Below are 57,671 nucleotides of genomic sequence, written 5' to 3'. Positions count from 1 at the left end.
ACTCTGAATTACATGATAGCGTGAACATCCTAGCCAAGAGCGAAGTTCTTAAAAATCCACAATAATCGTGCAAATTTTATACTTGATCTGAAAGCATTAACCTCGTATAACATAGCTCTATTTCCTTAAATTCAACTAGTTGGTCGATCAAATGTCAGCAAAACATCCTATCATTGCTGTGACAGGTTCATCAGGCGCCGGTACATCTACCACTAGCTTGGCCTTTGCACACATGTTCCAGCAAGAAAACATCAAAGCGTCTTTTATCGAAGGCGACAGCTTTCATCGTTATACCCGTCCCGAAATGGATGTGGCAATCCGCAAAGCCCGTGAACAAGGTCGGCATATCAGCTATTTTGGCCCTGAGGCCAATGATTTTGAGTTACTGGAAAGCTTTTTTCAAGACTATGGGCGTGAGGGCAGCGGTAAATACCGTCGTTACCTGCACTCGTTTGACGAAGCCGTGCCGTATAACTTAATGCCGGGTACGTTTACCCCTTGGCAAGATATCGAAACGGGGACTGATCTTTTATTCTATGAAGGTCTACATGGCGGGGTCGCAACCAAAAACAATGACGTAGCTAAGCATGTTGACCTGCTGATCGGCATGGTGCCAATCGTAAACTTAGAGTGGATCCAAAAATTAGTCCGAGACACTGAAGACCGTGGTCACTCTCGTGAAGCGGTAACAGATTCTATCGTGCGCTCAATGGACGATTACATTAACTTTATTACTCCGCAGTTTTCACGCACCCACATTAACTTTCAGCGTGTACCGTTAGTCGATACCTCAAACCCATTTAGTGCGACAACGATCCCAACGTTGGATGAAAGTTTGGTGGTGATCCGTTTCCAAAGCGTAAAGAATGTCGATTTCCCTTATTTGCTAACCATGATCGATGGTTCGTTTATTTCTGGTATCAATACCTTGGTTGTACCTGGCGGAAAAATGGCACTGGCGATGGAGCTTATCTGTGCGCCATTAATTCGTCAGCTATTAGTTGAAGGTAAAATTAGCTAATTCAAAAATTAACCTGTTCAGGGATTAAATACAAAAAGGGAGACGCTGACTGACAGCACCTCCCTTTTTTTATCTGGGTTTATTAGTCTAAGTTTCCGTGATTACAGCGCCAAGAACACGCTAATAAATAACGGTGACGATAAACTTAAAATAAAACCGCTAACAATCGCGAGCGGTACATAACTATTACCACCGGACTTTTGGATCATTGGTAGCGTGAAGTCCATTGCCGTCGCCCCCGCATAGCCAATTGCAGTGGATGGGTATAAACGAATCAATGATGGAATGATTAAAATAGCCAGCAGCTCACGGCCTAAATCAATAATAAATGCCGCACCACCAAATACTGGCGATAATCCATCTGTAATCAAAATACCCGATAACGAATACCAACCGAAACCCGATGCCAAGGCCAAACCGTTCGTTAACGGTATCTCCAGTAACAAGGCTGCAGCCATCCCTCCTAACCAAGAGCTTAGCATCATGACCACTGCAATCTTGATACCCCAAGTATTAAGTAGAATTTCCCGTAACTTCATCCCACTATTACGTAGCTGGCAACCAATAAACAGTAACAACAATATCAATGCGCCTTCACTGATTGCATCAATATCAATCAGTTCTGAAGACACAAATAAACCCAATATAAAACCAGCAGCAATAACAAAAATTAACTGTAGCGATTCTAAAATAAGATGCCATTTACTTAATGACTCCCCTTCTCCCGCTATCGTTTTCGTTAAACGTTTATCCAGTCCCCACAATGCCATTAAGTTCGCGATTGACACACAACTGAGCACCGTAAAACTGTATAATCCGATATTCTGGATATTTTGCGAAAAATTATCCAGATGCGATAAGCTAATTCCCATCAAAAACAAGATCACGTAGATCATTTTATTGGTGCAAACATTAATCCAATGAATATGTTTAGCTTGTTTTAATTCGACAAGATAGCCCAATACCAAGGGTATGATAACAATGAGAAAACCTGAATACATCTTAAAATCAGTCCTACAAATAATTAAGCGATAACACTAACCGCGTTGAGCTCTGTGGTTAATAAATCAAACTGTGTATTATTATTTATTAACAAACAAACACGCTCACCTTGCTGCTTACGCACTTGCGCTTGCACAACAAAATCATCACTCAGTACAGGATAGCGTTCGGCATCTCGACGGCATAGTTCAACAAAGTCAGCAATATGGTCATCACTGTCCTCGTCGTATAAAATAACATCCGCTTGCTGCATTAAACGCAAGGCTCTTAAACGTAATAAGTCCGTTTCGTCAGGCAGTTGGATTAAATAAATATCACCGTCAACGTCGGTATTTGGCGTGTTTAATTGTAAATCAAACTCTTGTTGTAGTTGCACGGTATCAGTGGCCAGTGTCACGGCTTTAGAGCTGAAAAAACGTTCCCAAAAACGACGTCTTTCTGTCACGCTACTAAACTGTTGCTTGACCCGCTCACGTTGCTCTCCGGCAAATGTACCCAGTTGACCCAGAGTTTCAGGTAATAAGGCTTCAAGTTTTTCACGTAAATAGCGGATCAGTACAGGCGAAGTCCCACCACTTGAGATGGCAATTTGTAATGGCGAGCGGTCAATAATCGAAGGGGTAATGAATTCACACAGTTCAGGTTGATCAGCCACATTGACTAATAAGTTACGTTCACAACAATCTTGCCATACTTGTTTATTAAGCAAAGTATCATCCGTTGTTACCCATACCATCACATAATCAAGGAGATAGTTGCAGTTATAGCCGTCAATAATCACTGTTATTTTGGCATTATCACGATAGCGTTGCAGCGTATCGTTTAAACGTGGGGATAACACAGTTACCTTGGCACCGGCACTCAACAACAAGTCAACTTTTCGACTTGCGACTTCTCCGCCGCCAACAACCAGCACGTTTTTATTATTTACATCCATAAAAATTGGCAAATACTGCATGTGACATCCATTTAAAAGTGCATAAACAGCCGTTAGTATACGGTGCAACCTGCTGATAGTCATCAACATCACGACCATTGAAAATAATTAATTTAGTGGCACAGAAAATGCTTGTATTTGAATCTAAGAAGAATTACATAAATAATGTCATACGTCAGACAATTTTTTGACAGCAGTTATTAGTAGAGGCTTGATCATGCATGAACTGAAGCAGTATATTCAAAATTACAAACAGATAAACATTACCACCACTTGGTTACTGCTTGCTGCAGCATTAGTATTATTACTGCCAACCACTGCACTATCGGTGTCTGGTTTAGAACAATGGGTGACGGAATACCGTGGTTACATCTCTATTATTGTCATTTCAGGCATTGCTTATTTTATCGCGCTGTTACTTGTTCAAGCTGGCCAATCAGTGCTTGAGAAACAAAGTGAAACAGATATGATGAAGAAAATAACCAAAATGGTTAAAATAATGAATACCTCCGAGCAAGCAGTGATCCGCGAATTCATTTTTCAAAAGAAAGATATTATTTCACTACCTTTAGAAGTCGCTTCTGTTGCCAATTTAATCGAACACTGCATTTTAGTACCCGCCCTAAACAGTCAAGAAATCATCGGTACGGGCAGCAAAATCAAACTGTGTATCAATATTAAGGCCCGTGCTTTACTCGATCACAAAGCGTTAGGTTTTCCAGCAGGAAAAATGACCGAACAACAAGCACAAGCGCTTAAAGCAGCACGTCCAGCATTTGCAAAAGAGTTTTACGTACGTCACTAATATTAATCCTGATGCAAATCCAACCAGTCTCTAATCATGATCTTACACAGCAAAGTACATAACTTAGTGTACTTTGCATTGATAAAGAACATAATCTTGTATACTTTGCATTGATAGCGAATGATAATTATCCCGTCTTTTTACAATTCTCTATTCAGATTACCACCATAAACGAGTAAACTAGCCCAAAGTAATTCTATTTGACGTTCATCGCTAATCATAGCGCTGGATAGTAAGAGGTAATCCGTGTCTATTAAATTTATCGCATCTTCAAAACTACCTACACCTTTTGGTACTTTCACAATGCACGGCTTCGAAGACTCAGAGACAGGCAAAGAACATGTGGCGCTAACTTATGGTGAGTTAGCTAAAGATGGAGTCATACTAGGACGTATCCATTCAGAATGTTTAACGGGTGACGCCTTGTTTAGTTTACGCTGTGATTGTGGCTTCCAGCTTGAAACCGCAATGAAAAATATCACCGAAGCAGGTTCTGGTTTTATTCTGTATTTACGTCAAGAAGGTCGTGGTATTGGTCTATTAAACAAGATCCGTGCCTATAATTTACAAGACTCTGGTGCCAATACAGTTGAAGCAAATGAAAAGTTAGGCTTTGCTGCCGATTTACGTAATTATGCCATGTGTAAACCTATGTTAGATCACCTTGGTGTTAATAAAGTAAAGTTGATGACCAACAACCCGAAAAAATTAGCGGCAATGGAAGAATACGGCATTAATGTGGTTGCTCGCCAGCCATTACAAGTGGGTAAGAATATGCACAATGAGCATTATTTGAAAACCAAAGCCGACAAGCTTGGTCATATGATGACTGAAGAACATTTCAAAGAAGATTAACACGACTTACGCCAATCAATAATAACAGCAGACACTTTCTGCTGTTATTACCTTTCATACTGTTATTCCAAAAAAACCGTTATTGTCTACGTTATAGCTCGCCAGTACGCTCTGCTAAATAACCTTCGTAATCAGGCACGGCATGTTCGTATTTACTACTAGTATGAATCGAATCAATAATGAAATCAGCCGTTGCAGGATTGGTCGCAACTGGAATATTCCATACTGCGGCTAAACGTAATAATGCTTTTACATCCGGATCATGCGGTACTGCGTTCATTGGGTCCCAAAAAAAGATCATCATATCAATCTCCCCTTCGGCAATCAGTGCACCAAGCTGTTGATCACCGCCCATAGGACCGCTCAACAGTGCTTTAACGGGTAGCTCAACATGTTTAGTTAATAAGGTGGCTGTCGTGCCAGTACCGAACAAATGGTGTTTTTGGAGAATATCAGCACGTGCTTTTGACCAAGCAATCAAATCTGATTTCATGTGATCATGGGCTACAAGCGCGATACGTTTGTTAGCTGCCATGCAACGGGTAATTTTTTGCATCAGTGACCTACTTTTAATTTACAAATGATAACTTAAAATACAAGTTTACAAATGATAACTCAGAACAATAAGACTGATGATACTACTAAATAAACGGACTTACACTGATAGGAGTCCCATATCAGGTACTCAAATGCGTACCTGATATGATTATTCATATTATGCTAACGATTAATGGTCGCCGCCACCGAGTTCTAGCAAGATTGCATTACCACCCACGGCAGTAATATTAATGGTACGTGTACGCTCTGTAATAAAGCGTAAGATAAAGTGATCATCTGTGACGTAAGCCAATGCACTACCACTCACTTCAGCCACTAACTGCGCCAATAAACCATCACGAGCAGACAAAGTACGGTTAATCGTTTGCGCGGTTTTTTCATCCCCGGTAAACGCAACACCAGCTACTTTTGAAGATTCAATCAGTGCCGTTAACTGAGTTTCCTCAGCGCCCTGCACGACAAGTTCTGGAATACCCGCGGCGTGCAGTGTATTAAGTAACACAAATTGCAATGCTTGCTGCGCTTGCGGTAATGCCAATACCAAAGTATTACCCGCTAATAACGCCGCACTCACATGACCCACAATCGCATTAATGCTGCAACTTTGCTCGGAGTCTGTTGCTGCGACAATAAATAAACCACGCCCGGCACTGTAAAGTTCGTTCACTTCACCTGTTGGCCCAGGCATTAATTTTTCATCGCCCAATAACGTAATTGCTTGGTGTTTTTGATATTTCGCCATTTCACCCGCAAGTTTACCTAATGCGGCTTCTTGGCTAATGATCTCAACCCATTTTGCAATCAACTCAGCACGGGCAATGACACCCAGCTCATTCCAGCTCTGCCACGCACAAAGGCCGGTTTCAATCAGATGCTGCGTCTGAACTAATTTTTTTTCTACAACCATGGTTTAACTCCTTAATTTACAATGACGCAGCTTAAGCGCTAACAACTTGCTTAGTGAAACGATATAGATAATGTGGACCACCCGCTTTTGGACCCGTACCTGATAAACCTTGACCACCGAATGGTTGTACACCAACAACAGCACCAACTTGGTCACGGTTAATGTAACAGTTACCCACTCTTATTTGGCGTTCGATATCAGTATAAGTACGTTCATTACGACTGTGGATCCCCATCGTTAAACCAAAGCCTGTTGCATTAATCTCAGCAATCACATTGTTTAAATCAGCGGCTTTATAACGCACGATATGTAAAATAGGACCGAACTGTTCGTTCTCTAGTTGGTTAATGCTGTTAATTTCAAATGCGATTGGCGCAATAAAGTCACCAAAGTTACATTCGTCAGTCAGACTTACTTCACCGACTAGTTTGCTTGTCGCACGCATTTTATCAATGTGCGCTTGCAGTTTGTTCTTAGCAAGTAAATCAATCACCGGACCCACATCGGTATGATGATGTTGCGGTAGACCAATATGTAGCTCTTGCATTGCACCTTGGATCAAGGTAGTAATGCGGTCAGCAATATCTTCTTGCACAAACAATACACGCAGTGCTGAACAACGTTGACCCGCAGAAGCAAACGCAGAGCGCATGACATCACGAACCACTTGTTCTGGAAGTGCTGTACTGTCGACGATCATGGTATTTTGACCACCCGTTTCGGCAATCAGCGTCGCTACGTTAGTATCACGCTTGGCTAATGCACGGTTAATGACTTGCGCCGTTTCTGTTGAACCTGTGAATACTACACCAGCGATACGCTCGTCAGATGTCAGCAGAGAACCAACCGCAGCACCACCACCAGGCAATAAGTGCACAGCTTCTTTAGGCAGGCCTGCTTCTAACATTAATTCCATGGTACGCGCCGCAATCAAACTGGTTTGTTCTGCTGGTTTAGCGATAACAGTATTACCCGCCACCAATGCAGCCGCAACTTGACCAAGGTAAATAGCGAGTGGGAAGTTCCAAGGACTGATACAAACAAACACACCTTGTCCCTGACGTGTTACTTGTTGAGCAATACCATCAAAACGTACTTGGTTTTTTGCTACCGAGAAGTTTTCAATGGCTTGCATTGCGTAGTAACGACAGAAATCAACCGCTTCACGTACTTCATCTAAGCTGTCGTGAATCGTTTTACCGGCTTCTTTATGACATAACGCCACTAATTCAGCTAAGTTCGCTTCCAGTAAATCAGCTATTTTATTTAAACATGCTGCACGTTCAGCCACCGGAACTGCTGACCATGTAGGGAAATAATCCGCAGCTGTATCTAACGCTGTTGTGACTTCTGCTGGTGTTGACCACAATACTTGGCCAACGTGGATACGGCGGTCGTAAGGGGCGCTGACTGGTTTCGCATTGTCTAACTCCGTCGTGATCACTTGACCATTAACCACAGGGGCAGCTTGCCATGTTTTTTGCATTTGCAAGCTAAGCTCAGTATTAAACGGCGTAACTTCACTAATAATATCAACATTAATGTTGCATGAATTTTTACGCCCGGCAAAGATCTTACTCGGTAACGGGATCAAGCTGTTATGTAGTGTCGGACGACTGTCGAGGGTATCAACCGGATGCTCAGTTAACTCTGCAATAGGGCAATCAGCATCAACCAAACGGTGTACAAACGAGCTGTTTGCACCATTTTCTAATAAACGGCGGACCAAGTATGGCAGCAAATCTTTATGGCTACCCACTGGTGCGTAGATACGTACATCAACACCATAGATTTCTAATGCGTGGTTATATAGCGCATCCCCCATGCCGTGTAAACGTTGGAATTCATATTCTTGATGCTCAGCCATGGTCGCAATTGCTGATACAGTGTGCGCATTGTGACTGGCAAACTGTGGATAGATACAACCACGAATTTGCTCACTTAACAAGAAGCGCGCACACGCTAAATAGGCAACGTCCGTTGCTTCTTTACGAGTATAAACCGGGTAAGCATCGTAGCCATTTTGTTGTGATAATTTAAGTTCAGTATCCCAATAAGCACCTTTCACTAAGCGCAGTGGGATCACATCGCCCTGCTCTTTTGCTAATGCGGCTAGCCAAATTAATGTCGGCAGTGCACGCTTAGAGTAAGCCTGAACTACGATACCGAATTTACCCCAACCTTGTAGTTTCGGATGACGGTATAGTTTTTCAAATAATGCTAAAGATAACTCTAAACGGTCAGCTTCCTCCGCATCGATAGTTATGCCAACATCTAAATCACGTGCACGTAATAGTAATTCTAATACAGTGTCGTGCATTTCAGTCATCACACGTGCTTCGTTAGCTACTTCATAACGCGGATGCAATGCAGAAAGTTTAATTGATACTGTTGGTGCAGCCGTTTTGTCATTGCCATATTTATTGCTACCAACCGATTCTACGGCTTTAATGTAATCATTAAAATATTTCTTAGCATCGGCGGTTGTTAATGCCGACTCACCTAACATATCAAATGAATAAGTGAAGCCTTTATCACGCGATGGACGGCCATTTTTTTGTGCTTCAGCAATGTTACGACCCAATACAAATTGGTGCCCCATGATCTTCATGGCTTGGTTCATTGCTTGGCGAATAATAGGTTCGGATACTTTATTTACTAATCGGCTAATGGTACTGCTCGCCGACTTAGTGTCTTTGCGATCCATGCTGACCACTTTACCTGTCAGTAATAGTCCCCAAGTGGATGCATTCACAAATGTAGAATCCGAATTTTTTAGATGTGATTTCCAATCTGCGACGCTTAATTTGTCACGGATTAATGCATCTGCCGTTGCCGCATCCGGAATACGCATCAATGCTTCTGCAAGACACATCAACAGGATACCTTCTTTGGTATCTAGGCTATACTCCAGTAACAAGGCATCAATCATTTGGATGGCTTGTTTATCAGCGCGCACGCGTTCAATTAACACAGTTGCATTGGTGGTGATCTGAGATTTTTCTTCTGCAGATGGGCGTGCCATTGGTAACAATTCTGCTAACCATTTTGACTCATCAACCATATACAAAGGAGATATTAACTGCCAAAGTTCATCCAATGGACGGTCGATAAACGACGGAGAAAGTGCATCTAACGCTTTAAACATACCAGGGTCCTCTTAACTTACAAAATTTAATGCTGCAAGAGTGTTACATTAAAGATACAAAAATAGTATGAGTTAGTTATCAAATCTAGAAATAAAATGCGTTTTATATAAAATAATGAGTATTTCACTTCAGTTTATGCGGAAATTTCAGCCCAAATGCCATATAAAAATCATAAATCTGGTGATTACGGCAGTCGTTGCAAGGATAGAAGGTGGCGACTAACAAGACAAGCCGTGACTAATAAGAATATTTTCACCGCCCAGATAGGGGCAAAATATATCGCTAATAACATCGCAATCCACATACTAAAAAGTGAACTCAATAGCTGCTTTTTACTGATGCCTTTACGCAATAAATAATTGGTTAAGTACGGTCCGAGATAGCGATGGTTAAACAACCACAACTGTAACTTTCGTGAAGAACGACTAAAACACGCCGCCGCTAACAATAAAAATGGCACTGTAGGTAATAAAGGTAGAAAAATACCCAGCACACCAAGCGTAACAGCAAGGCAGCCAGCACACAGCAATAATGCCCGCCATGGCTGCGAGACTAAAAAGTTTTCAGCAACTATTGGTTCACTAACCATATCGCCCGACTCAATTGCAGTTGGTTTTGTCGAAGGTTTATTCATCATCGTTTCTTGTCACCATTTTTAATCCGCATTATCACCACTATATGTTATATCCAAGTTACTTCAAAATACTAGTTTGGGTATACACCCATTCATTACAATCATTTACTATTACGACAATACCTCATCATTAATCAATACGGTTATTTTAATAATAGAAATGCAGGAAAACGGATCTGTTTTACCACTATATACAAACGCATAGAGACGATTAATACCATACACGTCAACGCAGCCAATGTTATATTGACTTGCAAGTTAACCAATAATATATACAGGCAACAGCCTAAAATAACCGGGCTGGCGTACAGTTCGGTATTATTAAACAAGGTTTGGCGGTGAGCCAGAATATCCCGTAATACACCACCAAAGATCGCAGTGACGATGCCCATTGATACCGAAACATAAGCCGCGTAACCAGCACTGTATAATTGTTGGGTGACTAATATCGAGAATAGCGATACACCGATAGTATCAAACATAATTATGAGTTTGTTGAGGCTATTCTTACGGATATGGGTAATGCTGAAAAAACCGATAATAGCACTCGACAACGCGGTCCAAAAATAACTGGGATCGCGGATCCAAAATATCATATCAACTGACAAAATAAGATCACGTAATGTGCCGCCGCCTAATGCCGTGATCCAACCTAGCATCATGATGCTGACAATATCTTTACCACGATTAGACTCGACCAATACCCCACTGAGCGCAAACGCAATAATACATATCATTTCTAGACTATAGACCAACATTTGCAACTCCTTGTCGCACTAAACTTACTACTTGAATATATATACCCAAACTACCTCAGTATGCGTCTTGAGGTGGCTTGGATATATACCAAGCTAGCAGTCTACCCAGTGATTTCATTCGTTGGCAACCATAACGGCAACTATTTTTGTCAAATTGCACGATTTGTTCATCCAGGCAATCATCGATTCTAATGGCCAAAACAACAAAACCCCAGCAGGCTGGGGTTTTGTAATAACAAGATATATGAAAAATGTCGAGACTAGTATGAGGTCAGCATCTTGAGAATAGACTCATCGACATCATTAATATACATACCCTCACCATAGATCCAACCCCAAGGAGCAAAATACTCAGAGTAGGAAATTTTTTCCTGCTCTTCATGTGAAACTTTAGAATAAGCATAATAATGAGAATAACCCCCATTCGCTCTCGTTATCGCTTCGGTATGTAAAAGCTGATAGAGCTTTACACCTTTAATATCCTTGATCTCTTTGACATTCTGATTACGCAACACAGAACGGTTAATGGATTCAAGTAAGAGATAATCATCCCTAAACACAAAAATGTAATTATCATTGTCTTTATTGATTTGATGTATTTTCTTAATAGCCTGCGATTGAGCGTCTAATAACTCTAATTTACCATCAAGATATAGCTGATAATAATCGTTAATAATTGAACTAATGGAATTAATGCGGGGTACTAATGCACATCGACGCTGATCGATGACATTATTTCGAATATATAAAAAATAATTGATATTGAATGCAATGAATAGCACAGATAGACTGCCTGCTATTAATAATAATTTTTTTTCTAGTGATATTTTTTTTAACATTAATAAACTTAATGAACATCCACATCCTTATTCGTTCAACCTTTTGCTACGACTGATTTTCCCAATCATACAGCACAACAATATAAATCTAAACAATAATAAAACGAAAGGTCATACCTGCCACTAAACTGTTGAATAGCAGCGTATTATTCTGAATTAATCCCTTAACATTTAAGATGACCGCCTATTAAAGTAACTATTTATTGTCGCCGCAGTGTCATAAAACTGTCATAAAAAACAACAATAGCTGTCACAAAATAGACATAATATAACGGCGAACTCACTCACCTGTCTAGGAAGATAGAGATAATGAAAACGTTGCTAACCAGTACTACATTAATCGCAAGTTTGATGACAACGGCCGTTAATGCCAGTGACAATCTTGATTCAATTATTGTCGCTGCAAAAAAAGAAGGCGCAGTATACAGTGTCGGCATGCCAGATAGCTGGGCGAACTGGAAAGATACTTGGGTTGATCTAAAGAATATCTATGGCTTAAAACACCAAGATACTGATATGAGTTCAGCACAAGAAGTTGCAAAATTTGCAGCCGAAAAACACAATGCAACCGCAGATATCGGTGATGTCGGCTTTGCTTTTGCGCGTATAGCAGTAAAACAAGGCGTAACACAAACGTATAAACCAAGCACATGGGATAGCATACCCAACTGGGCTAAAGATAAAGATGGTCACTGGGCACTTGCTTATACTGGCACCATCTCATTTATCTCTAATAATAACTTAGTAAAAAACCCGCCTAAATCATGGGACGATATCTTAAAAGGTGATTATAGAGTCACAGTCGGTGACGTAGGCGTCGCATCACAAGCAAATAATGCAGTCCTGGCTGCTGCATTTGCCCTAGGTGGTAGTGAAAAAAACCTGAAACCTGCGATTAAATTTTTCGCCGAATTAGCAAAGCAAGGTCGCTTATCATTTAATAACCCTGTAGTCGCTAATCTTGAAAAAGGCGAAGTTGAAGTAGGTATCCTTTGGGACTTTAATGCGCTGAGCTATCGCGATAAAATTGATCGTAGCCGTTTCACGGTATCGATTCCACAAGATGGTTCCGTTATCTCTGGTTACACGACCATCATTAATAAATATGCCAAAAATCCAAATGCAGCAAAACTTGCGCGTGAATACATCTTCAGTGATCGAGGCCAAATCAATTTAGCTGAAGGCTACGCACGTCCAATTCGTAACAATGTGAGTTTACCAGCGTCAATCCAAGCGAAACTATTACCCGATGAGCAATACACCAATGTTCACCCAGTAACAGACTTTAAGGCTTGGGGAAAAAGCGCGCGTAAATTACCACGTCAGTGGCAAGAAAACGTACTGCTCCATGTTAAATAACAAAAACCATATAAAATAACGAGAATTCAATGAACAATAAAGTCATACTTGTTGTTCTCGATGGTCTTAATCATCAAGTAGCCCGTGACTGCATGGGTTACTTGAATGCATTAATCGAACAAGATCGAGCGACACTTTATCCGATTATCAGCGAGCTACCATCAATGTCTCGCCCGCTGTATGAATGTTTATTAACAGGCGTTACACCAGCACAAAGTGGCATAGTAAATAATGATATTGTTCGTCTATCTCACCATAGCAGTGTATTTAGTTTAGCTAAACAAGCCTCTCTCACCACTGCAGCTGCCGCTTACCATTGGATGAGCGAACTATATAACATCGCACCTTACAATGCTGTGCGCGATCGCTTTACCCAAGACCCAAGTTTGAATATTCAACATGGTTGCTTCTATCACCTGGATCATTACCCTGACGAAATGTTGTTTTTGGACGCAGAAAATCTACGTCAACAGCACCAGCCTGATTTCTTGCTAATCCACCCGATGAACATCGATGATGCGGGGCATAAATTTGGACTGGACTCGAGCCAATACCGTAATTCAGCGCGTCGCGCAGATATAATTTTGTCTAACTATGTGGATGTTTGGTTACAAGCGGGCTACCAGATCATGATCACCAGTGATCATGGCATGAACAATGATAAATCACATGGCGGCATCTTACCTGAAGAACGCGCAGTGCCTTTGTTTGTGATCGGTGAACATTTTAGCCACCAGCCTACGACAATGAAACAAACAGATATTTGCGGCAATGTTTGCCAATTATTGGGATTAACCGACCATGACAAATCCTACAATCAGGATCTATTAATCAAAAAACCTGAGCTAGTAATCAAACAATCGAGCTCGCTTAATCAAACAGTCCAAGAGTGTAAATAAGTCTATGAACACTGCTTCTGTCCCTGTTACACAAGTAACAACCACAAAGCCAAACCATAAGCGTTTGGCATTAACGAAGTTCAAGCCTGCATTAATCTTACTGCCGTTTGCACTGTTATTTTTTATGTTCCAAATAGCCCCGATGTTATGGGTACTGGTCAACAGTTTCATTTATGAAGAAACGTTCAGCTTCGAGAATTACCTGGAAATCTTTGATTCTGCGTTTATCTTGCAAGGGTTTACTAATAGTCTCTGGTTATCCATTACGTCTAGCTTAGTCGCGATTATCATTGCTGCGTGCTTCGTGTCATCACTGCGCCGCTTTGATTCTTGGTTACGTGATTGGATCATTTCGTTTACCAATATGACAGCTAATTTTAGCGGTGTGCCTCTGGCCTTCGCTTTTATTATCATTCTCGGTTTTAACGGGGCGCTGACATTATTACTGAAAAAATACGGTATTATTGACGACTTTAATTTATATGGTCAATGGGGACTGCTGGCCCTTTATATCTATTTTCAAGTACCGCTCGCCGTGCTGCTACTCTACCCTGCATTTGATGCATTGAGCGACGATTGGCAAGCGGCATCCGCATTACTGGGCGCTAAAACATGGCAATTCTGGCGTTACATCGCCCTACCAGTACTGTCTCCAGCATTATTGGGGACCTTTATTATTTTGATTGCCAATGCAATGGGAGCATATGCCAGTGTTTATGCGCTAACGTCTGGTAACTACAATGTCATCACCGTACGTATTGCCAGTTTAGTGTCGGGCGATATTTTTCTAGAACCGAATCTAGCTGCCGCCATTTCGGTCTTACTCATCTTATTGCTGGCGTTTATTACCATCATTAACCAAATGCTTATTGGCCGGAGTTATCATGCAAAACGCTAATTCTTCGTCGTTTCATAAATTTATTGTCTATGGCACAGTGACGTTATTATTCATCCCTATCCTTGCGACATTTATTTATTCTATTTCCTCTAGTTGGGGGGCTACGATTTTACCCGATGGTTTGACTTTCGATTGGTATAGTCAGTTATGGCAAGATCCGCGCTTTATTGCCGCATTTGGTCGCTCACTGTTTATCTGTATTAGCGCTTTAATATTAAGTAGTGTGTTGATCATTCCAGCCATCTTTGTGGTGTTTTACTATTTCCCTAAGTTAAACGGGCTGATGAATGTACTGATCTTATTACCCTTTGCTGTACCGCCAGTGGTATCGTCGGTAGGTTTACTGCAAATATATGCTGATAGTTCAATACAAATTGTCGGTACGCCGTGGATCTTGATTGGTACTTATTTCACTATTGCGCTGCCATTTATGTATCGCGCTATCGCTAACAGCTTTGAAGCGATTAATTTGGCAGACCTAATGGATGCCGCACACTTACTTGGTGCGAGTACAACACAAGCATTCTTTATGGTTGTTTTACCTAATTTGAAAAAAGGGCTATTTGCCTCACTGTTTTTATCTTTCTCGTTCTTATTAGGTGAATTCGTATTTTCGAATATTTTGGTGGGTACACGTTATGAAACCCTGCAAATATATTTATATAACATGCGTCAAACCAGTGGTCACTTCACCTCCGCATTAGTAATGACTTACTTCGCCTTTATTTTTCTTTTCACTTGGTTGGCCAGCCGTATTAACCGAGGAGCTCCATCATGAGTTTTGTTACTGTAAAAAACCTACAAAAAAGCTTTGGTAGTAATACCGTATTTTCAGATATTAACTTCAATATCAAGCAAGGTGAATTTGTTACCTTACTCGGCCCCAGTGGTTGTGGTAAATCAACCTTGTTACGCAGTCTTGCAGGTCTAAATAACGTCGACGCAGGTGAAATATGGGTTGGTGAACAGAATATTACCCATTTAGCCCCACAAAAAAGAGACATCGGCATGGTGTTTCAATCTTATGCTTTATTCCCGAATATGACGGTAGCAAATAACATCGCCTTCGGTTTAAAAATGAAGAAACTGAGCAAAGATGAAATAAACAAGCAAGTGGCACGAGTGATTGAACTAGTCGAGCTAAAAGGTAAAGAACACCAGCATCCACATCAACTATCAGGTGGTCAAAAGCAGCGTGTTGCGCTGGCAAGAGCATTAGTAGTACAACCAAAAATATTGCTACTTGATGAGCCACTATCAGCGTTGGATGCCCGTATCCGTAAACATTTACGTCAACAAATTTGTGACATTCAAAAAGAGCTTAACCTCACAACCGTCTTTGTTACCCACGATCAAGAAGAAGCTATGACCATGTCTGATCGTATCTTTTTGATGAATGAAGGGTCAATAGTACAACAAGGCAGTGCCGAGCAAATATACACCCAACCACACAATGAATTTGTAGCCGGGTTCATGGGGAATTATAATTTATTGTCTGCGCAACAGGCGCAAGATGTACTTAATATGAAAATTAATGGCAAACTGGCGATTCGCCCAGAATCAATTTATGTCCGCGAAGCGGGTCGTGATTATGGTGAACATATTTCTGCACCGACTCAGGGCATCATTAAAAACCATCAATTATTGGGCAATGTAATCCGCTATCAAGTGGCTGTGAAAGGCTGTGATATTACCGTCGATTTACTCAATCGTTCATCAGAGCGACTATTCGAGACGGGCTCACAGCTCGAGTTACTGTTTAATTTAAATGAATTACAACAAGTAGGTTAAGGGAGTGAATACCATGAGCCAACCATTATATATTTTTGACTTGGATGAAACCCTCATTGGTGCTGATAGCGCGATATTATGGCATCAATTTTTGGTGACCAAAGGGATAATTACCGACCCTGGTTTTTTAGAAGAAGACCAACGTTTAATGGCGTTGTATTCAGCTGGCGAACTTGATATGCCTGAATACCTTAATTTTTCGATAGCGCCCCTTGCGCAGCTTCCTAAAGAAGAAGTCGATAGATTAGTTGATGAATGTGTAGAGAAGCACATTATGCCAACGGTATTTCCGCAAGCACTACAATTGTTAACACAGCTTAAGCAGGACAATATTACCACGGTGTTGATCTCGGCGACAGTCAGCTTCATTGTAAAAAAAGTAGCCAAACAACTCGGTATTCCCCATGCGATGGGTATAGATCTGTTAGTTGAAAATGGCTGTTATTCGGCGAATATTATGGGTGTACCCAGTTACCGAGAAGGTAAAGTCACACGCTTAGAATCCTGGTTAGCAGAACAAAGCGAGAGCTTTACTGATACTTATTTTTATACTGATTCAATTAACGATCTGCCTTTATGTTTATTCAGTCAATACCCGCATGTTGTTAACCCATGCCCACAATTATCCCGTTATGCTGAAACACAACACTGGCCGAAATTAACTTGGTCGCCTTTAACTGAGAACCATTAACTGAGACATAAAAACGAGCTTAATCACAGCACAAGCCTTCATAAATAGCCCGCAAAAAAGCCTGACGATTCACACAGTCAGGCTTTTTCGTATTTATTACCATTTAACTAGGCATTAATAAGCGTTAAAAACGAGGGTAAAGAGCCGCGTTCTTACCCGTGACTTTACCTACTGGGAATGAGAAGTAAATAACGCGTCGTACTACCGATGCGTACTGACTAAAGAAACTCCCCGTATTATAAGCAACCCCATATTTAGCCGCAATAACTTGCACTTCTTTCGACATAGCCACATAACGATGTGCTGGCACTTCAGGAAATAAATGGTGTTCTACCTGACAGCTCAAGTGGCCCGTTAAAATATGGAACCATCTAGGCCCTGTTAAGTTTGCCGAGCCTAAAATCTGACGATAATACCAATGACCACGAGATTCATCCTCACATTCTTTTTCCGTGAAAGTATATACTTCGGTAGGAAAGTGTCCGCAGAAAATAATCGTTGAAGTCCAAAAGTTACGCAGTAAATTAGCACATAAGTTACCTAACAGTACCATCACGAAAAACGGTCCGGCTAAGATTGGAAAGATAACGTAATCTTTTAAAATTTGGCGTGTTGATTTGCTGTAAAATACTTTCTTTAATTGCTCGATATCAACATGTGACGCACGACCTTCTTTTCTTTTACCAAAGAATACTCGCTCACCCGCCATCTCATGGAATGCGATACCCCATTGAAATAACGTACTTAACACAAGGTATGTACCAAATTGCCATAAGTTACGTAAACGCCAAGAAAAATCATCACTTAAACGTAATAACCCGTAACCGAAATCTCGGTCTTTACCGATAATATTGGTATAAGTATGGTGTTCATAATTATGCACACGCTTCCACGATTCTGAACTACACGCATTATCCCATTCAAATGTTTGTGAATTAAGCGTCGGATCATTCATCCAATCATATTGACCATGCAATACGTTATGGCCAATCTCCATATTATCTAAAATCTTCGACGCGCTTAATAGCAGTACACCTATGCCCCAGAAATACAATGAAATAAAGCCCAGTACGAGACAAATACGCCCAGAAATTTCTAGCGTACGTTGTAGGCGTACAATCTTTTTAATATAACGTTCATCGGCACTACCCACTTGCTTCATGGCACTTGCTTTCACACCATCAAGATCTATCGCCAGTTGCTCTAACTGCTCTTCATTTAACTTTGCCATTACGCTCTCCCTATAAATTAATAACGACGTCAGTCACTGGCACACTGATACAAGCTTGAATATCTTCTTCGCCAGTATCTGAATATGTTTTAGTCTGGCTGTTATAAACCACACCACTTACTTTCTTACACTTACACTCTTGGCAAATACCAATACGACAACCATATTTCGCGGGGACATAATTATCTTCGGCAATGGTTAATAGCGTTTGTTGATTGTCTTCCTTCACAACGATGTCTTTACTGGTAGTCGCAAATGAAATCTTACGCGCGACATTTAAATCGACATGACTGAAACTGGCGAGACCAAATTGCTCAAGGTACAATGCATTCTGAGGAAGTCCCATCTCGAGTAATAATGCTTGCGTGCTATCCATCATGCTATTGGGACCACAGATATATACATCACAACGCGCTAAGTCTGTTGTAACCGCCTTGATATGCGTTTGAGAACAATGGCCATCACGTTCACTCTGTAATAACGTCAGCGTAAAGTTAGCGTGTTCAACCTCTAGCAATACAAGGCTTTCTCTCAGCGCATGCTGATTAGCTCGAGCATAATAAAGCAGGGTAAAATTGATCGTCGGGTTATTCACGACATGTGATAACAGCAAGCTGTGAAAAGGGGTAATACCACTGCCACCAGCAATGAATATAACCTCTTTCCTTGTTGGAACATTTCGGTTTTGTGGTACCGCTGTATTTAATACAAAGTCACCTTTGGCAGGAGAAATACCGAATAGATCTCCTTTCTCGACAGCACTTTCCAACCAAGGCGTGATCCGCCCTTCAAATTGCTTCTTAATTGTTAAAGTGATGGTTTTATCTTGCTGTAACTGCGATACAGGCGAAGAAATGGTAAAAGGGCGTTTAACATAACTGCCATTTTTCTTTACTTGCAACTCAACATATTGACCAGCCTTAAATGAAAAAAGCTGTTCGTTCACCTTGCCTGATATCGCTAATGTTAATGAATACATATTATTACTTTCAGTCTTTATACCCACGACTCTTGCCGCGTGCATATCACCCATAACTACCGCAATTGGCTTGGTTGAAAATGGGGCGAAGTAAGCCTTGAATGTATCGTTATTAAATAACGTTAGCGACAATTTATTGGTTAGTTCATTAAGCATATAGCACTCTCCCTAAAAGTTAAATAGAGCTTACAGGTGTACACTAGAATGATCTATCAGTATTTGAAAAACATTCTAACTTTAAGCAGCGTAAGCTTAACCAAACAAAAACAATGACTTACCGAGTGACAAGTTGTCATGAAATAGAGAGAGATGTGAACAAGTGTTAACTAATTTCATTTATAATTACAGTTTCATTACAGTTTTATATGATAATCATGAAAAAAACCTGTGGTTAAAATAAACAAAATGATCAAAAGTATATAAAAAACGAATTAACCAATGAAAACCACCCCCTTAATTTAAGTTATATTCAACATCATTAAATCTAATACTTACACGCTAAATTTTGTCATCTTCTTCAGGTATTGTCCGCAGCCACTAACCCTGAAGACGATGGTAAATACTATGCTAAAAATGCTCGCAACTATGCCCCCGAATTTACTGCTACTACTTGCGATTATTTTTGAAGTGATTGCCACATCCCTGCTACCAAAAACCCAACAGTTTAGTCAGCCATTCATGAGTGTGATCGTGCTAATCTGCTACGCATTGGCATTTTTCTTACTGTCTATTACCATCAAATCAGTGCCGATTGGTGTGGCTTACGCGATTTGGTGTGGCGCAGGAATTGTGCTTGTGACCATAATTAGTTGGTTATGGTATGGCCAACAACTCGATTGGGTAGCCATCATAGGGATAAGCTTAATCTTACTTGGAAGTGTCATAATTAACATATTTTCTACTACAATAAGCCACTGATTAAGTGGTGATTACATTAAATAAAATCAGGATTAATAGTAATATTAATTTCACATTAAAGGCTTTTTTAATATTACTGTCATACAAATCCATTACTTTAACCATTTATTTGTTAAGGCAATGTATGCTTCCTCCACAACGTGCACTTTTGGCTTTCGAAGCCGTATCTCGGTTAGGCTCGATTGGTGCTGCATCGCGTGAACTCCACGTAACGCAAGCGGCGGTCAGCCAACAGCTAAAAAGCCTTGAACAATTTCTCAATTGCACTTTATTTATTCGTAATCAACGTGGCGTAACCTTAACCCAAGCTGCGCAGCAGTATCTGCCAGTTGTAGCCGGATCATTGCAACATTTAAAGCTGCAAACACAAATATTATTCGGAGCACAACAATCCGATGTACTACGTATTAAGGCCAACACCTCTATTGGTCATAATTGGTTAATCCCCAAACTGGCTGATTTCAGTAACAAATTTTCTTTTATTAAATTAGATTTGACCTTAGTCGATTGGCCATCACGCCAACCTTGCAGTGAAGCGGATGTTGAGATCACCAATGGTTTTATTGACAGCGAGGACACCCAAGTCGAACGCCTATGCCAAGAGCAATGGTTGATGGTATGCAGTCCCGCATTCCAACTGCAGCATCTTGATGCACTAGCCAACAAAGATATTTCGCAACTGCCCGCGATCCAAGTTAAGGGTTATGAAGAAAGTTGGATGCAATGGCTGTGTCATCATGATATCGCGCCCGAGCCACCAAATATTCAACTCGAAATAAGTAATTCACTTCATGGTTTAGAAGCCGCGAAGCAAGGTATTGGCTTAATGCTGGTGCGCTCGCTAGTGGCAAAAAAAGCGCTCACGTCAGGTGAGCTCGTCTTAGCACTGAGTGGCAGTATGCCGTCCGATTCAGGGCACTACGTCATCACTGCCAATAAACGCAGCGCCAAAGTTAATTTCTTTTGCGATTGGCTACACCAACAAGATATCGATAGCGCGATGCAGGCTATTTTTTCTAATGCATAATCGATTTAACCATCACATTTTCTTATGCCTGACGATGGAAAATATGATGATGACACAACCAAATTTGTCACAGTGCCAACCTATGATGTTCACATACAGTTAAGGAAAAGCTTTATTATGAAGATTAAATCGAACGCACTATCGGAAAAACTAAAGGTACTGTTATTTATCGCACCTTTATTGATCCCGCTATTCGCCTTTTGGATTGTGCCATTTGGCTGGAGCATCTATATCAGCTTTACTGACTGGGATTATATCTCGCCAGAATATAGCTATGTAGGTTTAGAAAACTATCAATACATGTTTGAAGATAGTTACTTTATGGATGCATTAAATAATACCTTTGTGTTTGCGCTGGGAGTGGTGATTCCAACGGTAGTGTTAGGGTTGGCGTTTGCTTTATTACTGCATAAAAATTTCCGTGGTAGCCAACTTTACCGTGCGGTTATCTTCTCACCTTGGATCACACCAACGGTCGCTGTATCAATCGTCTGGTCATGGGTATTCGAAACAAAATCAGGGTTAGCAAACTTACTGCTGGGTAAATTAGGGTTTGAGCCTATCCCTTGGTTAGAAAGCGGTGATACAGCCATGATAGTGGTGATTATCGTTACCGTGTGGCAAGCCGTTGGTTGGACTATGTTATTTTTCATCAGTGCGTTAAACAAGATCCCTGAATCACTCTATGAAGCCTCATTAATTGATGGTTGTAGCCCATGGACACGTTTTATAAAGATCACCTTACCGTTAATTTCGCCAACCACTTTTTTTCTAATCATTGTCAACATGATCAACGCGATACAAGCATTTGATCAATTTCAAATCCTGACGCAAGGCGGTCCAAGTGGCAGCACCCGTACCTTGCTATATCTATTCTATCAACAAGCATTTGAGCAATACGATATGGGCCCTGCGGCAGCAACCTCATTAATCATTTTACTGATCACGGGTGTCTTAACACTGGTTAACACCGAGATGGGTAAACGTTGGATATATTACTAAGGAAAAGACGGATGACAACTCGATCCATCAACTTACCCCTGGCTAACGACCAAACCGGTAAACATACAAAGACCATAGCAGTACAAGTATCAACGGTAAACATACCGGCTAAAGCAGTATTAAAACCCACGGGTTTAGCACTGCTAAAACATGGCTTCTTAACCATTTCTGGTTTAATCATGGTTTTCCCATTTGTTTGGATGTTATCAGGTTCGATGAAGTCTAATGATGAAATATTCAGTAACCCACTTAATATTTTACCAGAGCAATTTCGTTGGGAAACATTTGTTGAAACATTTAACAGTGCACCGTTTGGCTTGTACATCATGAACAGTTTTACGGTGGCGTTATTCACCACACTAATCGTGATGATTAACTCGGCAATGTTTGCATATGCCATTACCCAGTTCAAATTTAAATCACAAACCGCACTCTATTTTGTGGTCATGGCTTGTTACATGTTGCCGGGGGCAGTGACGTATATTCCGTCGTATATCACCTTGGCGAATATGGGGTTACTCGATAGTCATACCGGGTTGATTATCTCTAATGCCGCGAGTGTGTTCGGGGTATTTTATCTACGCCAAGTATTTTTAAAAGTGCATCCATCACTGATTGAAGCGGCGCGGATCGATGGAGCTGGAGAAGTAAAAATTCTCTGGGCGATCGTGCTACCACAGTGCAAAGCAGCCTTAGCTACCTTGTTCTTGATTACCTTTATTACTAACTACAACAGCTATATGTGGCCAAGTCTATTAATCACGTCACAAGACCTTAACTTGATTGCGACGGGTATTAGACAATTTTTTATTGCCGAAGGTAACTACGGCTTAAATTGGTCACAGATTATGGCAGCAAGTACCATCGCTGTGCTACCGCTGTTGATTTTATTCATTATTTGTCAAAAAACAATTTTGTCCGGCATTGCCGATAACGGTGTAAAAGAGTAAATAAATATGAAACTGAAAACATTAGCAATTGTATGTTCTAGCTACGCAATGGGAGCAGTCGCTTTCGCCAGCAGCGCAATGGCGAAAACCGAAGTGGACTTTTGGTATTCTGGTGGCACAAAACCACAACAATTAATGACTACACTGATCGCTGAATTTAATAGCAGTCAGGATGAATATGTGATTAAAAGTGCCTTGCAAGGCAACTACGACGAAACCTACCAGAAGCTACAAGCAGGTATGGCGTCAAAAACAGCACCTGAATTTGTATTACTTTATTCTAGTCAAGCACAAATGATGGCAAAACGTAATTTGGTTCGTGATATCCGTCCTTATATGGACAGCACATTCAATTTTAATGATTTTCTTGGCGCCTTCCGTCAACAAGTGACAGCACCAGATGGCCTCGTTTATGGCTTACCCGCTTACGGCACGACCCAGATATTTTACTACAACAAGCAAGTACTGGCTGAGCACGGCTTTACTGAAAAAGACCTGAGCACTTGGCAAGGTGTGGCAAAAGTGTCTGCTGCAGTAAGTAAAAAAGACGCCAAAGGTAACACCATTTTTTATGGCTGGGAGCCAATGTGGGGTGAAGATAACTTAATCGATGCGGCGTACTCTAACGGCGGCAAAGTGATCAGTGATGACGGGAAAACTATTTTAATTAACTCTCCAGAATGGATAACAGTATGGGATAGTTTCCGTCAATGGATCCATGAAGATGAAACGATGCGTATTCATCACGGTGGTCAAGGTTGGGAATACTGGTACAAAACCATTGATGACGTGATGAAAGATCGTGCATTAGGCTATACCGGATCATCAGGCGATCAAGGAGATCTTGATTTCACTAAACTTGGCGCTACCACGCAACCAGGTTGGGGTAATAACCCTGCGGCACCACAAGCTGGCGCAGTGAGTTTTGTCATGCCAAAAGGCACAAATGATAAAGCATCAAAAGGCGCATTTGAGTTCATGAAATATTATACCAATGCTGAAAATACTGCACGTTGGTCAATGCTAACAGGTTATATTCCAGCTCGAGAAAGTGTCAAACAAGTCCCTGCATATCAAGATTATACGGCGAAAAACCCACAAGCATTAATTCCGTTAAAACAAGCTAGTTTTGCCAGTCAAAACTTTTTTGACCCAACGAAAGGCAAGATCACTGATGCGCTATCGATTGCTGCAGATCAGATTTTAATCGAAAACATACCAGCCGAAAAAGCATTAAAACAAGCAGCTAAACGTGCACAACGTGCATTAGATCGTGCTAATCGTTAAGCATGATAAAACGGGTGATGAGTGCGCTGCATTCATCACCAGTACAACTAATAGCAACAAGGATTTACCATGTTGAATTTTACTGGTGAGTTGGTCTTTGGCCATCGCGTTTTGAATTTTAATGTTAACGCCAATATTAACACCCTCACCCTTACTGCAACGACAGTAAAGAAAGGCTTTTTATATGCCTATCTGTATGACAGTAAGCAACAGTTACGTGCAAATTTGTTATTTGAGAAAGCCAAAAAAACTTTAATTTTAACATCGAAATCGGCTTCACTTGGTGGTATTTCAGGTCATTTACCCCCTGGCGATTGGCAATTACATTTGTATAATCTTGAAGGTGAAACCAGAACGCCAAAAGCCATGCGCTATGCGATTGATGTTGGATTAAGTGAGCATATTAATCCCGAATATAGCAATCATGAGAAATTGTTAGCAACGCAAACGCATCCTTGTTTAATTGCCGATGAAGACGCTCCGCTTGATCACAGCATTCATTTTGATTACAACCACAGTAAAAATAATAACGCCGCTTGGTACCGTGGTGATTTACATGCCCATACGCAATTATCAGATGGGAATAATACCCTCGCCGCAGCAACACAAATAGCCGAGCAACAAGCGCTCGATTTCTTTTTTCTCACCGAGCACAATATTTGTCACCCTGCGCTGCCCATTTGTGAACATACCTTAATGTTACCTGCGATTGAGGTTACCACAGACCAAGGTCATTTTAATGTGCACGGCCCGCGCCGCACCCTTAATATGTTTAATGCCACTTATTCCAGCGCCGCATTGATTGAACAGGGACTCAGCCTGGTTGCACAAGGTGAAGGTAATATCAGTATTAATCACCCAGCGATGAAACCTTGGCACTGGTATTACGAAAATATCGTACTAGAAAAAGTAAATACCTTTGAGGTCTGCTGTGACCCTACATGGTCAACATCACCCAAGGCCACTGAAGATGCATTAATCCTATTAACGCACATATGGAACAGCGGCCATCGTATCGCTGCCGTTGGTGGCAGTGACTCACACCTAGAACCTCATGAACGCAACGCCAATGCAGCAGAACCATCTATCTATGGTGATCCAAGTACATTTGTCTATGCCGATACCTTATCGGGTAACGGTATTTTACAAGGCCTACGCCAAGGTAATGTTTATCTAGAGCGCCAATGTGGGTTGGTTTTTCAACTTAATTCTGGTGCAGTCTTACCAGGTCAAGATGTCGGCACAAATATTGTCGATTATCGTCTGGCTGTGACAGATACCAGCACGAGCTATTATGCAGAATGTATCGCTGACGGCAATGTGATAAAACGCATTAAACTCACGACCACAAATATCCATTTTCAAGTGGATATGAGCACATATGCCTGGCTACGTATCGATATTCGCCGAGGTCGATTAGATGACCTTGCAGCGTCCGAGTTTGAGGGCATCATAAACCCGATTTATAACGGTACACAAGCCATCTTTAGCCAGCCTTTAGTTGGTACTTGGGGCGAACTAATGGAGTTAATAAATAATGGAAATTAAAGGTTTACTGTTCGATAAAGACGGAACGTTACTGGAGTTTCATCAAATGTGGTTACACGTCGCGCAAGGCGCAGCGGGAGACACATTAGCGGCCTACGCAGCTGAGAATAATCATGACGTTGATAACGTCGCATTATTAGCGGCAATAGGGGTACACGGTGCTGATGTTGATAATCACGGTTTACTTGCATCAAATCCCGTCGAAGATACGGCTGACGCTTGGTATCAATTATTACAGCTAAGCAGTGATAAGGCTCAGTTCAGCTACACGGTAAAACAGCTGTTCAATAAACAAGTTGAAGATAACCCAGCGCTGATCCAAGCATTACCCGGTATTAAAGCAAAGCTGCTTAACCTAAAACAACAAGGCTTTAAACTCGGCATCGCCACTGCAGATACAAAAGACGCCACTATCTACAGTTTAATACTGGCTGAGTTACACGATCTATTCGACTTTGTTGGTTATTCCGATGGTGATATTGCCCCCAAGCCAGCACCCGCGTTATTGAATGCTTTTTGTGGACACTGCAATTTAGTACCACAACAAGTGATCATGTTTGGCGATACTGTTTCTGATATGAAATTTGGCCGTAATGCAGGCGCGAGCACCATTGGTGTTTTAACTGGCACTGCAACCGAAGACGAACTACGGCCTTACGCTGATAAAGTTCTGTATTCAGTTGCCGACTTTAATACCGATTTATTAATGACGATTGCTCACAGTTAATCTCGACGAATAACTAATAACTAATAACTAATAATTAATACGGAAATCACATGGCTGAAGTAATACTACGTCAAGTAGAGAAAATTTATCCAAATGGGTTTAAAGCCGTTCATGGTATCGACCTCACTATTAATGAAGGTGAGTTTATGGTGTTTGTTGGCCCTTCTGGTTGTGCTAAATCCACCACATTGCGCATGATTGCAGGGTTAGAAGACATCAGCAATGGCGAGATCATGATTGGTAACAAGTGTGTAAATCATTTACCGCCCAAAGACCGTGGCATTTCAATGGTATTTCAAAATTACGCGTTATACCCGCATATGTCTGTTTATGAGAATATGGCCTTTGGTTTAAAACAACAAAAAATCAATAAACGCGAAATAGAACGCCGCATTAGTGATGCAGCAGAAACATTAGAAATTACCCACCTACTCGACAATAAACCCGGTGAAATGTCGGGAGGGCAACGCCAACGAGTAGCGCTAGGTCGAGCAATGGTACGTAAACCGGATGTGTTTTTATTTGACGAACCGCTGTCAAATTTGGATGCTAAATTACGCGTTTCCACCCGCATTAGTATCGCCCAGTTACACCAGGATTTGAAAGCCGAAGGTCAAAATGCAACGATGATTTACGTGACCCATGATCAGGTCGAAGCTATGACGCTCGGTGATCGTATTTGCGTGCTGGACCAAGGTCAAATCATGCAAGTTGATACGCCTATGAACTTGTATCATTATCCAGCCAATAAGTTTGTTGCTGGCTTTATTGGTTCTCCCGCGATGAACTTGATCCACGCGACACTTTCTCAAGAAAATAACCTTACGTATGTGCAATTAGATAACGGTTCACAATTCGTATTACCAGTGGATAAAGCCGAAAAAGTAGCACATAAAATAGGTCAAAAAGTGTGGTTAGGACTGCGGCCTGAACACATATCAGTAATAGCACCTTCAAAAGAAAATACATCAGAGCCACAACAAAATGTTGAACTGACTTACATCAAAGTCGTGGAATCGATGGGCAATGAAGTTTACCTTTACTGTGTATTAGGACAAGAGCAGATTATTTCTCGCTGTCATTTCGACCCAAAGAACAATATTCAACATAGTGAAAGTCACTATATGCATTTCGATATGACGCACTGCCATTTATTCGATGTAGACAGTGAATTAGCATTGCTTAATTAGAGTTGAGTTAATTGCACTTTTGTTAATATGCAATAAAATATAGGTTATAAAAAAAGAGAAATACAAATAATGTATTTCTCTTTTTACCTTTTAAACTTCTGTTTATTCAACATTATAATAAGGCAGCTACAAGACTGTCACACGATGTAATTTACGCGGGCTATCGGCATAATCAATGACCGCATAATGCTGAGTACTACGGTTGTCCCAAATCGCCAATGAATTTGACTGCCACTTAAAACGAACCTGATATTCGGGCTGTCTTGCCATCGTAAATAATTTAGCTAATAACATATTACTGTCATCACGGTTCATTCCAATTATATAGCGGGTGAACTGCTCGTTAATAAATAATATTTCTTCATTAGTATCAGGATTACGCGTTATCACAGGGTGTGATACAGGCGGATTTTGTGCCGATACTGCAATCACCTCTTTTTGCCAATCCTCGGTGATCTCACTCTCTTCTATACCATCAAAGGCAAATAACGCATGCATGGCAGATAGCTCTCGCAGCAATACTTTATCTTGTTCAGGTAAATCCCGAAATACAGCGCTCATCGAACACCACAAGGTATCACCACCATAGGCTGGCACATGTTGAGCGTGAAGGATAGAAGCTTTAGAAGGTTGCTGTCGCCAAGTTAAATCCGTATGCCAAAAACTTTCTAATGGTGGTTTACCACTCACGGTTTCAATAACACTGACTTGTGGCGCTTGCTCTACATGAGGAAAAAAAGGATGTATAGGCTCTAACTCCCCAAAGCGCGCAGCAATGATTAAATGTTGCTGCGGTGAAAACACTTGATCACGGAAAAAAATGACTTGGTGAGTAAACCAAGCTTGATAAACTGTTTCAAAGACCGTGTCATTACAACTGACAAGATCAACATGATGGATCAAAGCACCAATGTGGGGGGTAAGTAACTCAATCCTCACTATTATTCTTCACCAGTCTTGATAACAGCTATATTAGTCGCGACTTGGCTATGCTTTTCAACTTCTATAGTGGCGTCAGCTGCAACAATATCTAAGTCCGAAATCGTCTCATTTATTGCTAAGTTATCGCTCTCTGTCAGCGCCGCGTTCATCTTTTCTGTTAAGGCAATAATTAACTGTGCTTGCTCATCATTAAGAGCTTGTTGCTGCTCCAACTTATTATGTAATGCATCATTAAAATATGTAATTTGTTCAACATAGGAGAGGCTCGAAATATCTTCTGCAAATAAATTAAATGCCGCAGTTGATAGTGCATCGCGATAACGTAACGCGATCTTTTCACTTTCAGAATGATTGATACTATTGATCCACTTCACTTCAGTTGTGACGCTATTGGCACGACGTAAATCGTTCTCAACTTTAGCCACTATATTTTCGATGATATTTTTGTTTCGCGTAGAAAACATAATTGCATCATTTAACTGTTGTACGCTCTGCTGTATTTTCGCATACGTTTGCGGGATCAGATTTTGATCCATTTTTTTCATTTTCTTTACCAATGGCGTGTAATAATTACTTTTAACAATTCGGATTTCTAGCTGTAATAAACGTGCTTGCACTGTCGAACTGCGTTTTTCATAACCGTCAGTTGAGCCATCATCTTCAATATCAGCAATTAAATCGGCCGTACTTTCGTTAATATCATTTAACGAGTTTTGCCATTGACCATGAACTTGTGGTGACAAATATTCAATGTCAGCTAACTGCTGCGCTAAAAAAACCGATACCAACTGTTTAATACGTACGGCTTTATCTAGTGCTTCTTGCGCTTCTTCAATTTTATCGATTACTTTACTTTCCGAAGGACCACCAAAAAAACCTTGATCATTGGGATCAAATCTAGCGACCAGCGTACGCATCGCTCGTACATCGGAATTTACATCTCTCCAACTATCAGGTGCAAAATAAACATAGTTCTGCTCTTTTGCCGCTTGGTACTGCTGCTCAATATGTTCAGCAAGCCCTTTGACTTTTAGTATCGCTAGCGCAGCCTCATCCATGACTTCGACATCATTGGTATTATGAACATTTTGTTGCGTTGATTCCGTCGACGCACAACCTGATAATCCAGCAGCCGATATAATGATAGCCGCAAGCAGGGCTTTCTTCATTTTGTTCATCCAATACTTTATGTTGTCAAAACCTCGATACTACCGAACACGCAGCAAGGTAACAATACAAAAAAATTAAATGTGTGCCAGTGATACAATTGTAACCATTATTCCCTTACATATTCCTATAGCCTCTTACAGCCTCTTACAACATATACCCCTACTACTGTGTTCTAATTCAGATAATTATGTCAATTATATGAAGGTGGATGAATAAATGAATAAGACTGATGTGATAAGCAAGGCAGGAAAGCCCGGATATACAGGACTAACGCGAATTATCAAAGCCACCGGATATTCATGGCAAGGCTTACGAGCTGCATTCAAATACGAGTCGGCAATTAGACAAGAATTACTCTTACTGATCATTTTCACGCCTATTGCCCTGTTATTAAACGTAAGCCATGTTGATAAAATACTGCTAGTTGCATCATTAGTACTCGTGCTTATTGTTGAGTTATTAAATTCGGCCATTGAAGCGGTTGTTGATCGTATCGGCACAGAGCATCACGAATTAAGTGGTCGCGCTAAAGACATAGGCTCAGCAGCCGTGTTTGTTAGCTTGTGCTTAGCAGTATTCATTTGGTTTATGATAGTGATGTAATCACAATGAAGAGGATACATTAATGAGATATTTTAGGTAGATATGCCAAAAGTTGTTTGTTGTAATTGATGGCCCAATTGGGGCCATCAATTACGGCTAACTGAATAGTTTATATTAGCCGTCTTCTAACTAACGCTAACATACCTAAAGCAAGCAAAGTAATCCAATTAATAGCACCGCCGCTACCAGCAGAACTTCTATTCGTAGAATTACCATCAGGTCTAGCAGACTGACCTGTAGACTCGCCAAATGCCGAATGAGTTAAATTACTGATAGTAATTCGGTCATCACCATACGAAAAATATGAATTTTTCTTATACTCAAATACAACCGTATTATTATCTCTAGGCAAGACTATAGTAAAGTCACCAGCCTTAACACCACTCACTCCACCATATAAATGACCATTAATATATATGTTAAAATAATCATTGTATTCTTGGATTGAGATATCTGCATTGAAAGATAACTCCCCAGCAGCTAATCCCGTAATCGCTAATTGCGCGAACTCATTGTAATCTAACACTGGAGCTTCAATTGAGCTACCATTGTTAAACCATGAATGTTTAGAAGAATATATACCACTGTTCGCAACAAAAACCATATTACTAACATCTGTAGGCGCAGTTTCAATGCCAAGATATGATACCTTTAGATCGAGGTTAGGTGTTTGCACAAGATCTGTAAGCATACTGACCGATACCTCTCCAAAACTTTCTCTGGCATTGTAATTAATCGTAACCGCACAGCTATCATTAGCAGCTATCACGTTACAAGTATTCGCAGTTATCGAAGCATCATAGGGCAGCACCTGAACTCCTGACGTTCTAATCATTTGTGCTGTATTATTTTGGATAGTGAAAGTATGCGAATTTGCACCTAAAGGCTTAACCCCTAAAAACCCTGACTGACGGTAACTGAATCCTTGCATTTTTCCTGCAATCCAATCTGAGAAATGGCTTACATTAGCATAAACACCGTAATTTCCGGCTTCTGCACACCCATAGCCCCAACTCACAATACCAAGTTGTTCATAACCGTTACCACTGGCAACAACGATTGGCCCACCACTGTCACCCTGACAAGAATCATAACCACCATTAACATACCCGGCACAAAATGCATTATCTTTTAAACTGACACCACCTGGGCATAGCGCTTGTGCGACTAGCGGTACATCAACTTGATATAGCTCATTATTAAATTTCATGTTATCTGGATTTGGGTCTTGATCTCCCCACCCCATCACAGTTAACATTTTACCTACTGGTAGGCTGTTACGTAAATGCCTATCAGCCAAATTAACGGCTGTATAGTTAACCTCGCGCTCAAGTTCTAAAATAGCAATATCATTACCATCCGATGCATCAGGGTAGCTTTCGTGAACATAAACTTCTTTAACACTATATCTATGTGCAGCAGCATCATTCTGAGTTAGATCAGAAATACCAATAACGGCATCAAGATCTTGCCCTTCTTTGCTGTCGACACAATGCGCTGCAGTTAAGATATAGCGCCCACCTAAAAAGCTAGCCCCACAAAACTGGCCGCTATATACATCCCTATTTTTAGAGACTAAAGCCACCATAAATGGCCAGCTTCCACTGCCACTTTTTTCTCCGTTAATAATTCTGGGTTCCATGTTTTCTGCAGCATTAACCTGACTTAGCGATAGTGGCGCTAAAATTAACAATAAAAGTATTTTATTTAAATGCATTACCTAGTCCTTGGCTTATCCGTTAACCATTGATTATATTAATAATTTACGATAATACATTAGATTAGTGAAAATACTCTAACGAAACAGCAATATTTCAACCTAGACAGAAGAAAAACATGTATATATATGATTATCATCTCGTTTTATGATAAAAGATGACCTTTGATTATCTACACCGAATCCTCTTTATATTGATGTAATAACGCTTCAAACTCTTTAGCGGGCACTGGTTTACTGTAAAAATAACCTTGGCCATATTCACAATGCATTGACCTCAAATAATCCGCATGCCATTGGTCTTCAATTCCCTCTGCAACAACCTTTAAGTTAAGTGCTTTCGCCATCGCAATGATCGCATTGACCAGCTCACGATCAGAGTCACTTTCATGCATATTTTGCAAAAAAGCGCGGTCTATTTTTAATTTATCAAAGGGGAATTTTTGTAAATAACTCAGTGCCGAATAACCCGTACCAAAATCATCAATCGAGAGCTGCATGCCCATTGCTTGCAGTTTATTAAGTAAGGAGACCACTTCGTCGTTGTGATTGAACAGCAAGCTTTCGGTGATCTCAATATCCAATTTATCCGCAGGTAAACCAGATTGCATTAATCCAGCGTTGATTTGCTCGAATAGCTTATCGCAATGTCTAAATTGCACACTCGAAAAGTTAATGGCGATATGTAACGGCCTGATCTTTTGCCATTCAGCAGCCTGCATACAAGCTTTGTTTATCGCAAATTCACCGAGTAAGTGTATTAAGCCATTTTTCTCGGCTAAAGGAATAAATTCATCCGGTGATATAAAACCAAACTCGGTATCATGCCAACGCATCAAGGCTTCAGCACCAATAATTTGGTTGGATGCTAACTCAATAATCGGCTGATAGTAAATTTCAAGCTCATCGCGCGCAAGCGCTTGACGTAATCGGCCATCGAGATCTAACGTACGCTGTAAATCAGCACTCATTGCCGCATTATAAAAACTGAAGGCATTACGCCCATCTTGTTTGGCTCGATACATGGCAGTATCGGCACTGGCAAGTAACTGTTGCACATTATTACCGTCTTGAGGATATACCGACATACCAATACTGGTAGAGATAAACAACTCTTGGTTTTTCCAAATAAAAGGATCATCAAATAACGACAATACCCTAGCCGCTAAGTATGTTGCCGAATCCAAATTGTTCAGTTCGGGAATAACTAATAAGAATTCATCGCCGCCTAAACGGGCGAGAACGTCGGTATCACGTATAGAATCCAGTAATCTTGCGGTACTCTGCATCAAGACCTGATCGCCAGCAGAATGCCCCAAGGTATCATTGATCTGTTTAAAATTATCAAGATCAATAAACATGACTAATACGTTAGTATTCGATCTTTTTGCTCTTACTAATTCTTGCTCCAAGCGGTCATTACCACAATTTCGATTGGGTAACCCAGTCAATGCATCATGCGAGGCTTGATAAGCCAACTCTTGCTCTGAAGCCTTTCTTTTTTCAATCTCTTCAATTAACAATTGGTTTTGAGTCGATAAGATCCGTCGTTGTTTATGACTTTCTTCAAATTTGGTTCTTAAAATAACATTTGCGTTATTAATCATAAATGTATAGAAAAGCCCAAATACAACAGGCACGGCAAGAAAAGAAAGACCAGCGATAAACCAACCCGAAGTGAAAATATCTTTTTCATTGACGGGTTCAAACCAACTTCTTAATTTAAAGGGTGTATTCTCAATCTCCATTTCAAAAAAAATGTTATTGGCGAGTTCATTTTTCTCATCCGATTGTGGTTCCGTTGTTAATGAATCCCAGATAAAAATATCACCATCAGCCGTAATTAAATCCATGCGGCTTCGACTATCGACATGCTCCTGTGCCGTCAACTGTGAAACGATCACTTTCCTATTCAAATCAGCAACCAAAAAAGCGACCGGTTTACCTGCGTAGCTAACACGTTTAACCAGTTGAATATAAGGACAATTACCATCTTTAATTACACGAATGGTCAAACTCTGTTCGCGAATATTTAGCATATTCACCCTATCGAACGTAGCACCTTGGTTTTTTGCGGTATCCGCAATAACAGTGCCATCATAACCAACAAGCACCAAACGCTGATAAACCAATTGCTGATTTATTTCAGTATTATTGATGAGGCGATTCAGTTCCCTATTAAGGTTGAATAAACTCGCTCCTAAGCCATATTGCATCGACATACCTGATGCCAAATTCGCAAAGTAGGTCAACATTGATTTATCACTAGAAAGATTCGTTAACTCATCATTCGTCACATTGAAAAAATATTCCAACATACTGGTGTAACTTTGCACCTTCAGATTAAGTTCTCGTTGCTGTGACTCTTTCAATCGTGTCTGTCCAAAATTGGTTACAGCCAAAATCGACACTAAATACGCCGCGAGTAATACCGCCGCAATAATAATTAAACGGCTACTGGATAATTTACGCTTCAACTTTTTCATCACACTAACTTATGATTATTATTAAAATAATCGCCATAAAAATAAGACACGGATGGGTAGTGTTTCTCAACTAATTGCAGATAAGTCCCGTCTTTTTTTATATCATCTAAATATTGATTAAATGCTTTACGCAACGCTGGTGAATTCTTTCTAAAAACAGCCCCCATTCTTTGTTCTTGTGACACTGGCCCTATCACTTTTATTTCACCGGGCCACTTTTCGAGTGCAATTAAGGTATCAGCAACATCAAGTAAGGTACTTTCAGCATCTTTATTCAGGATCGCCGGCACCATTTCATTCAAACGGCGTTCGGTAGCGGGCAATATAATATTGGCACCCGTGCTATAAAGATTATATAAATTAGGGTCTAAGCAAGAATGTTCCATCGCTAACACATCTCTGCCATTGATCAGCTGCTTCACTTTTTTAATGTCTTTATCAATCGAGTTGGTTGGGTTAATAGGTTGCAGGTCTGAATCCGCACGAGCCACCAGCCATACTGCAGAGGGGAAATAATCATTTGAGAAATCGGCGAGTTCAGTACGCCAATCTAAAATAGTGACGCCATTGGCAATGATATCGCCTTCGACTGCGCACTCGTCACCAAATATTGTTTGATTGTTTTTAAATTGCGCATGCTGACCAGTTAATTTACCTATCGCGTTATTCCACTTAGCTGGCACATATTGGTACTCAACACCCAATGATTCTGCAAAACCTTTCACCAGTTCCACATCCAACCCGCTTAACAATTCAAAATCGTCTTTTTTAATATAAGACACAAAATTTGCGTAAGGTACGCCAATATGACGTAACACACCTTGTTTTTTTATATCTTGTAAATCAATAGCCAAGACACCTTGGCTAAAAATCATGGCTGAACCCATAAACAAAATGTTCTTTATCGTATTTTTAAATTTTGTAACTCTCATCGACATACTCTATCTAATCGGCTCTAATTTAAAGAGAGCGCCCAGTTCGACTGGACGCCTATGTATTAAGCCATACGTTTGTATAGTTTCTTAATCACGTTAACTAAACCTCTCACATCTTTTTCATCGTGGAAAAGGTGCGTAGAAATTCTTAATGCATACGTGTTAGCGGTATCTCCTTTATGCAATTTAAAGTTGGTTGTACGAATGATGTAGCCATAGTGATTACGTAGCCGATCTCTAAATTCAGTCAGTCGCTCACCATCTTCTAACTCAAATGGATTGAATGTTGTTAAACCACTCGCTAGCGCTTCAACGTTTGGAGAGAATATATAGGCATTAGGCAACGCCTCGGCCAATAATGATTTGCACAATGCGCTTAAATCTAACACACGTTTTTCAATACGTGCTCGACCAATGTCATCCCACATTTTACAGCTATCAACCAAGGCTTGTTTCGCAGGGTAATTATCATTACCTATGTACTGCATTTGATAACAAAGGTAATCAGCATGTGATAATGATGAATTAATAATCCAAAGCGGATTAACACGGTCACTCCAGTATTCATTTAAACGTCGTGCATTATCACGCATATATAAAATGCCAGTCGCACCTGGTCCACATTGCCATTTATGACCAGACCCCACATAGAAATCACAATCCATATCGTGAAAATCCAAATCAAGCATACCGATCGAATGCGCGCCATCAACGAGTGTTGGTACGGCATATTGCGTTGCTAATTCACAAATACGTTTTGCTGGCAACTTTGTACCGGTTTTGTAAGTAATATGAGAGAACACAATCAGACGAACATTCGGGTTTTCATTCAATGCAGTTCGGAATGCTTCAACATAATCCTCTTCTGTCACTGTTTCAAATCCAGTGTAAACAGGAAGCTGAACTTCCACTATTTTCACTCCGAAACGCTGTTTAGCAATCTTCATTGCTGTTGTCGCAGCCATATGTTCATGGTGCGTAGTCAGAATAACATCACCTTCTTCAAAGTGAAGACCGTTGATAATAGAACATATACCATCGGTGGTATTACGGCTCAACACAATCTCATGGGCTTCAGCGCCAAATCCCGGCGCTACATCAGCGAGCATCTCTGACATATATGGCCAAGAGCCAAAACGTGCATCCATATCCCATGGGTATTTCGCCACGGCTTTATTATTGTCATTAAATCCTGCCAGTACATGCCTTGGCATTGAGCCTGTTGTACCCACATTCATGTAGGTTGTTCTTTTATCTAACACAAACTGTTTCTGAACTTTCTTCCAAAACTTTCTGTTATGTCTATTATGTGTATTATGTGTATGGGGCAACCAATCAGGATCGAGTTCTGATGCACTCGCTGTATCTGCAAGTACTGAGCCACCAAGCCCTACAACCGCCACACTAGCCACTGTACTTTTAAGAAATTTACGACGATTAAGGCTTTTAGGCCCTTGCTCTATATTGTTCATCTACTTAATTCCTTGTTAAAACATTAATACAGACATAGTTAATAATGTTTATTATAAGTATTATTAACAAAATTTCGTGCTATGTTATTCGAAAATATAGATATGTTAAATCATCGAGATCAAATTATTGTTGTTTATTCACAAGCGGTTAAGATTCAGGCAGTTCATTTATTTCAGGTGAAAGTTGGCGATTGGAAATGACAAAGCCCCAACACAGCTGAGGCTTTTTCATTATTTTAAATGGTATTAAACCCTAGCCCCTACCGGTGGCTGTATTGTGAGTAATCCTTTCGTTCTACGTATTGCTTTTCGACCTCGAGATTGTTTATTTAGATGCGACTTATTAACGGCAACCGATTGGCTTAAAACCTGAGAACTACGCATTATGCCCTCCTCGGCTTTCTCCATACCGTGATCACTATTCATCTCAACCGAACGCATGTAAGCACCATCAAGCTCAACGCCTCGAGATAAATCATCATGATAAGTTCCATTAGAAAAGTTCACATCGACCGGAATTCGCCAAAGCTCTTCAGCCATTTTTCTATAATCTTCTTCTAAAGAATTTAATGACATAAGCGCATGCTCACTACAGCGTATAATTGCGACTGTATTTAAATTTCTATCTAGTTTTTCATTTTTGCGTATCTGGTATTTTTTTGTTGTCAGGTGATGAGCAAAACCATCCCATAAGATCACTTTAAGAGCAACAGGGTTAACGGTTGCGCCCAATTCTGTTGAAGCCCCTATCCCCGCGGTCGCACCTGATGCAATTTTAAATTTGATATCTCCAGACGTTCGAACCGATGCTTCAATTTCAGCTGTTATACCGATCCCCGCCGACACAGTTCCTGAAACCTTCACAGATGCTGCATTGATTCCTCGCGCTTTAAAAGTAACTGTACTCGAGCCTGTAGCTTTTAGTCCCGCAAAGGCACTTGCCCCCAGCTTACCGACAATTATTTCATCTTTTCCATAAATGTTATTTGAGTTCAGCGTAGCTGAAGCCGAGGCCTTTACCTCTGCACCAACAAACAGTTCAGCTTCATTGGTCATAGCCATAATCTGACCCACTGTAAGCTCATGCTTAACGGTAATCTTTGCCCCTACCATTGCTGCAAGTTCTGCATTTACACCTAAATCAATACCGGGTATCAATTGCATGGAATCAGAAAAACCGCTCTTATTCGTGGTCTTTTTTACTTCATCAATTTTAGCACTAGCACTTGCGTAACTCATGTCGTTTATCTTAGCGCTAGCACTGACTTTGGCCTTAAAATCACTACCAATTAATGCGTTTGTAGTTATTTTATTACGCATTATATTAGCAAAATCCCACTCTTTAATTACTTCAACTTTCAAACCTGCAAAAAGCTCAAGATTTGCATCAGCAGATAAGCTATTACTCTTTGCTTCTGCACTCGCTTTAGGTGAGGCTGTAGCCTGAAATACACTCTGACGACATTTGTAGTCATTCAGAATTGTCCATACCTGCTCGCTGAATTGACTTCGCTCATTATAGGCTTTTACTAAAGAGGATATCTGAGCGTCAAGAATCTGAACCTGTAGACGACCTAACTCACCTTGGACAATAATATTCGGTTTCATCATTTCAGCTAAACGTTGCTTCTGAAAAATAAAATTAAAAAACGTCCGATTAACACATTTATCTCGAATCGCTTCATGCGGAGTTCGACTCGGTCTAACCACTTTAACCTGTTGAGGGAAATGACGAACAACTGAAGAAACAAGACATTGCCAAGTCGGGTCTTCAGTAATCGCTGATACACCATATTCATATGCACTACTGCTTCCCTTGTGGTGTCGGTATTTCATTTTTTCAAGTAATGAGTAAACACCATCAATCCCTCTTTGTAGAGCAGGAAGCGCCCTAATTGCATTTTTTTTTCCGTACGAATTTTGTAATCGGTCTAACCATTTATTAAATTCGTTCGAGCATACACCGACCTTGCCTAAGTGGTTGTAGATAATACTCAGATCTAATTCTAAGTGGGGCTGACTTTGAAGTGGCATATTAGCGATTCCTATTATATTGCCCATGGGGTATCGAGCTAGGAATAAAAACGTAACATATTATTTATTCTATTTCTGATATTAGACCCCTTCCCTTACAACGTCTTACACCCTCTTACAGCAAACGTAGTTTTATTGAACTTTACAATGACAAATTACAGATAGGTATTTTATAAAAGCGTCGAATACTTAGAGTCCGTAGAGGTTTGAAGGGGGTGGCTAAGTCAAATTCATCAAGAGTCATCAAGCGTCATATTGGTCGTCAATTTCATCCTGCAAAGCGTCGAGCTGTGCCAAAATCCCAAGGAATCTCTTACCAAACTCAGTCACATGATACTCTACTCGAGGAGGTAATTCGTTGTAGACCACTTTATCTAAAATACCAAATTCAACATTTCGTTTTAAACATTGATTCAATACTTTGGTGCTTAAGCCTTCTACGTTACGTACCATTTCACCTGGTCGATTAATGTCATGAGCCAGTAGCTGATAGACAGTCAATGACCATTTGCAGCCATAAATACTTTCGACCATTCTTGCGCTATTTTCCGGCGCGGTTTTTCTTACAAATATTTTTCCGTTATTATTCATAAAGATGTACCAATAAGTACCTAGGTAACCAATTTGTACTTACTATTTAATAAGTGAATTAACACCTAAGATTACCACATACAAGATCTTAGGAGAAAGAAAATGACATTTACTCAATCAGGTATCGCACTCATCATTGGTGGCACAAGTGGCATGGGATTTGAAACCGCAAAACAACTTGCAACTCAAAATGTTCCAGTCGCCATTGTTGGTAACAATATCGACAAACTAGACGCCGCTGTTTCAGAACTTAGCAAAATAGGTGACGTGACAGGCATTCAATTAAACCTCTATGACAACGACAGTGTCGCGCAATTTATTGACAATATCACCGAGCAGGATAAGAACATCGGTTACCTTGTTAATGCCGCGGGTTACTTTAATCCAAAACCGTTTATCGAGCATACCGAGCAAGACTATGACCTTTACCATGAATTAAACAAAGCGACATTTAAGATCACGCAGGCTGTGGCTAAAAAAATGATCATCAATGGTGGTGGTAACGTGGTTAATATCGGTTCGATGTGGGGTAAGCAAGCCATTAAAGCCACACCTTCTTCTGCGTACTCGATGGCAAAAGCAGGACTACACGCTTTAACTCAACATATGGCAATGGAACTGGCCGAACATAATATTCGCGTCAATGCGGTATCGCCAGCGGTAGTGAAAACACCAATATATGAAACATTCATCAGTCCTGAAGATATGGATGCGACATTAGCAAGTTTTAACACATTCCACCCAATCGGTCGTGTAGGCACACCAGAAGATATTGCCAACAGTATTTGTTTCTTACTGTCTGATCAAACAAGCTGGGTAACAGGTGCAATCTGGGATGTAGATGGGGGTGTTATTGCAGGTCGCAATTAAGGTTTAACTTATATTCTAGCCATGCCTGATACAACAAAGCCTCAGCATATACTAAGGCTTTGTCATGTAAATAACATATTTACTTTAAAGCTATACACGGTATATAATAAGCCTACCTTATTATATACCGCTTGAATCATGATACATTCTAAATTTGGATTTCTTAGCTATGAAATCAGTCACATCATTAGACAACGTTTTAACAAACAAGCCGAAAGTATGGGCATTACACATTCTCAGTGGCGAGCATTGGTTCACCTTTCTGAAAATGAAAATTGTCGACAAATTGATTTAGCAGATATTTTAAACGTGAAACCAATTACCCTAGCAAGACAAATTGATTTGCTAGAAGAGTTGAGTTTAGTCAAGCGAGTAAATGATAAGGAAGATAGACGAGTATTTCGTTTAAAATTAACGACAAAAGCCAAGCCTATTATTAAAGAGCTGTGGAATATTGCAGACGCCATTGAAAATGAAATTTGCAATATGCTTTCTGATGAAGAGAAAGAGATACTTTCTAAACTACTCATCACGATAAAGAAACAGATCAACTAATACGCTTATTTATTTAAACCAAAGGTACAGTGATGACGCCGCCATAACCATACGCCCCCCATTGTTTAATCAATTTATATAACTTTATCTACATAAAGTTAGGCCCTTGCACGCCATTTATATGACTTTCTCTACATAAAGTTAGGTTTTTGCACGCCGTAAAATTATTATAAATTGCATTTTATCAGAAACATAGAGCATATCGATACACGATAATTTGCTCATTGTAATGACCCCTACATTCCTGAAATACTTTGAACTGATCAATCGATCCTCGCATTAAGCGTGGCAAAAGATATCGTTTATTCGGCTTTCTCGTACTTGCTATCTATGCAGTTATACGGACGTATACGGCAGAGAGAATTTTGAATTTCTGATCTTAAAGCTAGATTAGCTAAGACGATACGGTTCATTTAAAGCAGGAATTTCCAGCATGGCACTATTGCCAGCGCTATTTATCGTTTAAAAGCACAATAAATTGAGTCTATCTTGCAGGCAAGGATGTCGTCCTTTCCGCAGCCATTAGCTGTGAATGAAATAGCATAATAACACTCGATTTAATGGCTAATTAAAACAGAATACCCGTGCATAATCACATTATTTTCGTGATTAATATATGTATAAAAAAGGATAAGTATGATTTTTTCATCAACAAAACAAGACTGGTTTGGAAATGTTCGAGGAGATATTTTAGCCGGTATTGTTGTCGCCCTGGCACTGATACCAGAGGCTATCGCGTTTTCTATTATTGCAGGTGTAGACCCTAAAGTCGGTCTGTACGCCTCATTCTGTATTGCGACAATTGTTGCTTTTACAGGTGGTCGACCGGGCATGATTTCGGCAGCAACAGGGGCTATGGCTTTACTCATGGTCACATTAGTGAAAGAACATGGGCTAGAATATTTACTTGCAGTAACCTTATTAACTGGTCTAATTCAAGTGTTCGCTGGTTATATCAAATTGGGTAGCTTAATGCGATTTGTCTCCCGCTCTGTAGTGACTGGTTTTGTAAATGCCCTTGCGATTTTAATTTTTATAGCCCAATTACCCGAGTTAACGAATGTCACTTGGCATGTCTACGCAATGACAGTAGGTGGGCTAGGCGTTATCTATTTATTCCCTTACATTCCAGTGATAGGGAAAAAAATTCCTTCTCCTTTAGTCTGTATCGTAGTACTTACCGTTTTATCGCAGGTTATGGGGTTAGATATTAGAACAGTTGGTGATATGGGGGAACTTCCAGATGCTTTGCCTATTTTCTTATGGCCAGATGTACCGTTAACGTTAGAAACGCTGTGGATAATTTTACCTTACGCAATAGGTTTGTCAGTTGTTGGACTTTTAGAGTCGATGATGACAGCAACGATCGTCGATGACTTAACTGATACGAAAAGTGATCGAAATCGAGAATGTAAAGCACAAGGTCTTGCAAATATAGGCGCTGGTTTAATGGGTGGTATGGCTGGTTGCGCCATGATCGGTCAATCAATCATTAATATTAAATCGGGTGGACAAGGTCGCCTATCAAGTTTAGCTGCCGGGGTATTCCTGCTTATTATGGTGGTTTTCTTGGGAGACTGGCTTAAACAAATCCCAATGGCAGCCTTGGTTGCAGTCATGATCATGGTGGCTATTGGTACGTTTTCTTGGAGCTCAATTAAAGATATAAAATCACATCCGCTATCAACCAACATTGTCATGATTGCTACCGTGATCACCGTTGTTGGAACACATAATTTAGCTATTGGCGTATTTGTCGGCGTGTTACTTTCGGCGCTATTTTTTGCTAATAAAATCAGTCGTTTTATGGTTGTGAAAAATACAAAGGTAGGAAAAAAAGTACCTACTTATCAGGTAACAGGTCAGATATTTTTTGCTTCTGCGAATAAATTTGTTGATGCATTCGACTTTAAAGACGTCACCAGTAAAGTCACTATCGATCTATCGCACGCTCACTTTTGGGATATTAGCGCGGTTGGGGCATTGGATAAAGTTGTAATTAAGTTTAGACGAGAGGGAGCAAACGTTAATATCGTCGGTATGAGCGAAGCAACAGCGACCGTGATAGATAAATTTGCAATTCATAATGATCCCGCAGCCGTTGAAAAAATGATGGCTGGTCACTAAGGAGAAGGTAATGAACAAAATAATAGCATGTATTGATGGTTCTGCTTTAGCAAAAGCAGTATGTGAGACTGCAATTTGGGCATCAAATCGCTTGAGTAACGGTATTCTCTTTCTTCATACAATCGAAAAGCAACAACAACATGGTGCAGATGACTTAACGGGTTCTATTGGTTTAGGTGCTCGCTCAGCATTGCTTAATAAAATGGCAGAACTTGATGAGCAGCGTGGCAAAATTGAAATTCAGCTGGGAAATGACATGTTAGATGCCGCTGTAAATAGAGCTAACTCAGCAGGTCTTACAGACATCGAGCATAAACAACAACATGGCGATTTTGTTGATGCATTAGTTGCCTTAGAAGCAGATGCGCGCTTAATGGTTGTCGGACGATCTGGGGATGGACATCAAGGCGATTTTAAAGCGCTTGGTTATCATATTGAAACTCTCATTCGTCAGGTCCACACTTCGATCATTATTGCACCAAAAGGTTTTACCGAACCGACTAACTTCATGTTGGCTTATGATGGGCGTGAAACAGCAGATAAAGTAGTAAAACGCATCATTCAAGGCGGATTACTCAAAGGGCTTACATGTCATTTAGTCACCATTAAAAACAGTGAAGACGCGCACAAGGAAAAATTTGAGCAAGCACAAGAACTGCTTAAGCAGGAAGGTTTTAAAGTCATTAGCTCTTATATTGAAGGCGATATTTCCTCTTCACTAATGAACTACAAAAAAGAGCATGATATTCAGCTTGTGGCGATGGGTGCATTTTCTCATTCTAAGGTGAGGAGCTTTTTCCTTGGTAGTAATACCATGCGTATGATTGAAAATTGTCGAGTGCCACTTATTGTACTGAGATAATCAATAATAATCTGCATTAAATTAGCAGATTATTACTTTGATTATATACGCTTATCAGCTAGATCCTTAGTTGATAAGCTTTTCTAGCTGCAGACATAGGGAACATCTGCATAGCCCATAGCAAATGGGTGAAAGACTTCTTTACTAAATCATTATAATTTAAGGGCAACTATGAGAAATCGTGAAATGTTCCATTGGACACAAGAGGCGTATCTATACATCGACTTAATGTGTAAGCGTGAGTTCGTGCGAGGATTTAGAGCTATTGACGCCGAGCGGTCCTTAGAAGAACTTAAAATTTTAGATGCTGGTTGCGGGACGGGGGCGCTTACCAGAGAGTTACGGGAGCATTTCGAACCGAGATCTATTTTTGGCTGCGACATTGAGAAGCAAAGCATTGACGAATGTCAAAATCAAAATCCGCACATTCATTATTTTGTCCACGACTTGCTTAAGCCAATGCAAGCAGGCATTAAATTCGACCTCGTTATATTTTCGACCGCTATAGCACAATTTTCAGAAGCCGAACAATTAAAGGTAATCAATAACGTAAAAGCGCAATTAAACGAGGGTGGGTTTATTTGGATAACAGACGTAAATGACGACGCCACCGCGAACCTTTTTAATCATTTAAGCGCCAATTATCAGGTTGTTTATAAAAACAAATACAGTAAACATCTATTTAATAAGTTCTTTATTTTTCCGCTAGCAAAACATTTACCAATCTCTTTATTACGTATAATTGACAACCTCAGCATAGGCTCCAATGTCCTCACTCAAATGATTATAAAAACTTGAACTAGATATGAAAAGTAGTCGTTTTAAGACTTAGCGCCAGATACAGCAAGTCCCCAACATGTGTTGAGGCTTTGTCATTTAGATAAGGTTAGATGACTTAACGACAGTGGTATTAAAGCTTAAGCACGTTTTTTCGTTCCTCCCTGAACAGCTTTAAATCTGGGGTTGGCTTTGCAAATAACATAAACACGACCACGACGTTTCACAATCTGGCAATCTGGGTGCCTCTGCTTAGCACTTTTAAGTGAGCTTAAAACCTTCATATTAAACCTCCTTTTGGCTCTTTAATCCACCAAAGCGGCGGTTAAACTGTGCCACACGACCATCACTATGGATCGTTTTTTGTTTGCCCGTATAAAAAGGATGCGATTCGCTTGACACATCCAGCGGCACATAAGGATATGTTGTGCCGTCAATGTCTACCGTTCTATTCGTTTTCAACGTTGAACCAACTATAAAATATTTATCTGCTGCTATATCGTGAAAAGCGACTTGTTGATAATCCGGGTGTATGCCTTGTTTCATTAAAACCTCAAGCGTTATGTTATAACATAACACTTAGTTTACTCGATTATTAATGAGAATCAATAACAATTAGAATTAATCTGCATTTACGGGATTTAAATTAGTATTGAGAGAGATTTTTTAGGTATTTGAACAAAGGAAAGGTGGTGTAGGCGTTGTTATTTTAATTAAAATCTAACCTTAATATTAGCACCAGCGTAAGTACTATCAAACTTATCATTAAACCCTGCAGTATAGAAAGCACCAACGCCAATATTTTTGGTCACATAATATGATAGCTTCGTTGTCACGAGTGTTGTTATTAATGAGTGCGAAGAAGAATCAGATATAATAACTTGTGTCACGCCTTCAAATTTATCGGTAAAGCCATACCTGAGGCCAAGATGAGCACCTATGTCATAATTATCATAGCTATAATCAGTATCTGTATCTTCACCTTCTAACGCTAACCAGTCAAACTCAACTTCACCACCAAGTACAACGTCGACTTTTTCAGCCAGTGCGATCCTATACAATAACCCCATGTTTAAGCTTATAATTTTTGCTACATCATTTATTTTCTCACCTGAAAATGAATATTTCATTATCACTTTTTCATTCAGCATTAATTCACTACCGATAGAAATAACTTTCATATTATCCTTATTACCATCGGATTTATAAGTTTTATGGCCGACTTCGACTTCTGCAAAGTTATAGTTAACGGGTGTATTGTAAGCCCTATAATCAAGATTTAAATCTGCATTAGCAACATTTGAAACCAATAATGCACTTAAGAATAATATCTTTTTCATAGAGTCCTGCTTGATGTTATGTATATTTATAAGTTAGAGACATTAGCGAATAAAATTGAATAAACCAAACTACCACTAAATGGTATGAAATACAATAATTTACATTTAAATCAACCAAGTACAACCTTAAATACAACTAACCAAGGCAGAGTTTAGACCGTAAAACCTAGAACTCACCGAACCAAAATCCATGCTAATACTACAGTTACAGCCATCAGAAAAACGCCCCCCCTCAAAGTATAGGTACTAATTGGATCTACTAAGATTTCCTCGCACACAAATTCTATACGTGACAGTACCGGATATGGACAGAAGCTCGGTTTTTATATTCAAGGCCGCTAGTTGATTAAAATACTAATTAATACAAAAAACGACAAGTTCATTGATAACGTCTCTCAACAAGAGTAAGGTGGTTTCACTTGAAACACCCGCGCAAGCCAAATCGAAAGCGGTAGCAATATTTAAACCGTATAAAAATAAATAAAACGAGCAATTATAAAATGGATAACAATCAATACGGAAGATAAAAAACAGTCAATTGCATGTAATTAAAACTTTATGACACAGGCAAACCTATGAGTGACAAAGAAAGTGAAATCATAGACTTAAAAGTCAAATTAAAAGAGCATGGTACATCTAAAGATGGGTTAACAAATAAAGAGGCCACAGAGCGACTCGCAAAATTCGGTCGAAATGCGATCGAAGAAAAAGAAGAAAGTCGTTGGAAAGTTTTGCTTGCCGGATTTTGGGGGCCAATACCTTGGATGGTTGAAGCTGCTGCAATTCTATCCGCGATTATTCAGCATTGGTCTGATTTCGCTATTATTTCATTCATGCTACTTCTGAATGTATTTATTGAATTCATGCAACACGGTAAAGCACAAAGTGCGCTTGCTGCATTAAAAAATTCAATGGCTTTAGAATCGCGTGTAATGCGTGACGGGAAATGGATAGACATCGAAGCCGCAGAACTTGTTCCCGGCGATATTGTTCAAATCGAAAACGGTGATATTATCCCTGCCGATTTGATCACATTGGAAGGCCAATACGTTAGTGTAGACCAAGCAGCATTAACAGGCGAATCACTTCCTGTAATGCGCCATCCAGGCGAAGAGATTTACTCCGGTACTATTGTAAAACAAGGTAGTATGGTATGTATCGTTGATAAAACTGGTGGTAATACATTCTTTGGTAGAACAGCTACACTTGTTAGCTCTGCTGGTAACGAATCACACTTCCAAAACTCTGTCATGGCTATTGGTAGGTTCCTCATTTATGGTTCTTTAATTCTTGCTGCTACAATCATCTTCAAAGAATTAGTGATAAGTAATAAATCACCGCTTGATGTAATAGAGATGGTATTAATTCTGATCGTGGCTTCAATTCCGGTTGCTATGCCAGCGGTATTATCAGTAACAATGGCCCTCGGTGCATTTATGCTATCGAAGAAAAAAGCGATTGTAACTAAGCTATCTGCAATTGAAGAAATGGCTTCTGTGGATATTCTTTGTTCAGATAAAACAGGTACATTAACGCTGAATGAATTAACGTTAACATCGCCTGTATTATTTAATGCTAAAAACGAATCAGAACTTACTTTAATAGCTTCTCAAGCGTGTAACTTTAACAGTTCAGACGCAATTGAAAACGTCATCATGGATGCGGTCGGTAAAGAAGAAATAGCTAAAATTAAACAGCTTGATTTTACGCCTTTTGATCCAACAAGAAAACGTACTGAAGCACTTATCGATTCTGACGAGGGTCAATACAGAGTACTAAAAGGGGCACCACAAATCATCATCGATTTATGTGATATGTCCGATGAAGAACGAACTAAAGCATTAGGTAATGTAGATGAATTAGCAAGTCGAGGATTACGCGGCCTAGGTGTGGCTCGTAGTTATCCTGAAAACCCAGAGAAATTTGTATTAGTCGGTATACTTTCGTTATACGATCCACCGCGTCATGATACAAAGCACACTGTTGATGAAGCCCGTGCTCGTGGTATCGATGTTCGAATGGTCACTGGTGATGACTTGGCTATTGGTAAAGAAATTTCAAGACAACTTGATCTTAGTACTAATATGCTCGCTGCTTCAGACCTTTTCCATGGCGAACTATCTGAAAACGAAATTAATGAAAAAATTGAAAACGCAGGTGGTTTCGCACGTGTTTTCCCTGAGCATAAATACGAAATTGTAAAACGTCTACAAGACATGGGTCACGTTGTCGCAATGACAGGTGATGGTGTCAACGATGCGCCAGCATTAAAACAAGCAGATATCGGTATCGCTGTTGACGGTGCAACTGATGCCGCACGTGGTGCAGCGGATTTAATCTTAACCTTACCTGGTTTGTCCGTTATTATTGATGCTGTAGAAGAATCTAGAAAAATCTTCCAAAAAATTATCTCTTACGTGAAATACCGCGTCGCGATGACAATTAACATCATGTTGTTCGTGACACTGTCTGTCTTGTTCTTGGATTTTTCACCACTGAGCGCTGTAATGATTGTATTACTTGCTTTGTTTGATGATCTTCCTATCATGACAATTGCCTATGATAACGCAGGTGTCGAGCGCTTCCCCGTCAAATGGAATCTCAAGCGTGTTCTCACATTATCGTCAATTCTTGGTGTTGTATCTGTTGCTCAAAACTTTGGACTAATGGCTATTGCACAACAATTATATTCAACGTCAGCGCCGATTCAAACAATGTTGTTCTTACAACTCGTTATTGCTGGTCACCTACTACTATTCGTTGTTCGTAGTAAAAACCATTTCTGGGCTAAACCGCGTCCATCAAAACCGCTATTAATTGCAACTTTTGGCACACAGGTCCTTGCAATTATCATCGCTAAAGTGGGCTTCCTAATGGCACCAATAAGCTGGGAAGCAATTGGTATTGTTGTTGTCTACGGTATTGTATGGATGTTTATTCTTGATCTATTCAAAGCAGTATTTGAAAAATCAGCTGACAAAAAAGAAAAACATGCTGTTCATACTGAAAGTCTAAACGCCTCGCGTAAAGAAGTATTAATTAACTAAATGAAACACAGTTAACTTACTCTACATCGAGTTAATAGGTTTCTATTAACTCGATGCTCTACTTTTAGTTGCAGCTATTTAAACTGACATCATCACTACAACACCCTACACTTCCCACAATAACCAATAACGAAATAATCACGTTATAGCCTTCACTATTAATACGTCTATCAAATTACATATACCAACTCAAGCTACTTCTTAAACCAGAACATGCGTTTCAGCGTGCTGTCTTTATCAATATAATGATGTTTCAAGGCCCCGACGACATGCATAACAATAGCAAAAATAATTATCGGCATTAAGGTGCTATGTATATAACTACCTATACTCACAACGCTTTCATTTAACACCATCGGCTTTTCAGTTACAGGATCAATACTGCCTGCAATCAACTCTAATCCAAAAACAGATAAACCATGACCACCGCCTACTGACATCATCAAACCTGATATAGGAAAGAGCAGTGTTGAGATAATTAAAACCCAATGAATCACCTTTGCTGCAATATGTTCAATCGCCTTGCCTCCAGCAACCTCTGATGGCCAACCCTCCCTAATACGCCAAACGATACGGATAAAGGCAATAAATAAAACTAAAAAACCCAACGACTTATGAATATTATACAAAGGGTAAGCTTTATTTTCGGTCATATAGATACCAACTATGATCAATCCAATCATGGCGACAGCAACAATGATATGCAATAAACGCGTTACGGTTGATAGTTCTTGATCTGATTTCATCAGCTTAATTCTCTCTCTTAAATTTACGCCCAAGTTTACAAATTAATCTGGTTAAACGAGGGTTTAAAAGGCAAAGCAAGGACATAACAAGCTAAAACTAATCTTAGTCGATATATTTGCTATAGGATAGGTAAGCTAGATTATAACAATGGTATTCACGATTCGAAGGTTAAGTGTATAGAGAGAAATAGTTAAGTTTATTGGCGCGATTTTAGGACTAAGTTTAGGGATATTAATTAAGAAAATGCAGGTAACTTATTTTGGAAATAAATAGGATTGTGCTAGATGCAACAAAGCCTGATAATTTCTATAAAAATAGCAATACACCTTAAATGTATTGCTATTTTTCGCTGACTGCTACAATTATTGCAGTTTAGCTTTAATCCAAATCATACGGTGATCTGAAGAAACTGATTTACTGTCACCATATTGACCAAGACGATCATCATTGAATAACTTACGTCCCTCCTCGTAAGATGCAGACCAATAAACACCAGCGTCAATAACATTCAAGTTTGCAGAAGGTATAGCGTAATCAACTGCAAGTCCGAATGTTGAAGATATACGGCTCGGTTTTGGATGACTAAGCCTTTTATCTGTTGCATGCTCTGATGCACCATAGCTAGTTGGATACAATTCACCATTCATCACACTCTGGTTTACTAAAGGATCATCATGAAGTGCTTGCATTACATCACTCTCGCCATCTCCAGCTACTGGGTCAAGATTTTGATCACCCATAATAACGAATTTAGCATCGTCGGCTAACCCTCCATTCTGACCAGCATCGTCGTAGAAGAAGTCTTTACCTTGAATATATTGATTCCAAAACTTAACTTCAGCAGCATTTTGAGATTTATTTTTACCTGGATCGAATACTGGAGGCGTGGGGTGAGACATTAGAAGGTGAATAACTTCATCACCGTTAGCTGTTGGAATAATAATTGGAGCATCTACATGGTTCTTAGAAGAAAGGCGAACCTCCTCCCACTCTTCAGAAGAATACCATTTATCGCCGCAGTTCATGCTATTAGGGATAGCCTGTGAACCGTCACAAATAGTGATCGTTGGAATTTTTTCACCTGCAAGATCTTTCCATTTGAACGTCTGGAAAGTACGTGTATTCTCAGAATCAATCTTATACTGAGACATCAGCGCGAACGCATATTGACCATGATACATACCAAACCCCCAAGCATCACCGGGGCCTCCAATGTGACCATCATTGTTTAGGTCGAGACCGCTAGATAGGCCAGTGTTTGTTGAATATGACTCAAAATATGGGAATGTAATTGGATCAAGATTAGCTTCCCCACCAGCACCATCGATACTTTGGGCTATAGATAAGTAATTATCTTGAAAACCAATGAGTGCTGATTTATCTTCACCAATACCATCATTATTGTACTCCGCCATCATAAGCACACTAGGACGATTCTTCTGGATAACAGCAGCAACATTACGAATTTGGATAACGTTTTCTGCAATTTCTTTATCAGCATCCGCAATTGAGCCGTCCAAGTAAGCAGTGACAAGTTCTTTTTGTTTTGCAGGTGTAACTTGCATCTCAGCGACAAGAGCTTCGAATGAATCACGATCAAATGAAAGATTATATGCTGCGATTTTGACTTCTATTGGTTGTACAGGAGTATCTATATATTTTGTACTAACACAACCCGAAAGAATAACGGAACTAACAACTAAGGCTAATGTAGAAAGAGTTTTCATCTGAATTACGTACCATTTAGAATAATTTAACCAATAATACATAAGCCAATACAAAAAATGCAATCTAAATATAATCTATTGAATTAATTACACAATTAAATAAAACCAATTCCAAAAGACAAGAAGAGGACCGTAAAGTACCAGATACAACAACTCCGCAACACAACAACCCCTAAATGGGTACTAAAGCTTCTTTACATTAAATTACAATGGTATAATTCAGCCTATTTAAAATATATCGACACAATACTTATGACAAATGACAAATACAGAATTTGACATTGTCAACGCTCAAATTCATGGATGATAATGATGAAAAAATTTAATTTTTTGCCTATATTAATCGCTGTAGCCTTAACTGGTTGCGAAGGCTCTGGTGGCTCAAATACAAGTGAGCAGAATACCGTATCTGATGGTGTAATAGTTACTGCCATCGATGGTTATTTACATAAAGCTCAAGTTTGGGTCGATAAAGATGGAAACTTAAATAATGGCTGTGAAGTAAATACTAATTCTGAGACCAGTATCGATGGAACAGTAGAAATAGATAGCCAGTATAAAGGCCTTGCTATATGCGTAAAAGCAATAACAGACCGAACTGTTGATACGACACGTGGCATTGTCACCAAAGGGTTTGAACTTAAAGCACCAGCTGGGAACAACAAAGGGCCACTGGTTGTGAATCCGATGACAAATATGGTTGTAAAAAATTAACAGCTGATTCTAGCCTATTGATTATCGAAGCTAAACAGCTGATTTTGAATACAATAAACGATACATCTAAATTAAATGTCGATGAAGCACTTGTTTTTGGTGATTATTTAAAAGTGGAGTCCAATGAAGCCGCAGCCCTTAATGTGATAGGTGAAGTACTTGTAGACTACATTGAGCAACCAATATCTACGCAGCTAGAGATAGCAAAAAAAGTTGCCGAATTAACAAGTGATATGATCGAAAATGAACAGCCGTTAGATAATTTATCCCCTGTCGTTTTGCTAGAAGATGCTGGATATCCTTTAACTGTAAGCCCTAATGAGCGTCCTAACGTAACAAACAATCTAAAAGCACAATCAGTCGAATTTGGGTTCGCTTTGCAGGAATTCAGTATTACAAAATATTTTTCTAATAATGACAACGACACGTTAACCTATATTCTAATATCAACAGATGGAAGCAATGGAATAACTATCGATAAAACTAACGGTATTATTACAGGCGTTCCTGAAAAAACTGGTGTATTTAAATACCAAGTATTTGCACATGATGGATATAGTAGCTCTCTCCCTCTTGAATTTATTCTTACAGTAAAATCTTCAAATAAAGAGCCTACAGTTAACAAAAAGGTTCGCGATCAAATACAACAGCAGCTTTCGTCACTAATTTTTGAACAAGGTCAACAGATCAATGAAGCTGTTGATGCAACAAATTTATTTACTGATTTAGATGGCGATATTCTAGAGTTTACATTTAAAATATCAACTGAAGACCTTTTTGTTAATATCGATGGCGGGAATCTTTCAATCATAGGTAAACCAAAAACTAATGGTGCTGTAACAATAACCCTTACGGCCAGTGATCATATTAATAGTATACTAGCTCAAGCTGAGTTTACATTAATGATCCAAGACGCAACTGTTGAACCAACTCCAGAGCCACTTATCTCGATAACCCCAACTTCTTTACTAAATAAAAATTTATACTTTGCTGAATCTCCAAAACAAAGTATGACAGCTAATTATTGCCAGACTTTCAAGCTAGTAGGTAATCTACAATCAGGTGAATTTTATTTGGGTAATGATTTATCGACTACAACTTGCGGTTCAATCACAGCCAAAGCAAGTGGGACCTATACAATACAAAATAATATTATATCCATTATAAGTATTAATGGTGATTTCACCTTAACGCTATTAAACGAAGATAATATTAACCATTATGTGATAAGTCGGTATGAGCAAAATAATGAGGATGAAGAGTACAGTGCATTTAGTGCATCAGAGCAATCTTCTATTATTGAAGCGCGCCTCATTACTCAACACAGAAACGATCTGGGTTTACAACGTGAGACTTTATGGATCAATGATATATTCACACAATCAAATACAGGCGTGTACGCGCATACTTTCTATATTGGCGAACCTGAATTTGCGCCTGGAACAGAAATCGATTTTTTCTTTGAGCAAAACTTAAATTGTGACGAATTAATTAGTAATTACCGAGGGATTGAAATTGATGGTATTTTGTATGACGAAACATCAAAAGGACACTTTGACGGTAAGGACTTTCCAAGGTTTGAATGTCGCGATGATGATGAAAAGCCATCTACTTACTTACATATCCTAATAGATGCTACATTTAACGATTCTCAAATATTAAATATTACTGTTGTCCCCAGAGACCAAGTTAAGCATATAGTTCCAATAATTAGGCGTAACTTTACATACAAGTACGTTTATTCAAATTAAAGTTATATTCGACATACTAATAAGATTTCTTCTGACAGTCACCTATTTATGGTGACTGTCATTTTGTGGTGTAGTTATTACTAGGTTTTATACGATCACAAACTCGCTTATCGCGAGTTAAGTTATGTAAACGCATTAATTCACGCCCTGGGTTTTCAACCTTCAGCTTTTATAAAAAGCCTGTTAATAAATATAAAGCTGCATCTGCTTTAGCGTTATCCATACCAACTTTCCAAAGTGCTGGGGCAGGTTATGGGGAAATGCGGCGTCAACTTTTAACGCCGCAATACACGGAAAGTGTTAGTCACTATAGCTCAACCGAAGTGATCCCCATCTCTTCCGGCGTTGCACTATCTGTGCGTACATCAGCAGAAATAGCAGACATGAAAGAATCAAGAGCTTGGAGTTCTGCTAATGTCATGCCAAGTCGTTCTATTAGCGGAGAAACAGTAGGAAAGTTACTATCATATTTAGATTCATATTGTGGGAAGTTGCCACTACGGTTTCTTGTCATGCCGTTGTTATACATTGCCAACAACCCAAAAGCTTTGAAATTAGGAATCGTCCACATGAGCTTGAAGAAACCAAGGTGAGTCGTTGGGTCTGTTGCTTTGATATCTCGTAGCATCGGTACTCTGAACCGGCCCATATCTTCAGGTTTGAATGTCACACTATAACGACCACGGTCTTCGAATTTGCGACCATAATAAGTTAAGCCAATGTTCTCGAACTTATTATTGCTCATCATCGAGCCACTATGACAATTCATGCAGCGTGCTTTGGTTCGGAAAAGGTGCAGTCCATGCAATTGTTGATCGGTCAATGCATTTGTATCCCCTTCCAGAAACTGATCAAAGGCACTGTCTTTACTGATGATTGTTCGCTCGAAGGTGGCAATTGCTTTAGCAATCCGGTCAAGGGTTATGGTTGTATCACCAAATGCTGCATTAAATAACGCCGGATACTGCAGTTTTTGATCCAATTTTAGCAGCAGTTCATCGAGAGGTTGGCCCATTTCAATGGGGTTAGCAATTGGATGTAAAGATTGTTCTTCCAGCGTTCCGACACGCCCATCTAAAAACAAGGTGTCATAGTAGGCCGTATTGATGATGGTTGGCGTATTTCTTGACCCTTTTTGACCATCAATACCAATTGCAGTAGTTAAACCATCAGCCCATCCTTTGGCCGGATCGTGACAACTTGCACAAGAAAGAGTGTTGTCCTTAGAAAGAGTTTTATCGAAAAACAAGGTTCTTCCAAGAGTCACTTTTTCTTTAGAGTAGGGGTTATCAGCAGGAAATGGCACCGCCGGACGTAGACCTAACTCTTGCCACTCCACTCCTTCAGCGACTCTCGGCTCCGGCCAGGCTGACGGAGACTGTGAATAGACCTTTCGTAGTTCGACTAGATCAACGGGTGTATTAATTGAACTGATATTGGACCATACATCATAGGACTCAAAGCTATACAGCAGAGCTATTCCATTATCTTCTTCTGTCGGTTGTGCTATTACCTCACCACCTGATGAAAAAGAGACAAGCACCTGCTGGCTATCTTCATCTGTTGCCCAGTATCGAGCGGATATATCTAGGCTCGGAAATGTATTTGGAAACTTGACATCAGTGTCAGAAAATAGTGCTGATAGCTCAGTAACTGAAGGGAGGCGCCAATTCGATTTCTTACATACTTCCGAATCATTGATCGTTTGAATAGTAGTACCGAGATCCTCTTTGGTCGAGTTCTTTTCTGCCCGTTCACTAGTATTCCAGAGCCGGATCCCATAGTCACTGATTTTAACTCGTCGAATATCATCAACGCATGACCAAGGTTGTTCATTATAGGTTAGCGTTTGATCACTAAGAGGCCAGCCGCTGCTATCCAAGCGCAGGAAGTCACTAGTTTCGTCATTGGGTGTGCTTGCTTGATTGAATAATGACTTTCGTGCAGCTTGAATTAGAGTGCTGTTGGTGGCAAAGAAAGCATTCTTAGCCATTTTATCCACTTGGAATTTAGCCATCATTTCATAGGTAGTTTTATAATAGAGCTTTGATGGATTCTCGCGAGCCACTTCTGCGGCAATCATCAAATCTTTTACTTGTGTTAAATAGTCATTTTGAGCACTGCCACTACGCTTGATCTGGATTTCCTTTATAGATAGCCATCCATTTAGATCTGTATCTGCCTGAGCAAATTCAGCGGTTGACTGTAAGCTCACTTCAACAACAGGCGAAGAAGCCTCCTCTTGGTTCTTGATAGATAGGTCGGCTCTGGCTAATTGAGAAGCTGCTTGGTTTTCGGTAATTTTACTGAGAGTCTTGACGTTCTCACTCAGGTACTTAAATGTATCTACATTCAGCGAGACACTGATCTGTAAAGGGTGCTCAATATTTGTACCGACCGGAACGGTCACATTAATACGAGAATCATTATCTACCGTACCCACTATTGCCAACTTAGTGCTGGGTTGGGAGACAGTAAAAGTGCTTCCTGCAGCTTCATCATGGGTTACTTTAGCTGAGAAAGTAAATGCTTCCTCCAACATTTTGGACTGTGGTGTAGGCTCTGGTGCAGGCTTTGGTGCAGGCTCTGGTGCAGGCTGTGGTGTAGATGATAGGAAGCGGTTATCCTTGCAACCATTTAGTACTAACAGTGTGCTGATAAACACTACCATTGATATTGATCTACGAGAAAATTGGAAATTGTGGGACATACTCTGCCTTTAATGCAAATGATAATGATAATGATAATGATTTTCATATTAATTAAGGGCGGTGAATTTACACTTAATTTGAGTAATATTCAATACATAAATTAAGTTCTTACAAGTTCTTACAAGTACTTACAAGTACTTTTTTGTATGATGTGAAAACGCTTCGCTGGGTGTAAAAAGCAACTGCGATGCTATCAATTCGTTATCAATGGGCCCACCAATATCAGATGAAGGTGACTTTCACTCAAAAAATAAATGACTTAAACTCGTAATTTAAGGTGATCCATAACTTTTCTTTCGAGTTATGCCTAGGGGCTGTCGATCTTTGGTGACATTGTAAATATAAGTTGCAACCTCATATAATTTACTTCGCAAAAAAAAGAGGTCGCCATGGCGTGATTAACCTAAATACTTTGGGCGATGGGATACCGTTTATCGTCGATTTTTCTCTGGTCGAGAAAAGGGTGGCTCTTCCTTTGCTGCTTAGGCATCATAATGTCATTATTCTTGAGATTATGCTGATAGCATTATC

Annotated in this window: 51 protein-coding genes (1 of these 51 cut by a window edge); 27 read left to right on the top strand and 24 right to left on the bottom strand. The window is 39.9% G+C overall.

The window, feature by feature from the left end; all coding sequences use genetic code 11:
- A protein-coding gene (locus HWV01_RS02410) for a YheU family protein (RefSeq protein ID WP_211673917.1) crosses the window boundary here: on the top strand, positions 1 to 65 show its 3' end. It extends 163 nt beyond the left edge of the window; the window shows 65 of its 228 coding nt (coding positions 164–228); the start codon falls outside the window, past its left edge; it ends in the stop codon at positions 63 to 65.
- Between the two features lie 86 nt (positions 66 to 151).
- A complete protein-coding gene (locus tag HWV01_RS02405) occupies positions 152 to 1,021 on the top strand; it encodes a phosphoribulokinase (RefSeq protein ID WP_211673916.1) in 870 nt (289 codons plus the stop codon).
- 101 nt (positions 1,022 to 1,122) lie between these two features.
- Here the strand turns inward: HWV01_RS02405 and HWV01_RS02400 are convergent, their stop codons facing one another.
- Together HWV01_RS02400 and HWV01_RS02395 are read right to left on the bottom strand one after the other, a co-directional pair.
- The gene (locus tag HWV01_RS02400; protein ID WP_211673915.1) at positions 1,123 to 2,022 is read right to left on the bottom strand and encodes a lysine exporter LysO family protein; all 900 of its coding nucleotides are present in this window, start codon (positions 2,020 to 2,022) and stop codon (positions 1,123 to 1,125) included.
- A gap of 23 nt (positions 2,023 to 2,045) precedes the next feature.
- Entirely contained in the window at positions 2,046 to 2,981 is a 936-nt protein-coding gene (locus HWV01_RS02395) for a bifunctional precorrin-2 dehydrogenase/sirohydrochlorin ferrochelatase (RefSeq protein WP_211673914.1), read from the bottom strand.
- Between the two features lie 196 nt (positions 2,982 to 3,177).
- Between HWV01_RS02395 and HWV01_RS02390 the strand changes: the two genes are divergently transcribed.
- On the top strand, positions 3,178 to 3,765 hold the full coding sequence (locus HWV01_RS02390; protein WP_211673913.1) for a super-infection exclusion protein B: 588 nt from the start codon (positions 3,178 to 3,180) through the stop codon (positions 3,763 to 3,765).
- 246 nt (positions 3,766 to 4,011) lie between these two features.
- A complete protein-coding gene (gene ribA / locus HWV01_RS02385) occupies positions 4,012 to 4,620 on the top strand; it encodes a GTP cyclohydrolase II (protein WP_211673912.1) in 609 nt (202 codons plus the stop codon).
- 91 nt (positions 4,621 to 4,711) lie between these two features.
- Here ribA and HWV01_RS02380 read toward each other — a convergent pair whose 3' ends face one another.
- The 6 genes from HWV01_RS02380 to HWV01_RS02355 form a co-directional block, all read right to left on the bottom strand.
- Entirely contained in the window at positions 4,712 to 5,176 is a 465-nt protein-coding gene (locus HWV01_RS02380; protein ID WP_211673911.1) for a methylglyoxal synthase, read from the bottom strand.
- A gap of 171 nt (positions 5,177 to 5,347) precedes the next feature.
- On the bottom strand, positions 5,348 to 6,085 hold the full coding sequence (locus tag HWV01_RS02375) for an aldehyde dehydrogenase family protein (protein ID WP_211673910.1): 738 nt from the start codon (positions 6,083 to 6,085) through the stop codon (positions 5,348 to 5,350).
- Positions 6,086 to 6,116: 31 nt separating this feature from the next.
- The gene (gene putA, locus HWV01_RS02370) at positions 6,117 to 9,233 is read right to left on the bottom strand and encodes a bifunctional proline dehydrogenase/L-glutamate gamma-semialdehyde dehydrogenase PutA (protein ID WP_211673909.1); all 3,117 of its coding nucleotides are present in this window, start codon (positions 9,231 to 9,233) and stop codon (positions 6,117 to 6,119) included.
- A gap of 185 nt (positions 9,234 to 9,418) precedes the next feature.
- The gene (locus HWV01_RS02365) at positions 9,419 to 9,871 is read right to left on the bottom strand and encodes a YbaN family protein (protein WP_211673908.1); all 453 of its coding nucleotides are present in this window, start codon (positions 9,869 to 9,871) and stop codon (positions 9,419 to 9,421) included.
- Between the two features lie 140 nt (positions 9,872 to 10,011).
- Complete coding sequence (locus tag HWV01_RS02360) at positions 10,012 to 10,626, bottom strand: trimeric intracellular cation channel family protein (protein WP_211673907.1); 615 nt, start codon at positions 10,624 to 10,626, stop codon at positions 10,012 to 10,014.
- Between the two features lie 260 nt (positions 10,627 to 10,886).
- On the bottom strand, positions 10,887 to 11,465 hold the full coding sequence (locus HWV01_RS02355; protein ID WP_211673906.1) for a cache domain-containing protein: 579 nt from the start codon (positions 11,463 to 11,465) through the stop codon (positions 10,887 to 10,889).
- A gap of 309 nt (positions 11,466 to 11,774) precedes the next feature.
- On the opposite strand from HWV01_RS02355, the gene HWV01_RS02350 reads away from it, so the two are divergent.
- From HWV01_RS02350 to HWV01_RS02325, 6 genes are read left to right on the top strand one after another with little or no spacing between them, the layout of a single operon-like run.
- A complete protein-coding gene (locus HWV01_RS02350; RefSeq protein ID WP_211673905.1) occupies positions 11,775 to 12,824 on the top strand; it encodes an ABC transporter substrate-binding protein in 1,050 nt (349 codons plus the stop codon).
- A 29-nt stretch (positions 12,825 to 12,853) separates the two neighbouring features.
- On the top strand, positions 12,854 to 13,723 hold the full coding sequence (locus tag HWV01_RS02345) for an alkaline phosphatase family protein (protein WP_211673904.1): 870 nt from the start codon (positions 12,854 to 12,856) through the stop codon (positions 13,721 to 13,723).
- 4 nt (positions 13,724 to 13,727) lie between these two features.
- The gene (locus HWV01_RS02340) at positions 13,728 to 14,621 is read left to right on the top strand and encodes an ABC transporter permease subunit (RefSeq protein WP_211673903.1); all 894 of its coding nucleotides are present in this window, start codon (positions 13,728 to 13,730) and stop codon (positions 14,619 to 14,621) included.
- Positions 14,608 to 15,399, top strand: coding sequence for an ABC transporter permease (locus HWV01_RS02335; RefSeq protein WP_211673902.1), 792 nt, complete (start codon positions 14,608 to 14,610; stop codon positions 15,397 to 15,399). The genes HWV01_RS02340 and HWV01_RS02335 overlap by 14 nt, the downstream gene beginning before the upstream one ends.
- Entirely contained in the window at positions 15,396 to 16,412 is a 1,017-nt protein-coding gene (locus HWV01_RS02330) for an ABC transporter ATP-binding protein (RefSeq protein ID WP_211673901.1), read from the top strand. Before HWV01_RS02335 ends, HWV01_RS02330 begins: the two co-directional genes overlap by 4 nt.
- Before the next feature lie 13 nt (positions 16,413 to 16,425).
- Positions 16,426 to 17,103, top strand: a complete 678-nt coding sequence (locus HWV01_RS02325; RefSeq protein WP_211673900.1) for an HAD family phosphatase — start codon at positions 16,426 to 16,428, stop codon at positions 17,101 to 17,103.
- Between the two features lie 124 nt (positions 17,104 to 17,227).
- On the opposite strand, the gene HWV01_RS02320 is transcribed toward HWV01_RS02325, so the two are convergent.
- Together HWV01_RS02320 and HWV01_RS02315 are read right to left on the bottom strand one after the other, a co-directional pair.
- Complete coding sequence (locus tag HWV01_RS02320) at positions 17,228 to 18,334, bottom strand: acyl-CoA desaturase (RefSeq protein ID WP_211673899.1); 1,107 nt, start codon at positions 18,332 to 18,334, stop codon at positions 17,228 to 17,230.
- A gap of 10 nt (positions 18,335 to 18,344) precedes the next feature.
- Positions 18,345 to 19,469 carry a ferredoxin reductase gene (locus HWV01_RS02315; protein WP_211673898.1) on the bottom strand — a complete coding sequence of 375 codons (1,125 nt, stop codon included), beginning with the start codon at positions 19,467 to 19,469 and terminating at the stop codon, positions 18,345 to 18,347.
- A gap of 408 nt (positions 19,470 to 19,877) precedes the next feature.
- Here HWV01_RS02315 and HWV01_RS02310 point away from each other — a divergent pair, with 408 nt between their 5' ends.
- The 8 genes from HWV01_RS02310 to HWV01_RS02275 all read left to right on the top strand — a co-directional run bounded on the left by HWV01_RS02310 (position 19,878) and on the right by HWV01_RS02275 (position 27,962).
- Positions 19,878 to 20,231 carry a multidrug efflux SMR transporter gene (locus HWV01_RS02310; RefSeq protein WP_211673897.1) on the top strand — a complete coding sequence of 118 codons (354 nt, stop codon included), beginning with the start codon at positions 19,878 to 19,880 and terminating at the stop codon, positions 20,229 to 20,231.
- Between the two features lie 124 nt (positions 20,232 to 20,355).
- Positions 20,356 to 21,258 carry a LysR substrate-binding domain-containing protein gene (locus HWV01_RS02305; protein WP_211673896.1) on the top strand — a complete coding sequence of 301 codons (903 nt, stop codon included), beginning with the start codon at positions 20,356 to 20,358 and terminating at the stop codon, positions 21,256 to 21,258.
- Positions 21,259 to 21,375: 117 nt separating this feature from the next.
- Positions 21,376 to 22,260, top strand: coding sequence for a carbohydrate ABC transporter permease (locus HWV01_RS02300; RefSeq protein ID WP_211673895.1), 885 nt, complete (start codon positions 21,376 to 21,378; stop codon positions 22,258 to 22,260).
- Positions 22,261 to 22,271: 11 nt separating this feature from the next.
- Positions 22,272 to 23,210, top strand: coding sequence for a carbohydrate ABC transporter permease (locus HWV01_RS02295; protein ID WP_211673894.1), 939 nt, complete (start codon positions 22,272 to 22,274; stop codon positions 23,208 to 23,210).
- Positions 23,211 to 23,216: 6 nt separating this feature from the next.
- Positions 23,217 to 24,497 (top strand): extracellular solute-binding protein, encoded by a 1,281-nt coding sequence (locus tag HWV01_RS02290; RefSeq protein ID WP_211673893.1) that lies wholly within the window; start codon positions 23,217 to 23,219, stop codon positions 24,495 to 24,497.
- A 69-nt stretch (positions 24,498 to 24,566) separates the two neighbouring features.
- Entirely contained in the window at positions 24,567 to 26,045 is a 1,479-nt protein-coding gene (locus HWV01_RS02285; protein WP_211673892.1) for a CehA/McbA family metallohydrolase, read from the top strand.
- Positions 26,035 to 26,772 carry an HAD family hydrolase gene (locus HWV01_RS02280; protein WP_211673891.1) on the top strand — a complete coding sequence of 246 codons (738 nt, stop codon included), beginning with the start codon at positions 26,035 to 26,037 and terminating at the stop codon, positions 26,770 to 26,772. Before HWV01_RS02285 ends, HWV01_RS02280 begins: the two co-directional genes overlap by 11 nt.
- A 50-nt stretch (positions 26,773 to 26,822) precedes the next feature.
- A complete protein-coding gene (locus tag HWV01_RS02275) occupies positions 26,823 to 27,962 on the top strand; it encodes an ABC transporter ATP-binding protein (protein WP_211673890.1) in 1,140 nt (379 codons plus the stop codon).
- A gap of 126 nt (positions 27,963 to 28,088) precedes the next feature.
- Here the strand turns inward: HWV01_RS02275 and HWV01_RS02270 are convergent, their stop codons facing one another.
- On the bottom strand, positions 28,089 to 28,901 hold the full coding sequence (locus tag HWV01_RS02270) for a TauD/TfdA family dioxygenase (protein ID WP_211673889.1): 813 nt from the start codon (positions 28,899 to 28,901) through the stop codon (positions 28,089 to 28,091).
- 2 nt (positions 28,902 to 28,903) lie between these two features.
- Complete coding sequence (locus HWV01_RS02265; protein ID WP_211673888.1) at positions 28,904 to 30,073, bottom strand: hypothetical protein; 1,170 nt, start codon at positions 30,071 to 30,073, stop codon at positions 28,904 to 28,906.
- Between the two features lie 217 nt (positions 30,074 to 30,290).
- On the opposite strand from HWV01_RS02265, the gene HWV01_RS02260 reads away from it, so the two are divergent.
- Entirely contained in the window at positions 30,291 to 30,677 is a 387-nt protein-coding gene (locus HWV01_RS02260; protein WP_211673887.1) for a diacylglycerol kinase, read from the top strand.
- Positions 30,678 to 30,786: 109 nt separating this feature from the next.
- Here the strand turns inward: HWV01_RS02260 and HWV01_RS02255 are convergent, their stop codons facing one another.
- The 6 genes from HWV01_RS02255 to HWV01_RS02230 all read right to left on the bottom strand — a co-directional run bounded on the left by HWV01_RS02255 (position 30,787) and on the right by HWV01_RS02230 (position 39,912).
- Positions 30,787 to 32,394 (bottom strand): trypsin-like serine protease, encoded by a 1,608-nt coding sequence (locus HWV01_RS02255; RefSeq protein ID WP_211673886.1) that lies wholly within the window; start codon positions 32,392 to 32,394, stop codon positions 30,787 to 30,789.
- A gap of 173 nt (positions 32,395 to 32,567) precedes the next feature.
- A complete protein-coding gene (locus HWV01_RS02250) occupies positions 32,568 to 34,880 on the bottom strand; it encodes a bifunctional diguanylate cyclase/phosphodiesterase (protein WP_211673885.1) in 2,313 nt (770 codons plus the stop codon).
- The gene (locus HWV01_RS02245; protein ID WP_211673884.1) at positions 34,880 to 35,812 is read right to left on the bottom strand and encodes a transporter substrate-binding domain-containing protein; all 933 of its coding nucleotides are present in this window, start codon (positions 35,810 to 35,812) and stop codon (positions 34,880 to 34,882) included. Before HWV01_RS02245 ends, HWV01_RS02250 begins: the two co-directional genes overlap by 1 nt.
- Positions 35,813 to 35,877: 65 nt before the next feature.
- On the bottom strand, positions 35,878 to 37,287 hold the full coding sequence (locus tag HWV01_RS02240; RefSeq protein ID WP_211673883.1) for an aminotransferase class V-fold PLP-dependent enzyme: 1,410 nt from the start codon (positions 37,285 to 37,287) through the stop codon (positions 35,878 to 35,880).
- A gap of 246 nt (positions 37,288 to 37,533) precedes the next feature.
- A complete protein-coding gene (locus HWV01_RS02235) occupies positions 37,534 to 39,321 on the bottom strand; it encodes a hypothetical protein (RefSeq protein ID WP_211673882.1) in 1,788 nt (595 codons plus the stop codon).
- Between the two features lie 243 nt (positions 39,322 to 39,564).
- A complete protein-coding gene (locus tag HWV01_RS02230) occupies positions 39,565 to 39,912 on the bottom strand; it encodes a helix-turn-helix domain-containing protein (protein WP_211673881.1) in 348 nt (115 codons plus the stop codon).
- Positions 39,913 to 40,014: 102 nt separating this feature from the next.
- On the opposite strand from HWV01_RS02230, the gene HWV01_RS02225 reads away from it, so the two are divergent.
- The 5 genes from HWV01_RS02225 (at position 40,015) to HWV01_RS02205 (ending at position 45,124) form a co-directional block, all read left to right on the top strand.
- The gene (locus HWV01_RS02225) at positions 40,015 to 40,782 is read left to right on the top strand and encodes an SDR family NAD(P)-dependent oxidoreductase (protein ID WP_211673880.1); all 768 of its coding nucleotides are present in this window, start codon (positions 40,015 to 40,017) and stop codon (positions 40,780 to 40,782) included.
- A 138-nt stretch (positions 40,783 to 40,920) separates the two neighbouring features.
- Positions 40,921 to 41,337: a MarR family winged helix-turn-helix transcriptional regulator gene (locus tag HWV01_RS02220; RefSeq protein WP_211673879.1), complete on the top strand. Its 417-nt coding sequence runs from the start codon at positions 40,921 to 40,923 to the stop codon at positions 41,335 to 41,337.
- A 636-nt stretch (positions 41,338 to 41,973) separates the two neighbouring features.
- Positions 41,974 to 43,464, top strand: coding sequence for a SulP family inorganic anion transporter (locus HWV01_RS02215; protein ID WP_211673878.1), 1,491 nt, complete (start codon positions 41,974 to 41,976; stop codon positions 43,462 to 43,464).
- A gap of 10 nt (positions 43,465 to 43,474) precedes the next feature.
- A complete protein-coding gene (locus HWV01_RS02210; protein ID WP_211673877.1) occupies positions 43,475 to 44,326 on the top strand; it encodes a universal stress protein in 852 nt (283 codons plus the stop codon).
- A gap of 171 nt (positions 44,327 to 44,497) precedes the next feature.
- Positions 44,498 to 45,124 carry a class I SAM-dependent methyltransferase gene (locus HWV01_RS02205; protein ID WP_211673876.1) on the top strand — a complete coding sequence of 209 codons (627 nt, stop codon included), beginning with the start codon at positions 44,498 to 44,500 and terminating at the stop codon, positions 45,122 to 45,124.
- A gap of 119 nt (positions 45,125 to 45,243) precedes the next feature.
- Here HWV01_RS02205 and ykgO read toward each other — a convergent pair whose 3' ends face one another.
- The 3 genes from ykgO to HWV01_RS02190 form a co-directional block, all read right to left on the bottom strand.
- Positions 45,244 to 45,387, bottom strand: a complete 144-nt coding sequence (ykgO, locus tag HWV01_RS02200) for a type B 50S ribosomal protein L36 (RefSeq protein WP_006030112.1) — start codon at positions 45,385 to 45,387, stop codon at positions 45,244 to 45,246.
- 1 nt (position 45,388) lies between these two features.
- On the bottom strand, positions 45,389 to 45,649 hold the full coding sequence (locus HWV01_RS02195; protein ID WP_211673875.1) for a type B 50S ribosomal protein L31: 261 nt from the start codon (positions 45,647 to 45,649) through the stop codon (positions 45,389 to 45,391).
- A gap of 167 nt (positions 45,650 to 45,816) precedes the next feature.
- Positions 45,817 to 46,443: a hypothetical protein gene (locus tag HWV01_RS02190; protein WP_211673874.1), complete on the bottom strand. Its 627-nt coding sequence runs from the start codon at positions 46,441 to 46,443 to the stop codon at positions 45,817 to 45,819.
- Positions 46,444 to 47,018: 575 nt separating this feature from the next.
- On the opposite strand from HWV01_RS02190, the gene HWV01_RS02185 reads away from it, so the two are divergent.
- On the top strand, positions 47,019 to 49,490 hold the full coding sequence (locus HWV01_RS02185) for a plasma-membrane proton-efflux P-type ATPase (protein ID WP_211673873.1): 2,472 nt from the start codon (positions 47,019 to 47,021) through the stop codon (positions 49,488 to 49,490).
- Positions 49,491 to 49,684: 194 nt separating this feature from the next.
- Here HWV01_RS02185 and HWV01_RS02180 read toward each other — a convergent pair whose 3' ends face one another.
- Positions 49,685 to 50,236 (bottom strand): cytochrome b, encoded by a 552-nt coding sequence (locus tag HWV01_RS02180; RefSeq protein WP_211673872.1) that lies wholly within the window; start codon positions 50,234 to 50,236, stop codon positions 49,685 to 49,687.
- 363 nt (positions 50,237 to 50,599) lie between these two features.
- Positions 50,600 to 51,964: an endonuclease/exonuclease/phosphatase family protein gene (locus tag HWV01_RS02175; protein ID WP_211673871.1), complete on the bottom strand. Its 1,365-nt coding sequence runs from the start codon at positions 51,962 to 51,964 to the stop codon at positions 50,600 to 50,602.
- Positions 51,965 to 52,273: 309 nt separating this feature from the next.
- Between HWV01_RS02175 and HWV01_RS02170 the strand changes: the two genes are divergently transcribed.
- Both HWV01_RS02170 and HWV01_RS02165 read left to right on the top strand, forming a co-directional pair.
- Positions 52,274 to 52,678, top strand: a complete 405-nt coding sequence (locus tag HWV01_RS02170) for a hypothetical protein (protein WP_211673870.1) — start codon at positions 52,274 to 52,276, stop codon at positions 52,676 to 52,678.
- A 17-nt stretch (positions 52,679 to 52,695) separates the two neighbouring features.
- On the top strand, positions 52,696 to 54,429 hold the full coding sequence (locus HWV01_RS02165; protein ID WP_211673869.1) for a putative Ig domain-containing protein: 1,734 nt from the start codon (positions 52,696 to 52,698) through the stop codon (positions 54,427 to 54,429).
- A 307-nt stretch (positions 54,430 to 54,736) separates the two neighbouring features.
- On the opposite strand, the gene HWV01_RS02160 is transcribed toward HWV01_RS02165, so the two are convergent.
- Positions 54,737 to 57,139: a cytochrome c peroxidase gene (locus tag HWV01_RS02160; RefSeq protein ID WP_211673868.1), complete on the bottom strand. Its 2,403-nt coding sequence runs from the start codon at positions 57,137 to 57,139 to the stop codon at positions 54,737 to 54,739.
- Positions 57,140 to 57,671: the final 532 nt, after the last annotated feature.

The sequence above is a fragment of the Moritella sp. 5 genome, from assembly GCF_018219455.1.
In the GTDB taxonomy this organism is placed as follows: domain Bacteria; phylum Pseudomonadota; class Gammaproteobacteria; order Enterobacterales; family Moritellaceae; genus Moritella.
Note: the sequence above shows the minus strand (reverse complement) of the source record. Positions and strands in the feature narration are given on the sequence as shown.

What these genes read in the sequence shown, in the direction of transcription:
- HWV01_RS02315 (WP_211673898.1), bottom strand. Translation starts at nt 19,469, where the DNA reads ATGCTTAATGAACTAACCAATAAATTGTCGCTAACGTTATTTAATAAC.
- HWV01_RS02340 (WP_211673903.1), top strand. Translation starts at nt 13,728, where the DNA reads ATGAACACTGCTTCTGTCCCTGTTACACAAGTAACAACCACAAAGCCA.
- HWV01_RS02210 (WP_211673877.1), top strand. Translation starts at nt 43,475, where the DNA reads ATGAACAAAATAATAGCATGTATTGATGGTTCTGCTTTAGCAAAAGCA.
- HWV01_RS02365 (WP_211673908.1), bottom strand. Translation starts at nt 9,871, where the DNA reads ATGATGAATAAACCTTCGACAAAACCAACTGCAATTGAGTCGGGCGAT.
- HWV01_RS02380 (WP_211673911.1), bottom strand. Translation starts at nt 5,176, where the DNA reads ATGCAAAAAATTACCCGTTGCATGGCAGCTAACAAACGTATCGCGCTT.
- HWV01_RS02220 (WP_211673879.1), top strand. Translation starts at nt 40,921, where the DNA reads ATGATACATTCTAAATTTGGATTTCTTAGCTATGAAATCAGTCACATC.
- HWV01_RS02360 (WP_211673907.1), bottom strand. Translation starts at nt 10,626, where the DNA reads ATGTTGGTCTATAGTCTAGAAATGATATGTATTATTGCGTTTGCGCTC.
- HWV01_RS02355 (WP_211673906.1), bottom strand. Translation starts at nt 11,465, where the DNA reads ATGTTAAAAAAAATATCACTAGAAAAAAAATTATTATTAATAGCAGGC.
- HWV01_RS02180 (WP_211673872.1), bottom strand. Translation starts at nt 50,236, where the DNA reads ATGAAATCAGATCAAGAACTATCAACCGTAACGCGTTTATTGCATATC.
- HWV01_RS02235 (WP_211673882.1), bottom strand. Translation starts at nt 39,321, where the DNA reads ATGCCACTTCAAAGTCAGCCCCACTTAGAATTAGATCTGAGTATTATC.
- ykgO (WP_006030112.1), bottom strand. Translation starts at nt 45,387, where the DNA reads ATGAAGGTTTTAAGCTCACTTAAAAGTGCTAAGCAGAGGCACCCAGAT.
- HWV01_RS02185 (WP_211673873.1), top strand. Translation starts at nt 47,019, where the DNA reads ATGAGTGACAAAGAAAGTGAAATCATAGACTTAAAAGTCAAATTAAAA.
- HWV01_RS02305 (WP_211673896.1), top strand. Translation starts at nt 20,356, where the DNA reads ATGCTTCCTCCACAACGTGCACTTTTGGCTTTCGAAGCCGTATCTCGG.
- HWV01_RS02190 (WP_211673874.1), bottom strand. Translation starts at nt 46,443, where the DNA reads ATGAAAAAGATATTATTCTTAAGTGCATTATTGGTTTCAAATGTTGCT.
- HWV01_RS02280 (WP_211673891.1), top strand. Translation starts at nt 26,035, where the DNA reads ATGGAAATTAAAGGTTTACTGTTCGATAAAGACGGAACGTTACTGGAG.
- HWV01_RS02330 (WP_211673901.1), top strand. Translation starts at nt 15,396, where the DNA reads ATGAGTTTTGTTACTGTAAAAAACCTACAAAAAAGCTTTGGTAGTAAT.
- HWV01_RS02290 (WP_211673893.1), top strand. Translation starts at nt 23,217, where the DNA reads ATGAAACTGAAAACATTAGCAATTGTATGTTCTAGCTACGCAATGGGA.
- HWV01_RS02320 (WP_211673899.1), bottom strand. Translation starts at nt 18,334, where the DNA reads ATGGCAAAGTTAAATGAAGAGCAGTTAGAGCAACTGGCGATAGATCTT.
- HWV01_RS02295 (WP_211673894.1), top strand. Translation starts at nt 22,272, where the DNA reads ATGACAACTCGATCCATCAACTTACCCCTGGCTAACGACCAAACCGGT.
- HWV01_RS02335 (WP_211673902.1), top strand. Translation starts at nt 14,608, where the DNA reads ATGCAAAACGCTAATTCTTCGTCGTTTCATAAATTTATTGTCTATGGC.
- HWV01_RS02160 (WP_211673868.1), bottom strand. Translation starts at nt 57,139, where the DNA reads ATGTCCCACAATTTCCAATTTTCTCGTAGATCAATATCAATGGTAGTG.
- HWV01_RS02300 (WP_211673895.1), top strand. Translation starts at nt 21,376, where the DNA reads ATGAAGATTAAATCGAACGCACTATCGGAAAAACTAAAGGTACTGTTA.
- HWV01_RS02245 (WP_211673884.1), bottom strand. Translation starts at nt 35,812, where the DNA reads ATGAGAGTTACAAAATTTAAAAATACGATAAAGAACATTTTGTTTATG.
- HWV01_RS02265 (WP_211673888.1), bottom strand. Translation starts at nt 30,073, where the DNA reads ATGAAGAAAGCCCTGCTTGCGGCTATCATTATATCGGCTGCTGGATTA.
- HWV01_RS02240 (WP_211673883.1), bottom strand. Translation starts at nt 37,287, where the DNA reads ATGAACAATATAGAGCAAGGGCCTAAAAGCCTTAATCGTCGTAAATTT.
- putA (WP_211673909.1), bottom strand. Translation starts at nt 9,233, where the DNA reads ATGTTTAAAGCGTTAGATGCACTTTCTCCGTCGTTTATCGACCGTCCA.
- HWV01_RS02400 (WP_211673915.1), bottom strand. Translation starts at nt 2,022, where the DNA reads ATGTATTCAGGTTTTCTCATTGTTATCATACCCTTGGTATTGGGCTAT.
- HWV01_RS02405 (WP_211673916.1), top strand. Translation starts at nt 152, where the DNA reads ATGTCAGCAAAACATCCTATCATTGCTGTGACAGGTTCATCAGGCGCC.
- HWV01_RS02390 (WP_211673913.1), top strand. Translation starts at nt 3,178, where the DNA reads ATGCATGAACTGAAGCAGTATATTCAAAATTACAAACAGATAAACATT.
- HWV01_RS02230 (WP_211673881.1), bottom strand. Translation starts at nt 39,912, where the DNA reads ATGAATAATAACGGAAAAATATTTGTAAGAAAAACCGCGCCGGAAAAT.
- HWV01_RS02175 (WP_211673871.1), bottom strand. Translation starts at nt 51,964, where the DNA reads ATGAAAACTCTTTCTACATTAGCCTTAGTTGTTAGTTCCGTTATTCTT.
- HWV01_RS02275 (WP_211673890.1), top strand. Translation starts at nt 26,823, where the DNA reads ATGGCTGAAGTAATACTACGTCAAGTAGAGAAAATTTATCCAAATGGG.
- HWV01_RS02170 (WP_211673870.1), top strand. Translation starts at nt 52,274, where the DNA reads ATGATGAAAAAATTTAATTTTTTGCCTATATTAATCGCTGTAGCCTTA.
- HWV01_RS02215 (WP_211673878.1), top strand. Translation starts at nt 41,974, where the DNA reads ATGATTTTTTCATCAACAAAACAAGACTGGTTTGGAAATGTTCGAGGA.
- HWV01_RS02250 (WP_211673885.1), bottom strand. Translation starts at nt 34,880, where the DNA reads ATGAAAAAGTTGAAGCGTAAATTATCCAGTAGCCGTTTAATTATTATT.
- HWV01_RS02225 (WP_211673880.1), top strand. Translation starts at nt 40,015, where the DNA reads ATGACATTTACTCAATCAGGTATCGCACTCATCATTGGTGGCACAAGT.
- HWV01_RS02205 (WP_211673876.1), top strand. Translation starts at nt 44,498, where the DNA reads ATGAGAAATCGTGAAATGTTCCATTGGACACAAGAGGCGTATCTATAC.
- HWV01_RS02310 (WP_211673897.1), top strand. Translation starts at nt 19,878, where the DNA reads ATGCTAAAAATGCTCGCAACTATGCCCCCGAATTTACTGCTACTACTT.
- HWV01_RS02375 (WP_211673910.1), bottom strand. Translation starts at nt 6,085, where the DNA reads ATGGTTGTAGAAAAAAAATTAGTTCAGACGCAGCATCTGATTGAAACC.
- HWV01_RS02260 (WP_211673887.1), top strand. Translation starts at nt 30,291, where the DNA reads ATGAATAAGACTGATGTGATAAGCAAGGCAGGAAAGCCCGGATATACA.
- HWV01_RS02395 (WP_211673914.1), bottom strand. Translation starts at nt 2,981, where the DNA reads ATGCAGTATTTGCCAATTTTTATGGATGTAAATAATAAAAACGTGCTG.
- HWV01_RS02325 (WP_211673900.1), top strand. Translation starts at nt 16,426, where the DNA reads ATGAGCCAACCATTATATATTTTTGACTTGGATGAAACCCTCATTGGT.
- HWV01_RS02350 (WP_211673905.1), top strand. Translation starts at nt 11,775, where the DNA reads ATGAAAACGTTGCTAACCAGTACTACATTAATCGCAAGTTTGATGACA.
- HWV01_RS02345 (WP_211673904.1), top strand. Translation starts at nt 12,854, where the DNA reads ATGAACAATAAAGTCATACTTGTTGTTCTCGATGGTCTTAATCATCAA.
- HWV01_RS02285 (WP_211673892.1), top strand. Translation starts at nt 24,567, where the DNA reads ATGTTGAATTTTACTGGTGAGTTGGTCTTTGGCCATCGCGTTTTGAAT.
- HWV01_RS02195 (WP_211673875.1), bottom strand. Translation starts at nt 45,649, where the DNA reads ATGAAACAAGGCATACACCCGGATTATCAACAAGTCGCTTTTCACGAT.
- HWV01_RS02255 (WP_211673886.1), bottom strand. Translation starts at nt 32,394, where the DNA reads ATGCATTTAAATAAAATACTTTTATTGTTAATTTTAGCGCCACTATCG.